Annotated in this window: 62 protein-coding genes (2 of these 62 cut by a window edge); 9 read left to right on the plus strand and 53 right to left on the minus strand. The window is 41.3% G+C overall.

Going from position 1 to position 57,395, the window contains the following annotated elements; all coding sequences use genetic code 11:
• The 11 genes from PS3_RS08285 to PS3_RS08335 all read right to left on the minus strand — a co-directional run.
• A protein-coding gene (locus PS3_RS08285; protein WP_040468740.1) for an isoprenyl transferase crosses the window boundary here: on the minus strand, window positions 1–293 show its start. Its footprint begins 454 nt before the window's first position; 293 of the gene's 747 nt are visible here — the first part of the coding sequence; the start codon lies at window positions 291–293; its stop codon lies beyond the left edge, outside the window.
• Between the two features lie 167 nt (window positions 294–460).
• Complete coding sequence (gene frr / locus PS3_RS08290; protein ID WP_007122646.1) at window positions 461–1,021, minus strand: ribosome recycling factor; 561 nt, start codon at window positions 1,019–1,021, stop codon at window positions 461–463.
• 2 nt (window positions 1,022–1,023) lie between these two features.
• Window positions 1,024–1,749: a UMP kinase gene (pyrH, locus tag PS3_RS08295; protein ID WP_007122647.1), complete on the minus strand. Its 726-nt coding sequence runs from the start codon at window positions 1,747–1,749 to the stop codon at window positions 1,024–1,026.
• Window positions 1,750–1,823: 74 nt separating this feature from the next.
• On the minus strand, window positions 1,824–2,702 hold the full coding sequence (tsf, locus tag PS3_RS08300; protein WP_007122648.1) for a translation elongation factor Ts: 879 nt from the start codon (window positions 2,700–2,702) through the stop codon (window positions 1,824–1,826).
• Window positions 2,703–2,791: 89 nt separating this feature from the next.
• Window positions 2,792–3,565 carry a 30S ribosomal protein S2 gene (gene rpsB / locus PS3_RS08305; protein WP_007122649.1) on the minus strand — a complete coding sequence of 258 codons (774 nt, stop codon included), beginning with the start codon at window positions 3,563–3,565 and terminating at the stop codon, window positions 2,792–2,794.
• A 157-nt stretch (window positions 3,566–3,722) separates the two neighbouring features.
• Window positions 3,723–4,178 carry a GNAT family N-acetyltransferase gene (locus tag PS3_RS08310; protein ID WP_040468742.1) on the minus strand — a complete coding sequence of 152 codons (456 nt, stop codon included), beginning with the start codon at window positions 4,176–4,178 and terminating at the stop codon, window positions 3,723–3,725.
• A 20-nt stretch (window positions 4,179–4,198) separates the two neighbouring features.
• Window positions 4,199–4,807: a YczE/YyaS/YitT family protein gene (locus PS3_RS08315; RefSeq protein ID WP_050950904.1), complete on the minus strand. Its 609-nt coding sequence runs from the start codon at window positions 4,805–4,807 to the stop codon at window positions 4,199–4,201.
• On the minus strand, window positions 4,794–5,219 hold the full coding sequence (locus PS3_RS08320) for a MarR family winged helix-turn-helix transcriptional regulator (protein ID WP_040468744.1): 426 nt from the start codon (window positions 5,217–5,219) through the stop codon (window positions 4,794–4,796). The genes PS3_RS08315 and PS3_RS08320 overlap by 14 nt, the downstream gene beginning before the upstream one ends.
• Before the next feature lie 138 nt (window positions 5,220–5,357).
• On the minus strand, window positions 5,358–6,356 hold the full coding sequence (locus PS3_RS08325) for a D-2-hydroxyacid dehydrogenase (RefSeq protein ID WP_007122650.1): 999 nt from the start codon (window positions 6,354–6,356) through the stop codon (window positions 5,358–5,360).
• Between the two features lie 57 nt (window positions 6,357–6,413).
• Complete coding sequence (locus PS3_RS08330; RefSeq protein WP_040468760.1) at window positions 6,414–6,674, minus strand: GIY-YIG nuclease family protein; 261 nt, start codon at window positions 6,672–6,674, stop codon at window positions 6,414–6,416.
• Window positions 6,675–6,684: 10 nt separating this feature from the next.
• Entirely contained in the window at window positions 6,685–7,440 is a 756-nt protein-coding gene (locus PS3_RS08335; RefSeq protein ID WP_007122652.1) for a tRNA1(Val) (adenine(37)-N6)-methyltransferase, read from the minus strand.
• Window positions 7,441–7,519: 79 nt separating this feature from the next.
• Here PS3_RS08335 and PS3_RS08340 point away from each other — a divergent pair, with 79 nt between their 5' ends.
• Window positions 7,520–8,143 (plus strand): lysophospholipid acyltransferase family protein, encoded by a 624-nt coding sequence (locus PS3_RS08340; RefSeq protein ID WP_007122653.1) that lies wholly within the window; start codon window positions 7,520–7,522, stop codon window positions 8,141–8,143.
• Window positions 8,144–8,174: 31 nt separating this feature from the next.
• Here the strand turns inward: PS3_RS08340 and PS3_RS08345 are convergent, their stop codons facing one another.
• Both PS3_RS08345 and PS3_RS08350 read right to left on the minus strand, forming a co-directional pair.
• Window positions 8,175–8,399: a YneF family protein gene (locus PS3_RS08345; RefSeq protein ID WP_040468745.1), complete on the minus strand. Its 225-nt coding sequence runs from the start codon at window positions 8,397–8,399 to the stop codon at window positions 8,175–8,177.
• Between the two features lie 70 nt (window positions 8,400–8,469).
• Window positions 8,470–8,721 carry a DUF896 domain-containing protein gene (locus tag PS3_RS08350; protein ID WP_007122655.1) on the minus strand — a complete coding sequence of 84 codons (252 nt, stop codon included), beginning with the start codon at window positions 8,719–8,721 and terminating at the stop codon, window positions 8,470–8,472.
• Window positions 8,722–8,871: 150 nt separating this feature from the next.
• On the opposite strand from PS3_RS08350, the gene lexA reads away from it, so the two are divergent.
• On the plus strand, window positions 8,872–9,498 hold the full coding sequence (lexA, locus tag PS3_RS08355) for a transcriptional repressor LexA (protein ID WP_007122656.1): 627 nt from the start codon (window positions 8,872–8,874) through the stop codon (window positions 9,496–9,498).
• A 54-nt stretch (window positions 9,499–9,552) separates the two neighbouring features.
• Here the strand turns inward: lexA and PS3_RS08360 are convergent, their stop codons facing one another.
• The 5 genes from PS3_RS08360 to PS3_RS08380 form a co-directional block, all read right to left on the minus strand.
• The gene (locus PS3_RS08360; protein WP_007122657.1) at window positions 9,553–12,444 is read right to left on the minus strand and encodes a YfhO family protein; all 2,892 of its coding nucleotides are present in this window, start codon (window positions 12,442–12,444) and stop codon (window positions 9,553–9,555) included.
• Between the two features lie 4 nt (window positions 12,445–12,448).
• Window positions 12,449–12,943, minus strand: coding sequence for a hypothetical protein (locus PS3_RS08365; protein ID WP_040468746.1), 495 nt, complete (start codon window positions 12,941–12,943; stop codon window positions 12,449–12,451).
• Window positions 12,924–14,450 (minus strand): glycerol kinase GlpK, encoded by a 1,527-nt coding sequence (gene glpK / locus PS3_RS08370; RefSeq protein WP_007122658.1) that lies wholly within the window; start codon window positions 14,448–14,450, stop codon window positions 12,924–12,926. Before glpK ends, PS3_RS08365 begins: the two co-directional genes overlap by 20 nt.
• Window positions 14,451–14,522: 72 nt before the next feature.
• Window positions 14,523–14,738, minus strand: coding sequence for a 2-hydroxymuconate tautomerase (locus tag PS3_RS08375; RefSeq protein ID WP_268869372.1), 216 nt, complete (start codon window positions 14,736–14,738; stop codon window positions 14,523–14,525).
• A 36-nt stretch (window positions 14,739–14,774) separates the two neighbouring features.
• Window positions 14,775–16,601, minus strand: coding sequence for a cation:proton antiporter family protein (locus PS3_RS08380; RefSeq protein WP_007122659.1), 1,827 nt, complete (start codon window positions 16,599–16,601; stop codon window positions 14,775–14,777).
• A 67-nt stretch (window positions 16,602–16,668) separates the two neighbouring features.
• On the opposite strand from PS3_RS08380, the gene PS3_RS08385 reads away from it, so the two are divergent.
• Entirely contained in the window at window positions 16,669–18,075 is a 1,407-nt protein-coding gene (locus PS3_RS08385; protein WP_007122660.1) for a C69 family dipeptidase, read from the plus strand.
• Here PS3_RS08385 and PS3_RS08390 read toward each other — a convergent pair.
• The 4 genes from PS3_RS08390 to PS3_RS08405 all read right to left on the minus strand — a co-directional run bounded on the left by PS3_RS08390 (window position 18,072) and on the right by PS3_RS08405 (window position 22,358).
• Window positions 18,072–19,160 (minus strand): serine hydrolase domain-containing protein, encoded by a 1,089-nt coding sequence (locus PS3_RS08390; protein WP_040468748.1) that lies wholly within the window; start codon window positions 19,158–19,160, stop codon window positions 18,072–18,074. The genes PS3_RS08385 and PS3_RS08390 overlap by 4 nt on opposite strands.
• Before the next feature lie 148 nt (window positions 19,161–19,308).
• Window positions 19,309–20,190: an alpha/beta hydrolase gene (locus PS3_RS08395; protein ID WP_007122662.1), complete on the minus strand. Its 882-nt coding sequence runs from the start codon at window positions 20,188–20,190 to the stop codon at window positions 19,309–19,311.
• A complete protein-coding gene (locus PS3_RS08400; RefSeq protein WP_007122663.1) occupies window positions 20,187–21,497 on the minus strand; it encodes a PTS transporter subunit EIIC in 1,311 nt (436 codons plus the stop codon). Before PS3_RS08400 ends, PS3_RS08395 begins: the two co-directional genes overlap by 4 nt.
• Window positions 21,498–21,515: 18 nt before the next feature.
• Window positions 21,516–22,358, minus strand: a complete 843-nt coding sequence (locus PS3_RS08405; protein ID WP_007122664.1) for a metallophosphoesterase family protein — start codon at window positions 22,356–22,358, stop codon at window positions 21,516–21,518.
• 127 nt (window positions 22,359–22,485) lie between these two features.
• Here PS3_RS08405 and PS3_RS08410 point away from each other — a divergent pair, with 127 nt between their 5' ends.
• Together PS3_RS08410 and PS3_RS08415 are read left to right on the plus strand one after the other, a co-directional pair.
• A complete protein-coding gene (locus PS3_RS08410) occupies window positions 22,486–23,700 on the plus strand; it encodes an MFS transporter (RefSeq protein ID WP_040468749.1) in 1,215 nt (404 codons plus the stop codon).
• A gap of 99 nt (window positions 23,701–23,799) precedes the next feature.
• Window positions 23,800–25,179, plus strand: a complete 1,380-nt coding sequence (locus PS3_RS08415; protein ID WP_040468750.1) for a hemolysin family protein — start codon at window positions 23,800–23,802, stop codon at window positions 25,177–25,179.
• 50 nt (window positions 25,180–25,229) lie between these two features.
• Here the strand turns inward: PS3_RS08415 and PS3_RS08420 are convergent, their stop codons facing one another.
• The 12 genes from PS3_RS08420 to PS3_RS08475 form a co-directional block, all read right to left on the minus strand.
• A complete protein-coding gene (locus PS3_RS08420; RefSeq protein ID WP_007122667.1) occupies window positions 25,230–26,363 on the minus strand; it encodes an SGNH/GDSL hydrolase family protein in 1,134 nt (377 codons plus the stop codon).
• A gap of 97 nt (window positions 26,364–26,460) precedes the next feature.
• On the minus strand, window positions 26,461–27,480 hold the full coding sequence (locus PS3_RS08425) for a lipoate--protein ligase (RefSeq protein WP_007122668.1): 1,020 nt from the start codon (window positions 27,478–27,480) through the stop codon (window positions 26,461–26,463).
• Between the two features lie 21 nt (window positions 27,481–27,501).
• Window positions 27,502–28,908, minus strand: coding sequence for a dihydrolipoyl dehydrogenase (gene lpdA / locus PS3_RS08430; RefSeq protein ID WP_007122669.1), 1,407 nt, complete (start codon window positions 28,906–28,908; stop codon window positions 27,502–27,504).
• Window positions 28,909–28,913: 5 nt separating this feature from the next.
• Complete coding sequence (locus PS3_RS08435; protein WP_007122670.1) at window positions 28,914–30,224, minus strand: 2-oxo acid dehydrogenase subunit E2; 1,311 nt, start codon at window positions 30,222–30,224, stop codon at window positions 28,914–28,916.
• Window positions 30,225–30,239: 15 nt separating this feature from the next.
• Entirely contained in the window at window positions 30,240–31,217 is a 978-nt protein-coding gene (locus PS3_RS08440) for an alpha-ketoacid dehydrogenase subunit beta (protein WP_007122671.1), read from the minus strand.
• A gap of 2 nt (window positions 31,218–31,219) precedes the next feature.
• Window positions 31,220–32,314 carry a pyruvate dehydrogenase (acetyl-transferring) E1 component subunit alpha gene (gene pdhA, locus PS3_RS08445; RefSeq protein WP_007122672.1) on the minus strand — a complete coding sequence of 365 codons (1,095 nt, stop codon included), beginning with the start codon at window positions 32,312–32,314 and terminating at the stop codon, window positions 31,220–31,222.
• A gap of 248 nt (window positions 32,315–32,562) precedes the next feature.
• The gene (locus tag PS3_RS08450) at window positions 32,563–32,895 is read right to left on the minus strand and encodes a branched-chain amino acid transporter permease (protein ID WP_007122673.1); all 333 of its coding nucleotides are present in this window, start codon (window positions 32,893–32,895) and stop codon (window positions 32,563–32,565) included.
• Complete coding sequence (locus PS3_RS08455) at window positions 32,892–33,581, minus strand: AzlC family ABC transporter permease (RefSeq protein WP_007122674.1); 690 nt, start codon at window positions 33,579–33,581, stop codon at window positions 32,892–32,894. The genes PS3_RS08450 and PS3_RS08455 overlap by 4 nt, the downstream gene beginning before the upstream one ends.
• Window positions 33,582–33,729: 148 nt before the next feature.
• Window positions 33,730–34,257 (minus strand): GNAT family N-acetyltransferase, encoded by a 528-nt coding sequence (locus PS3_RS08460; protein WP_007122675.1) that lies wholly within the window; start codon window positions 34,255–34,257, stop codon window positions 33,730–33,732.
• A gap of 134 nt (window positions 34,258–34,391) precedes the next feature.
• Window positions 34,392–35,144 carry a peroxide stress protein YaaA gene (yaaA, locus tag PS3_RS08465; protein WP_007122676.1) on the minus strand — a complete coding sequence of 251 codons (753 nt, stop codon included), beginning with the start codon at window positions 35,142–35,144 and terminating at the stop codon, window positions 34,392–34,394.
• A gap of 31 nt (window positions 35,145–35,175) precedes the next feature.
• Window positions 35,176–35,790 carry a hypothetical protein gene (locus PS3_RS08470; protein WP_040468751.1) on the minus strand — a complete coding sequence of 205 codons (615 nt, stop codon included), beginning with the start codon at window positions 35,788–35,790 and terminating at the stop codon, window positions 35,176–35,178.
• On the minus strand, window positions 35,790–36,668 hold the full coding sequence (locus PS3_RS08475) for a DegV family protein (protein WP_007122677.1): 879 nt from the start codon (window positions 36,666–36,668) through the stop codon (window positions 35,790–35,792). The genes PS3_RS08470 and PS3_RS08475 overlap by 1 nt, the downstream gene beginning before the upstream one ends.
• 134 nt (window positions 36,669–36,802) lie before the next feature.
• Between PS3_RS08475 and PS3_RS08480 the strand changes: the two genes are divergently transcribed.
• Both PS3_RS08480 and PS3_RS08485 read left to right on the plus strand, forming a co-directional pair.
• Entirely contained in the window at window positions 36,803–38,482 is a 1,680-nt protein-coding gene (locus PS3_RS08480; RefSeq protein ID WP_007122678.1) for an NFACT RNA binding domain-containing protein, read from the plus strand.
• Window positions 38,479–39,264 carry an ion transporter gene (locus PS3_RS08485; RefSeq protein WP_007122679.1) on the plus strand — a complete coding sequence of 262 codons (786 nt, stop codon included), beginning with the start codon at window positions 38,479–38,481 and terminating at the stop codon, window positions 39,262–39,264. Before PS3_RS08480 ends, PS3_RS08485 begins: the two co-directional genes overlap by 4 nt.
• 50 nt (window positions 39,265–39,314) lie before the next feature.
• Here PS3_RS08485 and thrB read toward each other — a convergent pair whose 3' ends face one another.
• Together thrB and PS3_RS08495 are read right to left on the minus strand one after the other, a co-directional pair.
• Window positions 39,315–40,181 carry a homoserine kinase gene (thrB, locus tag PS3_RS08490; RefSeq protein WP_007122680.1) on the minus strand — a complete coding sequence of 289 codons (867 nt, stop codon included), beginning with the start codon at window positions 40,179–40,181 and terminating at the stop codon, window positions 39,315–39,317.
• Window positions 40,182–40,194: 13 nt separating this feature from the next.
• Entirely contained in the window at window positions 40,195–41,484 is a 1,290-nt protein-coding gene (locus PS3_RS08495) for a homoserine dehydrogenase (protein ID WP_007122681.1), read from the minus strand.
• Between the two features lie 118 nt (window positions 41,485–41,602).
• Here PS3_RS08495 and thrC point away from each other — a divergent pair, with 118 nt between their 5' ends.
• On the plus strand, window positions 41,603–43,093 hold the full coding sequence (thrC, locus tag PS3_RS08500; protein WP_007122682.1) for a threonine synthase: 1,491 nt from the start codon (window positions 41,603–41,605) through the stop codon (window positions 43,091–43,093).
• 25 nt (window positions 43,094–43,118) lie between these two features.
• Here the strand turns inward: thrC and hisC are convergent, their stop codons facing one another.
• The 17 genes from hisC to PS3_RS08580 all read right to left on the minus strand — a co-directional run bounded on the left by hisC (window position 43,119) and on the right by PS3_RS08580 (window position 57,146).
• On the minus strand, window positions 43,119–44,192 hold the full coding sequence (gene hisC / locus PS3_RS08505) for a histidinol-phosphate transaminase (protein WP_007122683.1): 1,074 nt from the start codon (window positions 44,190–44,192) through the stop codon (window positions 43,119–43,121).
• Window positions 44,193–44,211: 19 nt separating this feature from the next.
• Window positions 44,212–44,532 (minus strand): phosphoribosyl-ATP diphosphatase, encoded by a 321-nt coding sequence (hisE, locus tag PS3_RS08510; protein WP_040468752.1) that lies wholly within the window; start codon window positions 44,530–44,532, stop codon window positions 44,212–44,214.
• 3 nt (window positions 44,533–44,535) lie between these two features.
• Window positions 44,536–44,844, minus strand: a complete 309-nt coding sequence (gene hisI, locus PS3_RS08515) for a phosphoribosyl-AMP cyclohydrolase (RefSeq protein WP_040468753.1) — start codon at window positions 44,842–44,844, stop codon at window positions 44,536–44,538.
• Window positions 44,841–45,599 (minus strand): imidazole glycerol phosphate synthase subunit HisF, encoded by a 759-nt coding sequence (gene hisF, locus PS3_RS08520; protein ID WP_040468754.1) that lies wholly within the window; start codon window positions 45,597–45,599, stop codon window positions 44,841–44,843. The genes hisI and hisF overlap by 4 nt, the downstream gene beginning before the upstream one ends.
• A complete protein-coding gene (gene hisA, locus PS3_RS08525; protein WP_007122684.1) occupies window positions 45,589–46,314 on the minus strand; it encodes a 1-(5-phosphoribosyl)-5-[(5-phosphoribosylamino)methylideneamino]imidazole-4-carboxamide isomerase in 726 nt (241 codons plus the stop codon). Before hisA ends, hisF begins: the two co-directional genes overlap by 11 nt.
• Window positions 46,311–46,919: an imidazole glycerol phosphate synthase subunit HisH gene (hisH, locus tag PS3_RS08530; protein ID WP_007122685.1), complete on the minus strand. Its 609-nt coding sequence runs from the start codon at window positions 46,917–46,919 to the stop codon at window positions 46,311–46,313. The genes hisA and hisH overlap by 4 nt, the downstream gene beginning before the upstream one ends.
• Complete coding sequence (gene hisB, locus PS3_RS08535) at window positions 46,919–47,503, minus strand: imidazoleglycerol-phosphate dehydratase HisB (RefSeq protein ID WP_007122686.1); 585 nt, start codon at window positions 47,501–47,503, stop codon at window positions 46,919–46,921. Before hisB ends, hisH begins: the two co-directional genes overlap by 1 nt.
• A gap of 12 nt (window positions 47,504–47,515) precedes the next feature.
• Window positions 47,516–48,793, minus strand: a complete 1,278-nt coding sequence (gene hisD, locus PS3_RS08540) for a histidinol dehydrogenase (protein ID WP_007122687.1) — start codon at window positions 48,791–48,793, stop codon at window positions 47,516–47,518.
• Window positions 48,794–48,803: 10 nt separating this feature from the next.
• Window positions 48,804–49,427, minus strand: coding sequence for an ATP phosphoribosyltransferase (gene hisG, locus PS3_RS08545; RefSeq protein ID WP_007122688.1), 624 nt, complete (start codon window positions 49,425–49,427; stop codon window positions 48,804–48,806).
• On the minus strand, window positions 49,402–50,571 hold the full coding sequence (locus tag PS3_RS08550; protein WP_007122689.1) for an ATP phosphoribosyltransferase regulatory subunit: 1,170 nt from the start codon (window positions 50,569–50,571) through the stop codon (window positions 49,402–49,404). The genes hisG and PS3_RS08550 overlap by 26 nt, the downstream gene beginning before the upstream one ends.
• Before the next feature lie 339 nt (window positions 50,572–50,910).
• Window positions 50,911–51,741, minus strand: coding sequence for a histidinol-phosphatase HisJ (gene hisJ, locus PS3_RS08555; RefSeq protein WP_007122690.1), 831 nt, complete (start codon window positions 51,739–51,741; stop codon window positions 50,911–50,913).
• Between the two features lie 70 nt (window positions 51,742–51,811).
• Window positions 51,812–52,669, minus strand: coding sequence for a carbamoyl phosphate synthase preATP-grasp domain-containing protein (locus tag PS3_RS09975; RefSeq protein WP_050950905.1), 858 nt, complete (start codon window positions 52,667–52,669; stop codon window positions 51,812–51,814).
• On the minus strand, window positions 52,642–54,294 hold the full coding sequence (locus PS3_RS08560) for an ATP-binding protein (protein WP_050950906.1): 1,653 nt from the start codon (window positions 54,292–54,294) through the stop codon (window positions 52,642–52,644). Before PS3_RS08560 ends, PS3_RS09975 begins: the two co-directional genes overlap by 28 nt.
• Before the next feature lies 1 nt (window position 54,295).
• On the minus strand, window positions 54,296–55,369 hold the full coding sequence (locus PS3_RS08565) for a carbamoyl phosphate synthase small subunit (protein WP_007122691.1): 1,074 nt from the start codon (window positions 55,367–55,369) through the stop codon (window positions 54,296–54,298).
• An 18-nt stretch (window positions 55,370–55,387) separates the two neighbouring features.
• The gene (locus tag PS3_RS08570; protein ID WP_007122692.1) at window positions 55,388–56,302 is read right to left on the minus strand and encodes an RluA family pseudouridine synthase; all 915 of its coding nucleotides are present in this window, start codon (window positions 56,300–56,302) and stop codon (window positions 55,388–55,390) included.
• 1 nt (window position 56,303) lies between these two features.
• Window positions 56,304–56,738: a signal peptidase II gene (gene lspA / locus PS3_RS08575; RefSeq protein ID WP_007122693.1), complete on the minus strand. Its 435-nt coding sequence runs from the start codon at window positions 56,736–56,738 to the stop codon at window positions 56,304–56,306.
• Window positions 56,739–56,741: 3 nt separating this feature from the next.
• A complete protein-coding gene (locus PS3_RS08580; protein ID WP_007122694.1) occupies window positions 56,742–57,146 on the minus strand; it encodes an EbsA family protein in 405 nt (134 codons plus the stop codon).
• 29 nt (window positions 57,147–57,175) lie between these two features.
• Between PS3_RS08580 and PS3_RS08585 the strand changes: the two genes are divergently transcribed.
• A protein-coding gene (locus PS3_RS08585; RefSeq protein WP_007122695.1) for a ribonuclease HI family protein crosses the window boundary here: on the plus strand, window positions 57,176–57,395 show its 5' portion. 173 nt of this gene lie beyond the right edge of the window; 220 of the gene's 393 nt are visible here — the first part of the coding sequence; it begins with the start codon at window positions 57,176–57,178; its stop codon lies beyond the right edge, outside the window.

Here is a 57,395-nt window from a genome sequence, read left to right on the forward strand (position 1 = left end):
TTTACCAAATCAGGCACAAAAGTATTAAAGAATTTGATTGGTAATTGCATTAAGAATTTAACTTCTGCGCCGGGACGCTTCCAATTTTCGGTCGAAAAAGCATATAAACTTAATACCTTCACCCCCAAATCGCTTGCGGCTTTAGTGATGGTTTTTACGGTTTGCATTCCTTGCTGATGGCCAGCTACTCGTGGTAGATGCCGTGCTTGGGCCCAGCGCCCATTACCATCCATGATAATTGCAATATGGTTTGGGATTCGTTCCAAATCCAAGCTTTGGTTTGAATTATCCATTATTTTTCTCCGTTAATTATAAAATTCACACACCATTAATAATACCAGAAAAAGACAATGACTACTATTACAATCGTTTTTCAAGCTTCAAAAAGGCTGGTGAGAAAAATTTTCTCACCAGCCTTTCAACTGACCGATTTTCAAAGCATTAGTCTATCACAACTTGCTTATACTTCTAAGAGTTCTTTTTCTTTAGCTTCGGCAATGGCTTCAAGATTCTTAATTCCTTCATCGGTTTCAGTTTGAACTTGTTTTTCCAAATCATGGAATTCATCTTCATTAAAGTCGCCTGCCTTGTTGCCCTTTTTTAATTCGTCCATTGCTTCACGACGAACGTTTCGAACGGCAACTTTCGCATTTTCAAGTTCGGCTTTGACGTCCTTAACCAGTTCTTTCCGCCGTTCTTCCGTCAATTGCGGAATCACCAATCGAATTGCTGTCCCATCACTTTGGGGAGTTAAGCCCAAGTTAGCAGCATAAATCGCATGCTCAATATCTTCCAAAGTAGACTTATCAAATGGGGTTACTAATAATTGGCGAGCTTCCGGAACACTAATGGAAGCTAATTGATTCAATGGCGTCATCGCTCCATAGTATTCAACTTGAACTGGGTTCAGAACACTCGCATTGGCCCGACCAGCCCGAATATCAGCCAAAGTCCGCTTTAAAGCGTCACCTGACTTGGCCATCTTGTTCTTAGCTTCTGCTAAGATTTCTTTTCCAGTCATATTTATTCTCCTTCGATGGTAGTTCCGATATTTTCACCTTTAACAACTTTTAAAATGTTACCTGGAGTATTTAAGTTGAAGACCACTAACGGAATGTCATTATCCATTGATAAGGTACTTGCCGTGGAATCCATAACGTGGAGCTTCTTCTGGATAATGTCCATATGCGTCAACCGTTCATACTTAACCGCATCATCGTTAGTCTTGGGATCTGCTGAGTAGACTCCATCCACACCATTCTTGGCCATCAAAATAGCATCAGCATTAACTTCAGCTGCTCGTAAAGCAGCCGTTGTATCTGTTGAGAAATATGGGCTTCCGGTTCCACCGGCAAAAATTACCACCCGACCCTTTTGGAGGTGTCGAATTGCCTTGCGCCGAATATATGGTTCAGCAATTTGACGCATTTCAATAGACGTTTGGACCCGGGTTGGCACATCAAGAGATTCTAAGGCATCCTGTAAGGATAGGGCATTCATAATAGTTCCCAGCATCCCAATATAGTCAGCTTGGGCCCGTTCCATCCCTAGCTTTTCACCAGTGATGCCGCGCCACATGTTACCGCCACCAACGACAATGGCGATTTCAACCCCGAGTTCATAAACCTCTTTTAATTCCTTAGCAACCGTTTGGATCTCAGGTGGGTTGATCCCAAAACCTTGTTCGCCAGCCAGGGCTTCCCCACTTAGCTTCATTACAACTCGGTTGTATTTAATGTTTTCCGTCATATTTTCCTCCTCCAAGTGATTACTCGAAGAAAGGGGCGTCCATCGTCTCTTCCGGTACGCCCCTCCCACATAGATTACTTGTTAAGTTGTTCGCTGATTTCTTGAGCGAGGTTAGTTTCTTTCTTTTCGATCCCTTCCCCAACTTCATAACGAATAAATGACTTCAACTTACCGCCTTTTGAAGCAACAAATTGAGCAACGGTTTGATCAGAATCCTTAACGAAGTCTTGGTCTGCTAAACAAATTTGTGATAAGAACTTGTTTAAACGTCCTTCCACAATCTTGTCAACAATATTAGCTGGCTTACCTTCGTTTAAAGTTTCTTCAGTAAAGACTTCCTTTTCATGAGCTAAACGTTCTGCTGAAACGTCTTCACGAGTCATAAATTCAGGATTAATTGCAGCAACGTGCATTGCAACATCTTTAGCAGTTTCTTCGTCTGCCCCTTCAAGAACTACTAAAGCAGCAATCCGACCACCTTGGTGTAAGTATGCACCAAAGTTGTCACCATCATTCTTTTCGACAATTTCAAAGCGGCGTAAGCTAACCTTTTCACCAGTCTTTTGGGTAGTGGCAATTAAGTCATCATTTACCGTTCCGTTAGCAGTCTTAATTTGAAGTGCCGCTTCAACGTCAGCAGGCTTATTTTCAGCAATCAAAGATGAAACTTCAGCCAATTCTTCTTTAAATGGATCCGAAGCAGCCACAAAGTCAGTTTCTGAGTTTAATTCAACAACTGCAGCCGTGTTGCCATTAACCACAATGTTAGTTAAACCTTCAGCAGCAATGCGATCGCTCTTTTTAGCGGCCTTAGCAATTCCCTTTTCACGCAAGTAGTCCATTGCCTTGTCCATATCACCATCACTAGCAACAAGGGCCTTTTTAGCATCCATGATACCGGCACCAGACTTCTTACGTAATTCCATTACTAATTTAGCACTAATTTCAGCCATTTTATTTCTCCTTAATTTTCAAAAAAACTGTTTTGCACTCAGGCCAGATGGTCCTTCCTGCAAAACAGCCTAAGTATTAACTATTTTGTTTAGTTGTTACCTTCAACGCTGTCCTTAAGATCCTTCAATGAATCTTCAGAAACTTCTCCAGCTTCTTCAACTGGAGCGTCTTGGTCATCTTCACCTTGCTTACCTTCGATCACAGCATCAGCCATGGTAGCGGTAATTAAGCGAACGGCCCGAATTGCGTCATCGTTTGATGGAATAATCACATCAATATCGTCAGGGTCACTGTTAGTATCAACCATTGCAACGATTGGAATATGAAGCTTTTGGGCTTCACGAACAGCAATTTGTTCCTTGTGTGGATCAACAACGTAAAGTACGTCTGGGATCCGTGGCATATCTTCAATCCCACCAAGGAAACGTTCAAGCTTTTCACGTTGCTTAGTTAACACAGCAACTTCCTTCTTAGGAAGACGATCAAAAGTGCCGTCTTCAGCCATTTCCTTTAATTCCTTAAGACGCTTAATCCGTGATTGGATCGTCTTCCAGTTGGTCAAAGTACCACCTAACCAACGGTGGTTAATGTAGTATTGACCAGCCCGCTTAGCTTCTTCTTCGATAGAATCTTGGGCTTGCTTCTTCGTACCAACGAATAAGACTATTCCGCCGTTTGCTGCAACATCTTTTACATAGTTGTAGGCTGAGTCCACCATCTTAACCGTCTTTTGTAGGTCAATGATGTAGATCCCATTCCGTTCCGTAAAGATGTATTCAGCCATCTTAGGGTTCCAACGACGTGTTTGGTGACCAAAGTGGACACCAGCTTCAAGTAATTGCTTCATACTTACAACAGGCATGAGTAATTTCCTCCAAAATAATTAGTTTTTCCTCCCCGTTGTTCTGCTGGCAATAACACCGCAAGGCACAATCATCACCATCACAATCGGGTGCGAATTTGGTTTTAACACCGACAAATAGTATACATAAAAAGGCTTGCATGTGCAAGCCTTTCAACTATAAAGTTTTTGCCATGTAAATGACATCATCCATTGGATTATCATAGTATGGTGCACATTCCGCAAAACCGATTTTATGATACAAATAGATGGCTGCTTTTAAAGGCTCGATCGTATCCAAAACCGCTTCTTGATATCCTGCTTTTTTAGCATGGTCTAAGATTTCTTCTAATAATATTTCACCAGCATGATGTCCGCGATAGGTTGGCCGAACATATAAACGCTTAATCTCGCAGCGTGTATCTGAGAGACGATGATAGGCTACCATTCCTTGCACGATGCCTTCGTCCACAATTACCAAGATTTCACCTTCTGGCGCCAAATATTTAGCCGCAATATCAGCTAATTCTTGATCCAGGTTTTGAAATGATAAATCACGTCCTAACCACTTTGTATACTCCTCAATTAATTCTCGGACATCACTTAAATAATTTTTTCCATCAACAATTTTCATTATCTTTCTCCTTTTTATATCTAATTTGAGATTGATTGCACTTTAAAGTTATAAGCGTCAAATACCCATTTCATAATTGGCCCACTCCCAATCACAAAAATCAAGCTTCCTAGTCCAGCCGGTCCACCAATCAACCAACCAATGAGAAATGCTATTCCTTCCGAACCAATTCGAGCAAAACTAATTGAAATTTTGAGTTTAGTCACAAGTAAACACATTAAACCGTCCCGAGGTCCAAAACCTAATTGGCAAGATAAGTAATAATAACTCCCAAAAGCCGTAAAAATCATACTTATAAGGCTCATGATAATTCCCTGCTGAAAATTTTGCGCATATGGAATAATGTTAAGCCTAGCAATCAGATCAATTAGGATACTGGTGACGGTGATATTCAAAATGGTACCCCAGCCAACCTTGACTCCCCCAATTAACATAACGGCAACAATTAACATACTTATCAGGATAGACGCCAAACCATAAGAAAGGTGTAAACGGCTTGCAAGACCCTGATTTAAAATATCCCATGGTCCTAAACCTATTTGAGCTTTAATGGCATATTCAATTCCAATGGCGCTAAAACCGAAGCCGAACATTAACCGCCCCAACTTCATAAAATTATGATCTTTCATAGTTATCGCTCATTTTCTTTACAAGCTCTTCTAAGCCTTTGATCTCTTCTTGACTGAAATTTTTGAGGCCATCCGCTAACTGACGATTTTCATTTCGAATTAGTTCAGGAAATACTGCTTCCCCCCGTTCGGTTGGATACAAACGGACTGCACGTCGATTAGCCTGATCGATTTCTTTAATTAAATAGCCCATTTGCACAAGTTTTTGTACTGCCTTACTTGTTGTTGACTTATCAACATTCATCATGGCAGTTAATTCATTCGCATGGATTCCTGGATGTTCACAAACTCGGACTAAAAAGCTATTCTGACCATTTTTTAAACCAAACTGCTTAAAATCATGATTCGACTCAGTATTAATTATTCGCGATATTTTCCCGATCATTCGTAAGATTTGACTATTAACTTCCAATTAAACTCACCTCGAATAGTTGAACTTTCAACCATAATACACAAAAATAGTTAAAAGTTCAACTAAAATCTCAAAAAAAACTGAAAATTAAGGATAATTCCCTAATTTCCAGCTTTTATAACTAATTTGTTAAATTTGTTAGTCAAACTTAACTAACTTGTCAGATTCACCAGTTTCAATCAAGTCTTTGTTAGCTGAAAGACTATATTGAACCATGTTCTTAACAGCGACATCCGTATAGAAAGCCGTGTGTGGTGAAATCAAGACGTTATCACGAGTATTCAGGTTCCAGAATTCTGGATAGTCCATATTCTTGCCAGCCATATCATGGTTGAAGACCTTAGTTTCATCTTCAAGCACATCTAAAGCAGCACCAGCAACCTTTCCTGAGTCTAAGGCATCGATTAAGGCTTTTTCATCAATCAATGGTCCCCGAGATGCGTTAACCACAAAGACGCCATCTTTCATTTGATCAAAGGCTTCTTTATTTAACATGTGTTCAGTGGTTGGGAACAAAGGAATGTGTAAGGTCACTACTGTTGCTTGCTTGTATAATTCTTCCAGCGTATCAACGTAGAGCCCTTCCTTTTCTAATTCTGGGTTGTGGTAAACATCATAAGCAATTACCTTTGCCCCGAATCCTTTGTAAATGTTGATGGCAACTTGACCAATATGACCAGTCCCAATAACCCCAACAACTTGGTCATTTAATTCGTGAGAAATTTGTGGTGCCCAACGGTAATCGTTGCGTTCGAACTTATGGAAGTATTCCTTCGTCCGCCGCAACAAGTTTAGCAATTGGGTAACTGAAAATTCAGCAATTGCAGCTGGTGAGTATACCGGCACATTCGTAACCCTCATATCATACTTCTTAACTGCTTCAGGGTTCATGTTATCAACCCCAACGTTTCGCAACGAGACATTGTGGATGCCATATGAAGCCAACTTTTCAAAAACGGTGTCAGTATATGGAAGTTGTTGGTAGACATCAACGCCATCAAAGCCTTTAGCCCATTCTACGGTTTCATCAGTAATTAATTCTGGTACTGCTTTAACCTCAACATCTGGGTTTTGCTTTTCCCATTCTTCTAAGAATGGCTTTTCGTCATCACGAACACCATAAGCTAAAATCTTCATAATCGATTTCTCCTTTTCTATCAATTAAGATTACGTTTTCATCATACACCTTTTAGGTCAGATTGTGAAACCATTCACGCCATGTTCACGTAAAAATTCTTCTTTTTGATCCCGACGTAAATGTTTAAATTGATACTCCGCTTGAAGAGCAGCTTGTTTCGTGGCAAATTCGGCTTGATAAAGTAATTTTAAAGGATGGCGTTTCGCTGGCCGAGTATATTTAGCTCCCTTGCCAGCCTCATGAGTAGCTAAGCGTCGTTGGACGTCATCAGTAAAACCACAATAAAAGGTTTTATCTGCACACAACAAGACATACATAAAATAAGGCTTACTTTCCGTCACCGTACAATAACTCCTTCATTGCTGGTTGATACTCACCGTTTTCATCAGCCACCATAAATTCCGGCAAAACTTTTAATCCGCCTGGGCGACCATCCTTAATGGCATCGATCAGGACCATGTTAGCTTCCCATTGTGGTTTAGGGCAAATGAACTGCAGACGTTTCGGCACTAGCCTTGACGCTTCCATAGTGGATAAAATTTCAGTTAACCGATCCGGTCGGTGCACCATATAAGCATGACCATTCATTTTTAAAAGTCCACTCATTCGATCCACAACGGTCGCTAAATTAGTTTTTATTTCATGCCGCGCGATAGCTAAATACTGATTAGGATTCTTTTGACTGTGTTGATCATCCTTAAAGTACGGCGGATTACAGGTAACGATATCAACACTGTCTTTTGGTAGATAATCATAAACATTAGCTAAATCATCATTAATGACGTGGTAGCGGTCACCTAAGCCATTAAGATTGATACTCCGTAGGGCCATATCAGCTAGGCGGGCTTGCAATTCAACTTCCCAGATCTGACCACCAAGATGTTGATTTAAAAATAAGCCAACTGCCCCATTTCCCGCACAAAGGTCAACCGTTTTTAAATGTTGACGATGATTTTCAGGCACAAAATGGGCTAATAATACCGCATCGAGGGAAAAGGCAAAGACTTGGCTACTCTGAATAATCTGAACCCCTTGACTACTTAATTGATCAATTCGTTCGTCAGCTTGTAATGGGACCTGCATTGATCTTCTCCTTTTGACTTGCAACTTTTTAGGTAATTGTTCATACTGATCATGATAACATTTTAAGTGAGGAAACAATATGCTCTATCGGCTGGTCTATTATATTTTTGCCCCTTTGCTTGCCTTAATCAACTTACGTCAAAAGGTTTATAACAAGGAAAACTTACCCCAAGGAAATTATGTTTTAGTAGCCCCTCATCGAACTTGGATGGATCCACCTTTACTGGCTTTAGCGGCTTACCCTAAACAATTTGGTTTCATGGCAAAACAAGAACTCTTTAAAAATCCCGTTGGATCTTGGATTATTCGCTCTTTGCATGCCTATCCGGTCGATCGGAAAAACCCTGGAATGTCAGCCATCAAAGGCCCGGTTAAAATGTTAAAGGATACCGAATTATCGACAATTATTTTCCCAACCGGCTCCCGTTATTCCAAAAAGATGAAGGGGGGTGCCCTTCTAATCGCTAAGATGGCTAATGTCCCCGTTGTTCCGGCTGTGTATCAGGGACCGACGAATCTAAAAGAATTATTTTCATGGCGGAATCGTCGCCAGGTCGCTTTTGGCAAACCAATTTATATTGATCGTAAAACCAAGCTAACAGACGAGGTCCAAGCCGATCTTGAAACCCAAATTCAAACTCAATTTGATCAATTGGATCACCAGATCAACCCGAATTATCATTACCAAATTCCAAAAAAATAGAGTGACGTCGATCGCGTCACTCTATTTTTGGCTATTTACCGGATTTTTTAGCTTGTGCCTTCATCGTTTGCATCATTTGATGTAATTTCCGATCAGATGGCTTTTGACCCATTTGCATCATCATTGTTCGTAACATATCTTCTGAGATTGGCGGGTTGTTACGTAAGTAGTTTTCCATGTACTTACGTGCACCGTAAAAACCAGCGATGGCTCCAACCAACAATGCAATGATTGCTACTGTAATTGTAATTCCCACGGTTATTTCCTCCCTTCTCAATATACGTTGATCTATTATACACGATTTAGCCTAATTTTTGAATAAATTCTTAATCATCACGTAAGCCACGTTTCCGTTGGATTTCTTTTATCTTTTCCGGAGTGACTTCTTTACCATTGTCATCATAAATTTGCATTAATTCGATATTACTCCGAAAGGCCTCCCGGAAATTTTTCAAGTATTGATCACGTAACTTTTTGCGTTCGGCTTTTTCAGCCGGCGTTAAACCTTCTGCCTTATTTTTATGGGCAAGCTCATTAATCCGTTTTAAAAGTTCTGTTTGTTCTTTTGATTCTGGCATTTTTAATGTCCCCTATCACTTTTATTCTGCCATAAGTTTACTCAACCTATTCCATGATTTCAAGTTATGTCACGTTTTTACGAACGTACGTTTACAAACGTTTGTTCCTATGATAAACTAAATTTATTCTAACTAGAGGAGACAATGATCATGCCACGACAATCCATCGATAAACAAATGGCCGTCTTAAGTTATATCAACAAACAAGTTGACGCTCACGGATATCCGCCAACAGTTCGTGAAATTTGTGCGGCGGTTGGTTTATCTTCGACTTCAACTGTTCACGGTCACATTAATCGCCTCATTGAAAAAGGATATTTACATAAAGATCCTGCTAAGCCACGAGCCTTAGAAATTACTCAACAAGGTTTAAATGCTCTAGGAATTACTCCTGAACAAACTGAAATTCCTCTTTTGGGTGAAGTTGCTGCTGGGGAACCAATTTTAGCGGAACAAGATGCGACAGATTTCTTCCCAATTCCCCCTTCAATTCAAGACCATAATGATCTCTTTATGCTAACTATCAAAGGAACCAGTATGATCAAGATGGGGATTTTGAACGGTGATAAGGTCATCGTTCGTCGGCAATCAACTGCTAACAATGGTGATGTCGTGATTGCCATGACTGCTGAAAATGAGGCCACTTGTAAACGATTCTATAAGGAAGACGGCTACTATCGACTACAACCAGAAAATGATGATTTGGAACCAATTATTCTTGATCAAGTAGTAATTCTTGGTAAAGTTGTTGGTCTTTTCCGCGATAATATTTTCTAAAGAACAACTAAAACTCTTGCGCCATTTTGGCGTCAAGGGTCTTTTTTTTTGCATCTAATTAATTGTCTTTCTTCTCCAATTCAGCGTAAAGATCGCTGAGATAATTAACCAAAGTAAACCAATTAGGCTCACATGCATCCCTGCTTTAAGCCCTGGTACATGATACCGTAAAACAATATGATGGTGCCCTGTCTTTAACCGTAGACCGATAAAGGCATTATTAGTGCGAACCAAACGCACGGTTTTACCATTATCCGTAGCAGTCCACCCACTAGAATATGGAATTGATGAAGTTAAGATTCCCACCTGACTAGTAGTAAGATTCCCACTAATCTGATTCTGGGAGATCTTTAAATTCTTCAACCCGTGGGCTTGGATTTGCCGAACTTCTTGACGATACTTGGTCCCCAGTTGTTCCGCCACTAACTGATAGGAAATCCGATATTTTCCTAATTTATTCGTAGTTAAGGTCACTTGAGATGATAAATGTTTGCCGTAGGCACCTAGATTTAAAACGCCACTGGTGACCACCTTAAAGAAGGAAGTTTTACTTTGCGCTGGTTGCTCTAAAGTTTCATCACCGTATTTATTGCTTGCTGTTAAAAGATAGCTCATATCAGGATAACCCTTTAAAAACAGGGAACGCCAATTTTGATAATTAGTAAAGACTTGATTAATCATTGCCCCTGGTTCAAGGGTCGTTTCCCGTAGATGATCCGCCATTAACTGCAAGGTTTTCTTCATCGAAAATGGTTGGTAGTGAATTGATTTAATATCCAAATGTAATTCGTTCTGATGTGCACTTGTTTGTTTTTGGAGTCGTAGGTAATACTTGGCATCGGGATCGGTAACCGTCACCGACTGACCATTCATTTTTTGTAACCGATTATTCCATAATTGAGTGGCAATTACTTGAACATTCCCCGACAGGTTGGCTTTTTTCATGCCAGTGGTCCATTTTTTCGCTGCTGAACTATTAACGACCACCCCACTTGCTAAGGCCCGCTCTTTAGCAGTCGCTGACAAATGACGATACGTAGCTGGACTAATATAAGTATTTTGCCAGTACAAAAGCGGAAAGGCATTCTTGGTCGTATACCGAACTGTTTGCGTCGTTTTTAAATCCGATGTTTTGGTAGCGTCAGACGATTGACCTTGATCATAATTAACCGTTGGCTCCGTAGTTTGATCTACAAAGTAACCACTTGGTACCTTCGTATCATCATCCGTGGTGGTCTGCGCAAAAATATACTTAACCCCTAAGAAATTATTCAACACCGTCCGATCATCAACTTGTTGTAATGGAATATTCGTTTCATATTGCGAATTTCCTAAGCGCTGACTAAAAAGTCCTAGATATTGATTCTGTAATGAAAAATAAGAACTAATCGAGGCTAAACCGGAAGTTAGATCATTATAGGTTTTTTCTTGCCCCGTCGTTTGATTGTTGCTAATCGTATTAATTCGGTAAGTTAAGGACCGACTAAGGGATTTATCGAGCCCCCCATACCGCTGCTTAGCGATTTGCTGATATTCACCCTTAGTCAGCATTTGGTTTGCAAAACTCCCATTAAATGGTAAGGCCGCATAAACCGCATTAAAACCTACGTTTAATAAGATTAAACCAATCATCCAATTAAGTGGGTGCGTTACCGCTCGATAATAGGCCGCCCCCACAATTAACAAAGACAATAATAAGAAGATCACTGGGACAAAAAGATCATCATCATTTTTAAACATATAAGTGGCTACGACGGTCATTAAATACACTAAACTGATCCCAACCATCCATTTAAGTGTTGTGCGATCAATTTTCGTAAGATGCTCTAACAAGATCATAATACTGGTCGCTAATGGCAAATAGATCAAAAGCGTCCATCGATTGGATGGCGACATTCCACCATTAAACAGGGCTCCAACCGCCGGGATTAACATCATCACTAAACTGGCACCCAGACTAATAGTAATCAAAGGATATTGCTTTGCATGACGATAAACATACACTAGAGCAACCACAATCACGCTGGTCATCCCAAGCGCTGACCAATACATAAAGTCCCAATCATCGCCATTTATTAATTGTTTGGCTAACAGGACATAATAGTATTGGGGATAAGTGGTCAAGCCATTCGCAAAGACAGAACCAATTCGTGTTGAGGACCGCACGGCAATAATTTCTGGAATCAGCATGACCGCTGATACAAGCAAGCTAGTAACGGTCGCGAAGACTAATTTCCAAAATGTCCGCCCATAATCAAGCTGATGCCGATAAAAGGTAACCACCCGTAAACCAAGATAAATAATCGCCCCCACCCCTAAGATAAAGGCCAGGTAATAGTTATTAATTAGCATCCAAATAAAAACCAAGGTCAGCGGCCAAGCTGAACGCCCCTGTAAAACCCGTTCAATTTGAATGATAATTAGGGGAAAAATAATGAAAGTCGTTGTAAAAAAAGGCTGGGCAACGTTGGCATAAAGCAAGTAGGAATTTACTAAATAAGTCGCGGCGCCGCCCCAGATAACAAGTTTACAAAAGGGTAAGTGTTGGGCAAAATAAACAAAGGCTAAACCGACACAATACATCCGTATAACAATCGTAAGTTGATAAGCTAGAGTAATTTTAGCTGCCGGAAAAAGTAGGGCAATATATGCAAAGACATCACCAATCGTGTAGTAAGAAAAAACCTGAAAAGTATCGGTTCCCAAGCCCCAATTAAAGGACCAAAAGTTGAGTGAACTAAAAGGATGCAAAAGCCAGTGCCAAACCAATTGTCGATATTGGGCCAATAAGGGTAAATGCTGATTAAAGGCATCCGTATCCCAGATTAAAGTCTTTCCTGCAATTAGATATGGACAATATAAACAGGCCGCAATAAATACAAATAAAATCGTATAACCTAAATATAATTGTCGTTTATCAGTCCGTGGTGCAAACGAAAATTTCATTCTACTATTCTCCACCCATATTCTGCGTCCAAACCTTCAGCATTGTTTGCCAAAAAGCGTTGATGTATTGAAGCTCTTCTTGTGACTGACCGCTTAACCGAAAATCTGCTAAACGCTGCAGCATCAACTGCACCACTTTCCCCGAGCTAATAAAAGCATTATCTTCATTCCTTTGAACCCAGGTTTCTACCGATCGCATCGCTTGATTAATTAACCGCTGCGTATCATCAATCGCCTTGTGCATTTGAACCTGATCTTCAAAAGGAGTTAATTGACTAACCTTATCCGGTGCTTTCTTAACTGACTGCCACCATTGTCCAGTCGCCTGCCAATACAAATTAGCAGCCTCAGAGCCGACAACCAATTGGCTATTAGTCATTTCTGTCCACTGATCAGCAAGATTTAATAAAAAATTTTCATCCAAAGTAAGATAAGCAAGGCCCGACTGTTGAATAAGTTGCTCTAATTGAGCTTGCATTTTATTTGGTTGAATTATCATCTAATCCCCCATGACTATAAAAGCGAACGGCTTTGATGGCTCGCTGCCACCCTTGATAGCGTTGGTTAGCATCGGTTGCCGACATTTTCGGTTGGTATTGTTGCCCAGCATGACTCAAACTCACTAACTCTGCTTGATCTTCCCAAAAGTCAACCGCTAATCCAGCTAAAAAGGCTGCCCCGAGGGCCGTCGTTTCTTCAATTTGGGCGCGAACAATGGTCGTTTGTAAAAGATTGGCTTGGAATTGTAATAAGAAGTTGTTTCGGGATGCTCCACCATCCACCGCTAGACGTGATAAAGGTAATTGGGTTTCCTTAACCATCGTATCAACCACATCCCGAGTTTGAAAGGCAATGGCCTCCAAGGTTGCCCGAATGATCTGAGCGCGACTCGTTCCCCGAGTTAAGCCAAACATGGCACCGCGCACTTCTTGATCCCAATATGGAGCCCCTAGTCCCGTAAATGACGGAACTACATATACTCCACCGGTGGATTCCGCCTCGGTGGCTAATTTCTCTGAATCACTGGCATGTTCAAAAAACGCTAGACCATCTCGTAGCCATTGAATAGCCGATCCAGCCACAAAGATACTACCTTCTAAGGCATAGTTAATCTGTCCATTTAAACCGTAAGCGATTGTCGTTAAGAGACCACTTTGGGAAAGCGTTGGCTTTATCCCCGTATTCATAACGGTAAAAGCTCCTGTTCCATAGGTATTTTTGACATCACCTTGTTGAAAAGCGGTCTGACCAAATAATGCAGCTTGTTGATCCCCCGCAATTCCTGCAATCGGAATTTGAACGCCGTAAAAATGATAGTCACCAGTATAGCCAAAGATCGCCGATGATTCTTTCACGGTCGGCAACATGGCTCGCGGAATATCTAAGAGATCCAAAATATCCTGATCCCAGTCTAAATCATGGATATTAAAGAGCATGGTACGACTAGCATTGGTGACATCCGTAGAATGAACTTGCCCCCCTGTAAAGTTCCATAATAGCCAAGAGTCAATCGTGCCAAATAACAATTCACCCCGTTGGGCTCGCTCCCGAGCGCCTTCAACGTGATCAAGTAACCATTTAATTTTGGTAGCGGAAAAGTAGGAATCAATAACTAAGCCAGTTTTTTGATGAATTAATTCAGTATAGCCATCCGCGATCAATTTTTCGGCCAAGTCACTGGTTTGCTTCGATTGCCAAACAATGGCATGGGCAATTGGCTGCCCAGTTGCTTTATCCCAGATAACGGTAGTTTCCCGTTGGTTCGTGATCCCAATGGCTGCAATTCTATATGGTTTAATCTGGCTCTTGATCATCACTTCCGAAACTACAGATTGAACACTGTCCCATATTTCGAGGGCATCATGTTCGACCCACCCTGGTTTGGGAAAGTATTGCGGAAATTCTTGTTGGGCGATGGCCACTTCTTGCCCCTGATGATCAAAAATAATAGCCCGCGAGCTAGTGGTCCCCTGGTCAATCGCTAGAATATATTGTTCGTTGTTCACTGGTCTGCTCCAAGTCATAAAAGAAAGGCTAGGAATAACTTCCCAGCCCCTACAACACTAAAATATTAATCATTACTTGCCGTCGGCCATTTTGCCAGCAACACTGTAACGATCTTTCCGCATTTCATTTAAAACAATATGAACCCGATCAGCAGGAACATTAGCGTTCTTTGAAATAGCTTCTGTAACATCCTTAACAAGGTTGCGTAATTGTTCGTCAGTCCGACCTTCAATCAAATCAATGTGTACTAATGGCATAGTTTGCGCCTCCTGAAATTTACTATCAATATACCATAAATCAGTTATCTATCGCAATTTGATTTCTTAATTTGGTTGGCTTAAGGCCTGGCGAATCGCTACCACATCGCGATGATGTTTAGCTGTAAAGATCAGACGGTCACCATATTCAATCACCGTCGTCCCATGAGGAGTAATCCATTCTTTGCCACGGCGAATTCGACTAATCGTCATCTTATCAATGAATGGCAAGGCCATTAACTGTTGGCCAGAATACCGATGATCCCGAATTTCGACTTCAAAGATTCCGGCTTCATTGTCCTGCAACATTTGAATTAGAGATGGTGACTCAATCCATTCCCGCAAGAAAGTTGATTGAACCTGATAGAGATTAAAGACTTCAATTCCCGCTGCAGCCAATTTATCAAACACCTGATCAAGATATTCACGATTTTGGAAGCTAGTAATGACACGGGCATTACTGTGCTCCTTTGTAGCTAATGATAACTTGGCATTCAGCTTATCATCACGAAAACCGTATACGATTACATCAGCATCTAAAAATCCTTGATCCAATAGTTTATCAGCCGAAATCTCTTCAATTAAAGTTAGATTATCAAATTCACTATCATAAACCTGATAGTTCTCTAACTTATTGGTGACCATCCGAACATCATACCAATTACTGGATAACTGCTGAGCGATTGGAACGGTCAAAATATTGGTCCCAATAAAAACGACCCGCTGTTTGATCTTGTCAGCTTTTTCTAACTTAAAAGTGCTATTAAAAATGATTGGCGAAATGATACATACCACAATCGCAGCTAAAGTCACCGCATCAGATTGGGTGGCGCTAATCATCTTGAGATTTCGTGCAACCTGAAGTGATGGTAAAACCAAGGTAATCGTTGTGACAGTTAAAAAGGCTGCCGCAAAAGAATTACGGTTGGAAAATTGACGACGGAAAACCAAGAAACTAAATATTTTGGCCAGAATGAAACTTGCCACCATTACCGGAATTAAGGCAAGCGCATTGGGATTCGCAAATAAAGAACGTAAATCCAACTTCACCCCGGTCATGATAAAGAAAATAGGAATAAAGAAACCATAGCCAATTGATGTTAACTTATCCATCGTGGCTTCCGATGGTTCCAATAATTTCATGACCATCCCCGCTAGGAAGGCCCCGAGAATATTCTCTGCCCCGACCCGTTCAGCGACAATCACCAAAGTAAAAATCAAGAAGAAAGCGAGCCGAATATCCAATTGGGTGGTGGCTTTGGTCATTTTAGCAAACCATAGATAAGGTTGCTTAAACCGATTTAACAGAATAATTGCCACAATTAGTGGTAAGACAATCAACCAGATGCCACGGGCATTGCCGCCATTAATCGATCCATAAACCGTCAGCATGAACATGGGGAAAATTTCACCAAACACAGCTGTTAAAAGAATCGTTTGCCCCACCGGGCGACTTAAAATCTCTTTTTCCTTTAGGGTCGCAATGACCACGCCTAATGCCACTGTGGTAAAGATAATCAGTGACAAGAATAAGTCCGTAAAGAGACCCGTAAACTTTAAAATGGTGGCAATGATTAAAGCCATGACCACATTCATCAAGAAAGCGCCAGTCGCCATTTTGACAGGGTTAGCCCCTGACTTGGGTTTTTCCGCTCGTTTAAATAAAGAAAAATCAATTTCCATCCCCGAGAGAAACATTAAAATAATCACACCGAGCGACGATAAAAGGGTTAAGCTACTGTTGGTCTGGACCCAACCAAACCCACTCTGACCAATTAACATCCCAATCACAATTTCTGCAATGGCAGTGGGCACGGCGGTAACATTAAACCGAGCCATTAAGATTGGGACGGCTAAAGCTACTGCCATAACTATGAAAATAGATAATTGCATCTTTTTGCTACCTTCTCTAAAATTAATATCAAATCTTATTATAACGTATATATCTGAGGAAACCTAAATGAATGAATTATCTGCTTGTACTAGTATTTTAATTGGGAAAAATGCCACGATTGACCATTCCATCATTATCGGGCGAAACGAAGATTCAAAATCCTCCTGGCCAAAACACTTTATTGTTCACCCTCATGGTGGTTTACCAGCCGAATTTATCTCAAAGGATACCGGGGTAAGGATTCCACTGCCCCAGCCATCATATCGTTATTCCGCCACTCCAGAATGGACAGATCAAGCAGGACTATTTGAAGAGGATGGCATTAACGAGTTTGACGTTGCCATGAGTGCCACTGAATCAGCCTATTCTAATGACTTAGTTTTAAGTGCCGATCCCTATGTTGAAAACGGCATTAACGAAGAAGCTATGGTTACCCTAGTGCTCCCATTTGTTAAATCAGCACGGGCTGGAGTACAACGATTGGGCGATTTAATCGCTCAATATGGAACGGGTGAAACGAATGGTATTTTGTTTGCGGATAACGAGGAAGCCTGGTATATGGAAATCGGGTCTGGTCATTACTGGGTCGCTCAACGAATCCCCGACAATGCCTATGCCGTCGCGGGCAATCAATTAGCCATTCAAGAAATTGATTTTAATGACTCGACTAATTTCATGTACCATCCAGAGATCGTTAATTTCGTTAACCAACATCAACTCAATCCCCATCCCGGCACTTTCAACTTTCGCCAAATTTTTGGAACGGCTACTCCTGCTGATGCTATTTATAGCACACCGCGAGTATGGTATGGTCACCACTTATTTAGCCCTCAAGCAGCCAAAGATGAGCATCCAGAAGATCAAAACCTGCCCTTTATCATGCGACCAGAAAAACGCTTATCTATCTTGGATGCACAAAAATATCTTAATTCTCATTTCCAAGGGACCATTTATGATCCACTCAATGGCCCAGATCAAGTCGCCAGTCGTCGCTATCGACCAATTAGTTTAGCCAAAACGCAAGAATCTCATCTCTTACAAATGAATCGGCCGAGCGCAAATCTGCATTGGCTATCGATGGGCGTGGGGGCGCAAAGTAACTTTATTCCCTTTTATAATGGATTAACGCAAACCCTCCCTGCATATCAAAAAGGAAGCCTACCAGCTTCCTTGGATTCTGCTTATTGGGTCTATAAACACGTCGGGGTCCTTATTGACCACAACCTCAAAATAGGCTGGCCCTTACTGAATGAAGTACAACAAACCGTAACAACACAAGCATTGACTTTTATTCATGAAATGGATCAATTGCTAAATACCACCCCGATTGAAGAACATTCATCATTGATCAACGAACGGAATAATCAATTTGCTGCTTGGACCTTAGAACAATATCAAAAGTTAGCGATGCGCTTATTAACCGACTTAACAGACGATAGTCCCTTAAATTTCAATACTGATGATAATCTTTAATTATCATCGTAACCAACTAATTTTTTGTAAATTGGTAAGTCGATGACATGATTAATCGTGCCACCACTAGTTAGGGTCCCATTATTTGATTGAACAATCACTGCATTTTGCCCGTCAGCCGAAATCTCAACAGCGGTATCGACCCCAGATTGGCGCCCATGCATATGGTAGGTGGCCTGATTTTTGATTAATTGTTGACCAACATGATAAAAGCCGGCCGTATAAGTAGTTCCTGACAAATATTTACTGGAGTACAAGTCTTGAGCATTGCCAGTACCAATTAATTTTCCGGATAACATGGCAGCTAAAACTTTGTATAAATCTTGACCGGACATTGCGATCGTCCCAGCACCAAAGGACATATACTGATTGGTTTTCCCTAACTTGCCGGCAGCCTGATAATGACTTAAACCACGATTGTAATATCCCTGAGCGACGTTAGAACTGAACTTAGTGACAAAACTATAATTCTTAATTCCTAACGGCTTAGCAATCACTTGTTTAAAATACTGCTGATAGCTTTTTCCAGAAACCTGTTCGACAATGCCCGCCAGTAAATTATAATTAAAGGACGAATACTGCCACTGACCAATCTTGTTTGTCTGAATAGTTGCATGGGAGCCCAGATAATTTAAATAGGCCTGTTGGCTCTTAAAGGAATGCAATGAAATAGTTGATGAGACTTTCAGCCCAGAAACCATATTCAGTAACTGGCGCAGGGTTACTTGATCAGCATTCTTTATTTTGGGATAGTATTTACTTAACTTGTCATTTAAGGTTAACTTCTTTTGACTGGCGAGCTTGGCAATCATTTCGGCGGTCATCGACTTTTGAATTGAAGCAATTTGATACTGATTTTGGCTACGGTTAGGTTGTTTTTTTGCATAATTGGCATAACCACGACTGGTTTGAATGATTACCCGACCGTTTTTGACCACCGTAATCGTCCCCGAAAAGCCTTTTTGCTTAACCAATTGGTTAATAGTCTGTTTGATTGTCTTGGTTGAGGCAGCTTGCGCCTGTTCCCAGCATCCGAACCCGACCACCAAGAGTGTTAAAATAAATAAACCAATTTTCTTTTTCATATTTTAAATTCCTCTGCCCCCATCATAATGAAATCTGCATCGCAATTCATGAAGTCGATAAGTTTTTTTATTGAAGTTCATGAATCTTAATTTACAGCTTTAAAAGCAGCCGGAAGGTCATAACCATCTGGCTGCTTTTTTCGATCATTTAACGGCTATTATTCGTGCCCCGATTAGTATCCATCAGATATTGTTCAATCATCTGGATGATCTGACGATTTTGTGGCAGACTTGAATGTTGCGCATTATCGCCGGAAACCGTCAAGGTCGTATATGACTTAGCCTGATTCTGGTAAACATACTTTCCGGCTTGAGCACTCGCTTCCGGAACTAAACCATCCGAGGTAAAGCTCTGCGTCCCGATAATGGCAAAGACATTTAAATCAGTGGGAATTTTACGCCGATTTTTGATGAAATCACTTAACATTTGCGTTGGCCGTGATGTGGATGTTTCATCAAAGTTATAAGGGGTCCCGACAGTCATCAAGGTCTTTAGCTCAATCTGATCGCTATAATCTGCATAATAGGTTTCGATCCACCGGGTCCATATTAATCCCCCATTGGAGTGGCCAAAGGCCTTGAAGTTATTAAAATGATATCGCGTCGACAGGCTCTTAAAAGCCTGGTTCAACATGGTGGCCTGCTTTTTAATATTAGAATAGCCATCATGATTATTTTCGAAACCCACCACAATGATGGGCTCCCGATCGTTTTTATTAATTTTCCCCGAATACTCCAGTTTCCCGTTATTTTCAACCTCAATCTTTAAGAGACTATGTTTCCGATTAGTGTCCTGGTTTAGTAAGGAAACTAAGGAATTAAAACGGTTAATTGAGGCCGAACTCCCCGGAACCATGATAATTGGGGACATCCGAGAATTATAACGGTCATACATCACCTTATGATTCGTTTTCGTCCAAAAATAAGTCGGAATAAAGAGCATGATTAAAACTAAACTAACCATGGTGATTATTAACCGATTCTTTTTTCGACTATTATTTTGATCTGAAAAGAGTCGTCGCCATTTCATTGCTGGTCCTCCTTTAGATCAAGTTTGATAATCTCATTTTGCATTTCAATATAGATTCGGACAACTGGTAAATACATAATGATATCTAAGCAGAATAATAAAATTGCAAAAATCACCGAAGCCCAGTTCCCGTTAGTTCCAATAAAAGACACCAAAAAAGTCGGCGTTCCATTAGGATAATCAAACACTGGGGTTGGAATTAAATGAATCATAACAGCCCCCGCCGCAATCAGCATGTTGATGGCTGGAATGATAATCATCGCCAGCAAGAAAATGGGGTTTAAAATTACGGGCAAGCCAATGAAAAAGGCCCCGCTATTATTAAACAAGACGGGAATCATATTCCAACGGGCGACCCGTAAATTCTCTAATCGCCGACTCACCAATACAAAAGCAATCAATAAAGCTAAGGTACAACCGACCCCGCCAAAAACTGCGTATGAAGAATATAATTCAACACCAGATAAAGGATAAGGAACATGATACATGGAATGATGGGATAAGACATAACTTAAATTAGCGTTCCATTCTGCTGAATCTCCGGTTGTGAACCACGTACTAGTTGGGTCATAAAGTCCCAACCATTGTAAAAGACTGATCAGCATCATAACCAATAATTTTATAATGAAGTGCGAATCACCAGCTCCCCAATCACTCAAGGCCGTAATAACACTATCGCTAATGGCAAAATAATTAGCAAGATTCATCCCAACTCCTAATACGATCCCAATAATTAACGAAACTATAATCGGTTTTAGATTCCACTGGGCCCGACTTTGAATCTCAAGGGTATGCGGATTATGCGTTGCTGAAGTTGCTGGGCTCAACCAGCGAAAGACTTGGCCAATCAAATAACCAATGGCTAGGGACAACAAGAGATTCTGTAAAGACAACATTCGCCAATTTAAGGAACTATAAAAATTCCCGGTCCGATTACTAGCTTGATAACTGGCCATCAGCATCACGACAATACCCGTGACTCCAGCAAGCTGTTTGGCACGCTGATATAGTTGAGCGGTATAATAAGCCGCCAAATAAACGACATAAATGCCAATAAAGCCTAAGAGAATATTTTGAATAAAAGTTGCCACGAGCCGAAGTGGTCGTAACCAAGTCGTACTCGTCCAGTTTGCCAGGTAAAGAACATTATATAAAAACCCATCTGGTTGTAATAAGTTCGTATTAATGATTTGAATCCAAATGCCAATCAAAACAAAAGGAAACAAGGTTGCAAAGGTCCGATAAGCAACGCGAATAAACGATTTCCGTCGATAGGCAATTGCTAGATCTAAAATTCGTTTTTTCATTTATCCAAGTCCATATTATTAATGAAGCGATTTTTGAAATGCTTGATATTGTTCTCGATACCGATATTTCTGATTCATTTGATCAAGTAGTGGTTGATTATGGGTATCCACTCGACCGGTATCAATCATACGTCGGTATAACTCTAAATATGGAAGTTTAGCCACAACCGCCCGCTGATATTCAACTTCCCGATCATAATAAACGTGGCGATAATTTAGACTAGCTAACCCGTAATCATCGATTTCCATAATTAAGTAGTATGCTCGCAGATCCCTTTGTAATTTCTCATGATGATTAAATGGTTCCCCGACTGAGCCCGGATTTAAAATGATTCGTTCATCACTTCCATAACGCAAGAGTTGATGGTGAACATGGGCATAAATTGCAATATCAACCTGCAAATCAGTTAATAATTGATCAAAATTAGTCACGTCGTTCGTTGGAAATAAGGCCTGACCTAAATTTTTATCTGGCAAATTATGACTTAGGGCAAAATTAAGTGGGCCAACCGTAACTGTTTGATGGAGCGGCCATTTTTCCATGATCTTAACCGCACTCGCGCCCCCTTGTTCGGCCACATATTGGCCTAGTCGGGCAAAGAAAATTCGCGACGGTTTAGTTAAGTACCCCTCACCGCGACTTGTATGAATAGCTAAATCATCCCAGTTTCCACGCACACAAAGACTTGGTTGCATTTCTTGCAGTAAGTGCCAAACTTCCATCACGCCGGGGCCTGGCATTAATAAATCACCTAAAAACCAATATTGATCCACGCCCTGTTTTTGGCTATCTTCGTACATCGCTTGGAGCGCAGTTAAATTTCCGTGAACATCCGCCAAAACGGCAATTTTTTGCTTCATCTGATCACCTCATTCTATCCTAATTTTATCAGTTTTCATCTAGTTTTCAATTTAAGAAAATTGCTCTTTTCTTCTAAATATATTCGGTGTAAAATTTGTGGTGATTGTGACTAAGGAGATTAGCATCATGGAAACTACACTAAACGAACAAACCCCTGAAGGTTGGCATCAAACTTTCATTACCCTTTGGATCGGCTGTTTCATCACCGGAATGGGCTATTCGATGACCATGCCCTTTCTTTCCTTATTTATTGCTGAATTAGGTAATTTTTCCCGTTTTCAACTCAATATCTATTCAGGGCTAGCCTTTGCGATCACTTTTCTTTCCCAGGCGGTCATTTCACCCTATTGGGGATCATTAGCCGATCAAAAAGGACGGAAATTAATGTGTTTACGGGCCTCTTTTGTCATGTCGATTACCATCTTTCTAGTTGGTTTTGCGACTAACGTCTGGGTCATAATCTTACTCCGCTTTTTACAAGGTCTTTTTTCTGGGTATATTTCAAATGCCACAGCCCTGATGGCTAGCGAAACCCCCCACAGCCGCTCTGGTTGGGTCATGACCTCCATGATGACTTCTGGGGTGACGGGAAATCTAGTGGGCCCCCTGCTCGGTGGGACCCTTTCGGGCTGGTTTGGTTACCGAATTCCTTTCTTTATTACTGGGATCTTAATGTTTTTAACCTTTTTAATCACTTTCTTCTTAGTTCACGAACATTTTTCACCAATTAAAAAAGAAGAATTAAAACCGCTGAAGGGCATCATTGCTGAACTACCGAACGTCAAAATTATCGTTATCATGTTTTTTACCACCATGTTTGTTCAAGCTTCCGTCATGTCCATTGATCCGATCGTCAGCTTATATGTAAAAGAATTGATGCATGGGCAAGGTAATATTTCCTTTGTCGCGGGAGTCGTGGCAGCTACGCCAGGACTCGGAACGCTCATTGCTTCTTCTAAAATTGGCCATACCATGGATCATATTGGACCGCAAAAAATCTTAATTATCGGTTTGGCAGTGGCTGCTGCCCTATTTGTCCCGATGACTTTTGTTTCTTCACCTTGGGCGTTAGCCTTCTGGCGTTTTATCCTCGGCCTTGCTAATGCCGCCCTGTTACCGGCGGTGCAGACTATTTTAACCCTAGATACTCCCGCGGATGCCTTTGGTCGAATTTTTTCTTACAACCAATCATTTCAAGCCGCTGGATCCGTTATGGGATCGCTGGCTGGTTCAACTATATCGGGAGCCTTTTCATACCAAGCAGTTTTCATCGTGACGGGGATCATGCTGTTGTTCAATTTTATTCTCGTAATTTTCAATCGCACCAAATCATTATCATGATCTAATTAGGAAGCCTGGTCGTCAGGCTTTTTTTGCGCATTAGTCTGCTATAATATAAATATCTTTAATTTTAAATATGAAAGGATGAACTTCATTTAAATGAACGTTGATATCACTAGTCCGATTGTCCTTGTGATAATTATTTTTATTTTAGCCATCGCTGCCTTATTCACCTTAACGGAGTATTCTCTAGTTAAGGTTCGTCCAACCGAATTAAAAGAACTACCCCAAACGCGGAAGGTCAAAAGTGCCCTTAAAATGATGGATCATTTGACGGAGTATCTTTCAACTGCCCAAGTTGGGATTACGATAACCTCCTTGGTTTTAGGGTGGATCGGTGAAGGTTACATCACCGCATGGTTAGAGAAATTAAACATTTTCCCTAAAAATGTCAGTGAGGGAGTTTCTTCGGTGATTGGGATCCTGATCTTTACCTTCTTACACGCTGTCTTCACTGATTTGGTACCAAAGAATATTGCCATTGACCAACCGGTTAAAGTGCTTTTATTCATTGTTAACATGACGCGCTTCTTCCACGTGATCTTCTACCCATTAATTTGGATTTTTGATCGGGTTGCCATCATGGTGACTAAATTACTCGGCTTTAATGCCCACCCTGATGAAGATATTTATTCTGAAAACGAAATTATTTCGCTTTCCAAAGAATCTGAAAAAGCGGGAGAATTAGATCGTGAAGATGTTGTCTTTATGCAACGTGCCTTTAAGATGAATGATAAAGTCGCCAGTGATATTATGGTCGACCGTACCCAGTTAACGGTCATTGATATTACCGATACGATTGCCGATGCAGCACAAATCTATTTTGAAAAGAAATTTACGCGGATGCCCGTAGTGGCAAATCATGATAAAGACCATATCTTAGGTTATATTTTCTCTTATGACATCATGCGGCAAAATCAAATCAATCCGCAACAAACTATCCGAGTGATTCTTCGACGGATGCCAATCGCTTATGAAAGTCAACCAATCACCGATGTTTTACAATTAATGATGCAACGCCAAGTACCAATTGTCATAGTCCAAGATGAATATGGTGGGACTTCAGGGATCATCACTGATAAAGATATTTATGAAGAACTTTTCGGGACAGTTGGTGAAGAAATTGATCATATTTCAGACAGTATGATTGAACAATCGGAAACCGACTCACAAGGAAATCCAACCTATTTGGTTTCGGGTAAGATGCCGTTAGATGATTTTATGCGGTATTTTGAAGTTCAAATCCCTCAATTTGAAACTGTTCAAGTAACCACGCTAACTGGTTTCTTTCTGGAGCAACAGTATGACATGAAGGTTGGTCAACCAGTGCGAGTTGAAGACTTCTCCTTTACCCCTACGGACATTGAGAACCAATATGTCAACGAGTTTAAGGTTACCCATATCAAACCAAAGAAACAAGAATCCGAAAATGATGGTAATGAGCATTCATCAGATAATGATGATGAAGTTAATGAATAGTCAAACCGGGAGTAGTGAAATTTCACTACTCCCGGTTTTTTCTTTTCTATTTACTGTAGAGCTAATTTTAATTGCAACCAAATTGCTTGCCCCATTAATTGGCCTCCATATGGCGATAAATGTAAGTTATCCCCAAAGTCAACTGCTGGTTTACGATTACCTTTTTCATCAGTTATGGAGCCACAAGCATCAATGACCCAAGAATTAGATCGTAACCACACATTTAACGACTTTCTCACTCGATCAATTTGTATTTCATCCGTAGTCCACGGTCCCGTCTTCCTAGGAAGTCGAACCGGTGGCAATGTTAAGATCTTAACTTCACTCTGCCGACTTTCAATAATTGACTCCAAGTCACGGTAGCCAATTTTTAAACGATCTAGTGACGGTATTTGCTCCATCCCTAGCGGATTATCGAATGGTACCAGCAAATCATTAGCTCCGATCGAAACTAAAGTTAAGGAAGGTTCATATGGCCGATGACCGAGTTGTCCATAGCGGTGTAGCAAACTTAACCCATAGGTTCTTTCTGGATTTTTATTCTGGGGAGCATCTGTTAATAAACGATTGCCTGAGATGCCAGTCACCAACCAAGTTATTTGTTCTGGCTTTTCAACAATTGTTTTTTTGAATAATTCAGCCGCAACCATTCCGGTTTCAACAAGCGAATCACCGGTAAACTCAATTACTTGCGGTTGCGCTTGAGTCCAAACTTCCATCATGGAAAGTGAGACCCAGCCATGACCATGTTGCCATCGATCATTCAATGGTGGTTGATGATTAGCATGACGACCCATACTAGCATTCACCCAAGTAGGATCATAGGTAACCGCAAAGTCACAATAAGTTTGCGCTTGGTTTGCAATGACCATAATATAAACTGCTCGACCGGCTTGTACTGTAAAATCAACCGGATCAGACACCTTCGCTTGGCCCACAGGAATCATCAATTCAGACTGATGATTTATAGTTACCTGGACCGCATGATCAAAATTGTCATTATCGGCAATTAGAATCTGATCAAACTTGAGGGTTTGCGAGCCATAAAAATTCGTAAAAGTTAAACGGAGCTTACTTCCTGATAAGAATGAGGTAAATTTTATAACCTGATTTAATTCGGGATATTGAAAAGCCATGGCCCTTAAATCATGTGTTAATTGATAATATCCGCTTTGCCACTGCATTAAAGTTCCCTCCTAACCTACCCTAAAAACAAAACGGCTCCTGAACATCTTCCGATCTTCGAGGAGCCATTTTTTAGATAGTAGATCCACTATTACACTATTCTTGAATTGTTAGTAACTGAATAACTTCATCAGTATCACTACCAGCAAAGTACTTTTGTAAGTCAAGCTGGTTGAGTACTTTAGTCATTGCTTCTGGACTATATTCAACTCCAGTCAAAGCTTCTTCGACTTCGTGAACATCTCCAGTTCCAAAGAAATCACCATAAATTTTCAGATTGGCAATTTTTCCATGCTCAATCAAGAACCGTGCATCAATGGTTCCACTAGTGAAGTGACGACGCTTCTTAACCGTAAACTCTGGTGACCGACCGTAAACCCAGTCCCAATTTTTGTACCACTTATTTTCAATTTCATCAATTGCAGATTCATCTGCAGCCGTTAATTGATATTCATTGACTTGGGCATCTTCAATTGAGTCAACTTTCCAAATTCGCTTGATTAATTCGTCACGGAATTCTTCTGTCGTTAGATTTTGGAATTCTGGTCGTAAGTATGGTCGAATATTCGTAACCCGAGACCGAACGGATTTGATTCCTTTTGATTCAATCTTATCCTTCGGTACTTGCAGTGCATCCGCTACGGTATCGGTATTAACATTGTACATCAGGGTTCCGTGAGAGAAGGTTTTCCCGTGACGGCTGTACATTGCATTTCCCGAAAACTTTTTACCGTCGATCGTGATATCGTTACGACCATTAACTTCAGCTCCAGTTGCTCCCATATCATGAAGAGCATCAACTACTGGTTTAACCAGTTCGCCAAAATCACCAAATTTAACTTGATCAGCTGGTACTACGAAACTAAAGCACATGTTCCCCATGTCTTGATACATGGCACCACCACCAGACAAACGTCGGGTAATCGTAACATGATGTTCTTCGCAATACTTTTGATTAATTTCTTCCAAAGTATTTTGATTACGTCCCACAATAATACATGAGTCTTCAATGTAGAACAACATGAACGGTGGCTTAATCTGATCACTATTCATCAAATATTGTTCAGTTGCCAAATTCCGTCGAATATCATGAGACTTCATTGCTACGTATTGCATAAAATCACTTCACTTTTTTTATTAAATATTAGTTGGGTAACCTAACGCTACGTCAGCGGCATCCATAACTGCTTCAGAGAGAGTTGGGTGCGGATGAATTGTCAAAGCAATATCTTCAACAGTGTTACCAGATTCAATTGCTAAGGTTAATTCAGAAATCATATCTGAAGCGTTGCTTCCAATAATTTGAGCACCAACAACTTGTTCGTTATCCTTAGTGAATACTAAGCGAACAAACCCTTCATCAGAATGCATTGAGACTGCCCGACCGTTGGCACTGAATGGGAACTTAGCAGTTTTAACATCCAATCCTTCAGCCTTGGCTTGGTCAGCAGACAATCCCGTCGTTGCGATCTCAGGATCAACATAACATACAGCTGGCATTGCCCGGTAATCAACTACTGAGCTTTGTCCGGCAATCGCTTCGGCAGCAACCTTACCTTCATAAGAAGCCTTGTGAGCTAAAGCGGCACCCGCAACAATATCTCCAATGGCATAAATGTGTTCAACATTCGTCCGCCCTTGTGCGTCAACCTTAACAAGACCACGATCAGTAGTTTCTACCCCAGCAATATTTAATCCAAGATCATCAGTGTTTGGTTTCCGACCAACAGCTACAGCAACATAGTCAGCTGTAACGGTCTTAACTTCACCATTTAATTCGTATGATACTTCAACACTATCACCATTATCCTTGGCTTCCTTAGCCATTGCACCAGTAATAATGTCAATACCCTTCGCCTTAAAGCGCTTCTCAATGATCTTAACCATATCTTTTTCATAAGCGCCTAAGATGGTATCAGTTCCTTCAAGAATTGTTACATGGCTACCGAAGTTAGCATAAGCAGCTGCCAATTCAGAACCGATGTAACCACCACCGATAACAACTAATTCTTTTGGTAAAGCTGGGAGAGCCAATAACCCGGTTGAATCAATGACCCGACCACCAAACTTAAATCCTGGAATTTCAATTGGATGACTACCAGTAGCTAAAATTAAGTTTTTGAAGGTGTAAGTTTGGGCACTGTCATCATTAATTACCCGTAAACTATGGTCTGACTTCATGAAAGCAGTCCCATGAATCACATCAATCTTGTTCTTCTTGAACAAGTAGGCAACCCCGTTACTCATCCGATTAACAACTTGCTTCCGGTATTCTTGAACTTTGTCAAAATCTAACTTAACATCACCAGTTTCAATTCCCCGGTCAGCACCATCTTTTGCTGTTAAGTATTCATGTGAAACTTGGATCATCGCCTTAGATGGAATACAACCAACGTTAAGACATACCCCGCCAAGAGCATCATAACGTTCAACCACGGCAACCTTTTGACCGAGTTCAGCAGCGTGAACAGCTGCAACGTATCCACCAGGACCTGAACCAACTACGATTGTATCTAAATCAATTGCGTAATCACCAACAACCATTTAAATCACCCTTCCATTAACAACAATTCTGGATCTGCCAACAATTCTTTCATCCGGTTCATGGCCCGTTGTGCCGTAGCACCATCAATAATCCGGTGGTCAACAGTTAGTGACAGCTTCAAGACCCGTGCCACTTCAACATGATCTTCAACCACAACTGGTTCAGATGAAATTTTACCCATTCCGATAATCGCTACTTCTGGCCAGTTAACAATTGGGGTAAAGTGACCACCACCGATTGAACCGATGTTAGTAATCGTCATCCCAGTGTTACTCATGTCAGCTGAGCCTAATTTACCATCCTTAGCCTTTTCAGTATTAGCTGATATAGCCTTGGCAATGTCAAAGAGGCTTAAGCGATCAGCATGCTTAACGTTTGGAACATATAAACCATTATCAGTGTCGGTAGCAATTCCAACATTGACGTAGTCACGATAGTGGATTTGCTTGTTTTCCATATCAACTTTAGCGTTAAATTCAGGGAATTCACGCATAATAACCGCTAAGGCCTTCGTCATGTAAGCCATGAAAGTCAAGTGAACACCACGTTCAGCAGCCAATTCCTTGTACTTCTTCCGGTGATCCCAAAGTTTGTCAACAACCACTTCGTCAAAGACCGTGATCATAGGAATTTCATGACTAGCAGTGGTCATTGCCTTAGCAGTTGCCTTCCGAACTGGTGACATCTTTTCAGCGTGTTCTGGCCAACCTTCTGGTGCGGTAGGAACCGCCATTGGAGCTGGTTCAGCGGCTGGAGTTGGAGCGCTCACTTCAGCTGCTGGAGCTGCAACCGGAGCACCGCCAGCTAAGAAGGCTTCGACATCGCTCTTTAAAACCTGGCCATGACGACCAGTTCCAGCAACTTGGTTAACATCAACTCCGTTGTCACGAGCGAATTTCCGAACTGCAGGCATTGCTAAGACTGGTAAGCTATGATCAGCAGCCACTGGTGCAGGAGCAGCAGGACTTGCTGCTGGAGCTGGTGCAGGAGCACTTGGTTCGGCAGCAGCTGGAGCAGCTTCTTCAGCCGGAGCAGCTTCTTCAGCTGATTCATCAACGTTCCCTTCGCCATCAGCAACTTCTAGTTCGATTAATGGGTCACCAACATTAGCTAATTCACCTTCAGGAACAATAATCTTGGTAACAGTACCAGCAACTGGTGATGGTAATTCTTCAACCGACTTATCGTTTTCAATTTGGACAAAGTCTTGATCTTTTTCAACTTGGTCACCAACGGCCACATGCCATTCGCCGACCGTTCCTTCGGCCATCCCTTCACCAACGTCTGGCAACTTAAATTGATATTTACTACTCATTACTCGTTCACCTCACTAGAAATTAACTGTCTTTTTAACTTCATCAATGATGTCTTGCTTGTTAGGTAACCAAACACCTTCGGCATCACTAACTGGGTATGGAGTATCTGGTGCAGCCACCCGACCAATTGGTGCGTCTAATGAGAGAACTCCTTGTTGGGCAATTAAGGCCGCCACTTGACCACTAACCCCACCTTGGAGTGGTGCTTCTTGAACTAATACTACGTGCCCCGTCTTCTTAACGGTTTCTAAGATGGCATCTTCATCTAATGGTGAAATTGTCCGTAAGTCCAGCACTTCCACATCAATGCCTTCTTTAGCAAGATCTTCAGCCGCTGCTAAACTTTCCCGAACCATGTATCCGTATGTAATGATTGAAACATCTTTACCTTCACGTTTAACCGCTGCCTTGTCCAATGGAACTGTGTAAGCTTCATCAGGCACTTCTTGACGGAAGGAACGGTAAAGCTTTAGGTGTTCAAGGAAGAAGACTGGATCATCAGAACGAATTGATGAAATCAGCAATCCCTTTGCATCATATGGATCAGATGGAACAACTACCCGTAAACCAGGAATTTGAGCTAACAAACCAGAGAAGTCATCCGAGTGCAATTCAATCGCGTTAACCCCACCACCATAAGGTGAACGAATGGTAACTGGGTATGTCCGTGACCCAGAGTGACGGAAGCGTTGACGTGCCATTTGACCAGCAATTTCATCAAAGGCTTCGAAGATAAATCCACTAAATTGAATTTCAGGAACAGGACGAAGACCTTGTGTTGCCAAACCATTAGCTAAAGCAATGATTCCTGATTCAGCTAAAGGCGTGTCGTATACCCGATCTTCACCAAATTTTGCTTGGAGACCATCAGTGGCCCGGAAGACACCACCGTTTTTACCAACGTCTTCACCAAAGACTTCGACATTTTCATCGCGGGCTAATTCTTCATCTAGAGCATCAGTAACCGCTTTAACCATTGTAATTTTAGCCATGATTACTTGGCCTCCTTTTCTTCATACTTCTTGATTTGCTTTTGGATGGTAGCAGGAGTATCAACAAATTCAAACTTCAACATTTCTGATACAGTTTGAGCTGGTTGTGATTCAAGTTCCTTAACAGCTGCATCTACTTCAGCATTCACTTCATCAACGTATGCATTTTCTTGTTCTTCAGTCCAAAGGCCTTTCTTGGTTAAGAAGTTACGCATCCGTTCAATTGGATCTTTTGCATGCCATTCAGCTTCTTCATCACTTGAACGGTAACGTGAAGGATCATCACCAGAAAGGGTGTGAGCACCATAACGGTAAGTTAAGGTTTCAATTAGGACTGGGCCATTGCCTTCAGCAGCGTAATCACGAGCTTGCTTTACAGTTGCATAAACAGCTAAGGCATCCATCCCATCTACTTGGAAGCAAGGTAATCCAGCGGCAACCCCTTTTTGAGCCAAGGTAGGAGCAGCGGTTTGCTTTGCCCGTGGAACTGAAATACCATATCCGTTATTTTGAACAATGAAGACTGCTGGAGCATGGAAGGCACCTGCAAAGTTAATACCTTCATAGAAGTCACCTTGAGAAGTACCACCATCACCAGTGTATGAATAAGCCACGTTCTTAGTACCCTTCTTCTTTAACCCTAGGGCAATCCCAGCGGTTTGAGCATATTGAGCACCAATAATAATTTGTGGTGGAAGAGCCTTTAATTCTTCAGGGAACTTAGTCCCGTTGTAGTGACCCTTTGACCACATAAAGGCTTGGGCTAATGGAAGCCCATGTTTAACTAATTGTGGAATATCACGATAAGCACCAGCTAAGAAGTCATCCTTTTCCATGGCATAATTTGATGCCATTTCACTAGCTTCTTGACCTTGTGTAGGGGCAATAAAACCTAACCGACCTTGACGATTCAACTTGGTTGACCGGTCACCAACAACCCGTGACCAAATCATTTCTTTAAACAAATCAACCAATTGTTCATCAGTCAAATCTGGCATTAAGTCCTTATCTACTACTTCACCATCTTGACTTAAAACTTGAAATGGTTTTTCGTCGCCAGTGTAGTACTTAAGACTTTCAAAGTCTAACTTTTTCATTATCATAACCTCCTATAAATCCCTGTATTACAATAATGTTATCGCTTACAAGGATATTGTAGCACATCAAATCTATTTGTAAATTTTGAGAATAATTTCACATAAAATTGGACGGTATCTAGTGGCCGTAAGTGTTACTCACATTTTTTCGTAAGCCCTTACAAAAAATTTACTAAAATTTTTGAAAAATCTGCAAAATAAAACGAGAGTAAGCCCCCTAAACATACTCTCGTTACTAATTTAAATTTTTACTTAAAGACAAAATTAATCAGCACAATATAAGCTACAGTCCCTAAAATCAATGAGGTGAATAAACTGCGCCATATTAAATGAACAATCACCGTTACGATCCCAGCAATTAGATCCGGTAAACCATGACTAGCCCCTAGCCAATTAACACTGCGATAACAATAGACTACCAACATTGCCATAATGGCGGGCGGTAAAAACTTTCCTAAGCCATCAATATATGGTGACACATGCCCATTTTGATCCCGAAAAAGTTTAAAGGGAACAATTCGAGTCGTCATATTGGCGACGGCCGCAATTAAAATTGTTGCAAGTTGCTGAATTAAAGTCATTTGTTACCCCCTGCTCGTCTTTGTAATCGTCGATAAATCCAAGTATATTCGATCACCATTAACAACAAGGCCAACAAGAGAAAATAGGTTTGCCCAATTGCTAAAAGACAAATCGCTGTAATAATAAACCCACTGATAGAACTAATGTGATTGCTTTCTTTTAAGATCTGTTCGAGGGCCAAAACAATGAATAAAGCAGTCATAATGAAATCCAACCCATTAATTTGAATAGCCAATTGTTGACCTAACACACCACCGAGTCCGGCCCCAAATACCCAGGCCAAATAATCATAAATACTAATGTATGAATAGACTAATTGCTGGTCTAAATGTTCGGGCACTTCCACTTCAAGGTTAACGGCAAAGGTCTCATCCGATAAGCCTAAAATCTGAACCCACTTTTGCCAACCATGACCATGATAGCGATCTAACATGGCGATGCCATAAAAAAATTGCCGAAAACCTACTACCAATGTAATTAGCAAGACGGTAACCGGAGCAAACTTTAACAAAAGCATGTTAGCAATCAAAAATTCGACCGAGCCCCCATATATCGTCGCGGCCATTAATAACGGAAACCACCAATCAAAATGTAAGTTATGCATATATAATCCATAACTAACCGCCAAAATGACATAACCAATCATGACTGGAAATGATTTCTTAAAAGCATATTTCCATTCCAATTCAATTCCCTCTCTCATTAAATCTTTATCTAATGTTAATGTTGAAAATTGTACCATATTCCAATAATCGGCGATATAGCTAAATTGTAGTTTTCTAGTAAATAAAAAGGTTTAGCAAAAGCGATCAAAATTTGCTAAACCAGATTGATTAGTTATTTTCACGAATATTCTCGTAGACAAAGGAAATTTCATTGGGCCGGTAAACCCCGTGGAGGGTTCCCACCCGATGGAAGCCATACTTTTCAATTAAATGTTGCATTGGTGCATTATCTTCATGCGTATCAATGCGGATTGATAAAATTTCGGGACGTTGCTCTTTAATATAATCAATTAAAGCTACAAACAAACCAGAAGCATAACCATGACCTGCATGCTCTGAATGGATAGCTACTCGATGAATGACCACATATTGATCCGTTTCAATTTCCCATTGACCATCTAAGGCATCATAGGTTTGGTCCGGGGCTGGAACCATCGCAAAGGCTCCAACTGTTTCATGATCATCTGAATGGACTAAATAAGCATAGCCATTTTCGATATCTTCCTTGATATGATCCCGATTAGGATAATCGCCTTGCCATTGGTCGATGCCCCGTTCGGCCAGTTGGTTCCGTCCATCTTTTAGTATTTCAATTACTCGCTCTAGATCATTCAAGTGTGCTTGTTCTAAATGCATCATTTTTCTCCTCTCTCATTAGACAGTTTTTCCAATTTATCACACTGAATTACAAATGAGCAAGTTTTAATGATGATTAGTGATTGCTTACAAATTAGACTAAGGAACTAGAAATGATTTAGCATGATGAAAAATCACTTTTCACCATTACGAATAAACTTAAAGACAGTTGAAGATGAAAGTTCCGTCTCAAATTGATATCCCGCTACTGAAAAATCCTTCACCGCCTCAATCGTAGTCACATTGCGCTCTACTAGATCACGTACAAAAAAACCTCGCGCCTGTTTAACGGCGGTTGATGGTTGGGTTAACTTGCCATGTTTATCCGTTAACAACTCAATCGTAATTAAATGATCGTCGGTTTGTAAGTATGGACTTATCGCCCGACTATATTCTTTGGAAGCTAGATTAAGCACGACGTCATGGTCTTCAAATAGTTTCTCATATAGTCGTTGTCCCCAAAAATGATACAGATCTGGTCGCGCTTGAACTGATAAACTGGCCTTCATTTCTAAACGATAAGGTTGAATTTGGACGAAAGGGGCGACTAGTCCATATAATCCCGAAACGATCCTTAATCGGTCTGCTAATCGTTCTAATTGTTCCTCAGTCATTAAATCAGGTGCCATCGCTTGATATTGAATCCCTTGGTAAGTTAAAATCGCGGGACTCCCTGGTGCATCTATGGATAATTGGTGCGTCCACTCATTTGCTTCCTGAGCAACCCGATCGCTACAAGCCCATAAATTCTGACGTTGCTGATCGTTCAATGCTTGTAAACTATTGATAACTTCACTAGTAGCTTTTGGAAATAATAATTCTTGTTGTAAACTCGTGAAATTTTCCCCTGGTTTCATTTTCATGGAAGGCGAAATAAAATATTTCATCATAGATTCCTCTAATTATAAAAAGGTAGGACTACTTCCTACCCTTCTGATCTTTCTTAGGTTTTGATAAATTAATCTCGACTGATCCTGATGGTGGTACAGGCGGTCTTAAATCTTCAGTATAGGTTCTCAGCCATCCCGTCAATAACGGCAAGCCAATCACGACCAAAATGGCAATGATCAAAGCTGGACCCGTCATCCGTGTTAAATAGATCATCCAAAGACTAGTCCGATAACCAGCTAGATACCAACTCATCCCACCGGCCAGTAGGATCGACCAAATAAATTGTAAACTACCACTAAAGAGACCTAGTGAAATCAATTGGTTACGGTTTAAATGAACATTTAGTGGAATGTGACGTCCCATGATTAACCACATCACTAAGGCTACTAGAATCATCACTAATCCCATTAACCAGCCCCCAGGATTGATGATCAAGCTAATAACCAGGCCGATCAAGGCCACTATACTCCCAGCCAGCTCACCAAGTGCAAAAAAAGCTGATAAACCAATTAAACCAATTAGCTGAAAATTGATGACTAGACCGTTAGCAAAAGCAAAGTGCCATTGAAATTGGCTTAAAATTATCATTAACAGTACTAAGGTAATCGCAATTAAAGTGTGTTTTTGAAGTATTTTTAACATTATTGTAGTGCTTGTTTATCGGTATCTTGCATCCAAACAATGGCTAAGGCTCCTGATCCTAAGTGGGTACCAATTACTGGGCCAAAATAAGTTAAATCCCAGCGAATATCAGGATACTTACCCTTTAAGTCAGCTAACCATTCCTCGCCAGCAGTTTGCGCATTGGCATGAACCACCATTGCACGAACTGGATAATCTAATTGCTTTAAATCATCCGCGAAAATCTCTTCACACCGTAACTTGGCCTTTTTCATAGAACGGACTTTTTCAAAGGCTTCAATGGCATAATTTTCTGTATGCATCGTCAATAGCGGTTTTATTTTTAAAAGGGAACCCACAAAGGCACTTGCATTTGATAAACGGCCTCCCCGGACCAAATTTTGTAAATCATCAACAACAAAGACATTATTAAAGGTATCGCGATATTCGGATAATTTTTTGATAATGTCATCTAAATCATCATGTTGCTCAGCTAATCGCGCTCCCTCAATCGCTAATTCTCCCATCATCCGAATCGTCAAGTGTGAATCAAAGGGAATGATTTTGATGGTATCAGCAAGTTGCTCAGCTAACTGAGTAACGGTTGCCATTAAACCAGAAATCGCACTGGTTAGGTGAATACTGATAACGGCATCATAACCAGCTTGCGCCAAATGCTCATAAGTTTCCATGAGGACCCCAATTGATGGCTGGGAAGTACTAGGAAAAACATTCCCTGTTTTTAATTTGGCATAGAATTCATCATTGGTGAGGTTAACGCCTTCTTCATACACTTGATCACCAAAAATAACCGGAATCGGAACGACCGTAATCTGATATTTTTCAATTTCGTCGGGTTCCAAATAAGCCGTACTATCGGTTACGATAGCAATTTTCATATATCTGCTCCTCCGTCGGCATGTCAAAGTTGTTTCTATCATACCTTAATTAAATTCATAACTCAAACTAGTTAATTTTGATGCACTATTACAGTATAATTGTATTGACGTACATTTGTTTGGAGGATGATTAAATGGCTTTTGATGGATTATTTACACATGCCATGGTGCATGAATTAAACGCAACTCTTGCTGGAGGGCGTATTGCGAAAATTAACCAGCCTTACCCACTGGAACTATTAATGGTAATTCGTGCTAACCGTCACAACTATCCATTATTACTCTCCGCCAATCCTGCTTATCCACGGGTGCAAATTACCCAAATCCCCTACCAAAATCCCGCTAACCCATCTAATTTCACAATGACCATGCGCAAATATCTGGATGGCGCGATTATTGATGAGATCAAACAGGTCGATAACGATCGAATTATCCAAATATTCTTTCAACATCGCGATGAATTAGGTGACTTACAAACTTTAATCTTACAAATTGAGATTATGGCGCGGCATAGCAATATCATTTTATTCCAGGCTGCCGATCACAAAATCATCGACACCATTAAACACGTTGGGAGTGATCAGAACCGGGTGCGGACCTTGTTACCTGGCACAACTTTCATCATGCCTCCCAAACAAGCTCGGACAAATCCTTTTTTACCAAATCAACACTACAGTGATCTGGTTCGCCAATTCAAAGATGATCCTAGGGAATTAGCCAAGGCACTCCAAAATCAATATCAAGGCTTTGGTTCTGATAGTGCCCTGGAATTAGCTCACCGACTCTTAACAAGTGACCATTTACCTAGTACTTATGAAAACTTTTTGGCGACCTTTAACCAAACTCATGCCACTTTATATGAAAATGAGCGGGGAAAACTAAATTTTGCTGCATTCACGCCAACGATAAATTATAAACATCCGCGATCATTCGATTCCTTATCGGACCTTTTAGATGCATTTTATGCTGACAAAGCTGAGCGTGATCGATCCAAGGAACTGGCCGGTCAAGTCATTAAAGTAATTAATAATGTCTTGAAAAAAGATCGCCGCAAAGTAAAGAAACTAAATCAAGAATTAGACGATGCTAAAACTGCCGATCAATATCGGATTAACGGTGAAATTTTAACCACCTATTTACACCAACTCCAACCTGGGATGACCGAAATTGAATTACCTAATTTCTATGCCAATAACGAACCGATCACAATTAGCTTAGCACCGGAATTGTCTCCTTCACGAAATGCTCAACGTTATTTTACGAAGTATAACAAACTTAAAACCTCGGTCGATTACGTCAATGAACAATTAGCGCTTACTAATCAAGAGATTGATTACTTGTCCGCCATTCTTAGTCAGATCGACCTAGCTGCACCAGCCGATATCCAAGATATTCGGCTGGAGTTGCAAGAACAAGGTTATATCAAACAAAAAGGTTCCAGCAAGAAGCAACGCAAGACCAAACCGAGTCAACCAAGCGAATACCAGACTTCGAGTGGGATTCCGGTTTTAGTTGGCAAGAATAATCGCCAAAACGACCAATTGACCTTTAAAATTGCTAATAAAAATGAATTATGGTTCCATGTCAAGGATCTCCCTGGCTCCCACGTGGTCTTAAGATCGACTTCACCGTCAGATGAAGAAATTCAAGAGGCTGCGGAGATCGCCGCCTACTTCTCCAAGGGACGCGATTCTAGTCATGTCCAGGTCGACTACTTGCCTATTAAAGCGATCCATAAACCAAGTGGCGCTCGTCCGGGCTTTGTTACTTTCCGCGGTCAAACTACCTTAACAGTAACCCCCAAACTACCATGAAAATACGTAAAAAAGAACAAAAACGACTCATCATTACATACCAAATTACCATGGCCCTCCTGGCGATTGTTTCCATCTTATTGATCGTAATGGATCTTTCCCGGGCCATAACGATTACCGCTTATCCGTATTCTCTGGTTGATAACCTAATCTGGGGAATTTTCACCCTAGATTACTTGATTCGACTTGGGCGGGCGAAAAATAAGAAAGATTTTTTTGTCCATAACATTTTTGATCTTTTATCAATTATCCCTGTCAACCTCGCCTTCTCAATCTTCCGAATTAACCGTTTGGGACGGTTATTTGTTGTTATTCGTCTCCTAAGGCTGACACGTTTAGTTGGTCTGATTGGACGGTTGCGCTATTTTTTAAAATTTAACGGATTAATCTACTATCTATATATTTCCATTTCCGTCTTAGCAATCACCTCAATCATGTTCTCAATTGCAGAAAATCGTTCTATTTGGGCATCACTATGGCTTGCAATTACCACTAGTACGACTGTCGGTTATGGCGATATTGCTCCCCACACTGTTCTGGGGAAGATTTCCGCAGTTTTTGACATGCTGGTTGGGATTGGTTTAGTCGGGGTAATCACTGGAAATATTACCGCCCTGTTCTCCCGGCGATCCCCACGAAATGAACATTCCCTTAAAAAATTACACCATGAAAATCAGGCCATCTTGAAACAAAATGCTGATTTGATTAAACAAAATCAAGCCATCCTAAACGAATTGAAAACGTTAAAAGATCAGCTCCAAAACAAACAAGATGACAACTAAAAAGAGATCCGTTTGTAGGGAATTTCCTGCAAACGGGTCTTTTTGATTAACTAATTGTCAACTTCAACACCTGCTTCGGCAATTGGTAGCACCATCACGGGATCATCTAAGCCATTAGCTTTTAAAGCTTGTACGAATTCATCCACAGATGCATCTTTAGGTAATAAGGTCATTACCGTTGGCCCCGCCCCACTTAAATAGGTAGCTAGCGCCTGATGTTGGTGCGCGATTGCTCTCACTTGAGCTAGTTCTGGTACCAATTTGCTTCGGTAGGGTTCATGAAACATATCAGCTTCCATCAATTCCCCTACGGCTTGATAATCTTGCGCAAATAAGGCGGCCACTAGGGTATTAGCAATAGCACTGGCTTGGGTTGCCTCATGAAAACCAATCATGTTTGGCAGAGCATTGCGACTATCACTGGTCTTTAAATTATAAGCCGGCACGTAAGCCACAAACTGATATGGCATGGCGGGAGCTTTTACGGCTATAAAGTGATCATGTAAACTGGTTCCAATCACCGTCCCCCCTAAAATGGTTGGTGCCACATTATCGGGATGACCCTCAATTTGACTGGCGATTTCGACCTTTTCTTCCGCCGATAAATGTAGCTTCGCAATCTGGTTAGCTAATTCGATCCCACCAACGTTACAACTTGAGGAACTACCTAAACCATGTGCTAAAGGGATCGGGGAATTAACTACAATATGGTGAGGCGCCAAATCTGACTTTATTTTTAAGGCGGCCCGAACAACCATATTTCGTTCATCATGTGGTATCTGCTCTAAATCGTGATCGACCACCCAATGATCCGTCGGTTCTAAGACATCAATCGTTAAATATAGCCCCAGCGCCATCCCCATTGAATCAAAGCCAGGTCCTAAATTGGCACTTGATGCTGGTACCTTAATTCGCATTATATCTCCTCGCTTACGATGGTAATACTTTATAAGCAGCGTCAAGTTTTAAGGTTTCGCTTTCGGCTACTAGTTGTTTTAATTCTGCTAATTGTTGGTTCGTCATCGCATGGGTAATAACCGCCACATCCGCTAACTTATCTTCCCGGTTAGTTTGCTCAATCCGCTCAAAACTTGCCCCAACCTTCGTCATTAAAGTGGTGAAGGCTAACATTTGCCCCGAAACATCTGGCATCGTCATCGCTAAATAATAACTGTACTTAACATCCGCCGGATCCGCTAATTGCCGCTCATGTTGATAGGAATTAAAAGACTTCCCCGTTGTCTTTAAAGTAATGTTTTTAGCTTCCGATGTAATATCACTCAAAACACTATTGGCAGTCGGTAAACCACCAGCGCCAGGCCCATAGAATAGGGTATCACCAACCGCCGCTCCAGTAACCATGACGGCATTGTTTTCGTTATCAACCACCGCCATCGGGTGACTCTTTGGTACTAAGGTTGGCGCAACTTCAACAAAAAGCTTTTCGTTTACTAACTTGGCAACCCCCATTAATTTGATAACATATCCCCATTGGCCAGCTTGTTTGACATCTTGATCCGTAATATTTTCGATCCCGGAAACATTAAACTCGGATAACTTAATCTGGGTTCCAAAGGCAAATAAACTTAAAATAATCATCTTGTAGGCGGCATCAATCCCCGCTACGTCATTGGTCGGGTCAGCTTCCGCAAAACCTAATTCTTGAGCCCGCTTTAAAGCATGGTCATAGGACCATTGTTTTTCCCGCATTTGCGTCAAGATATAATTGGTGGTTCCGTTAACAATCCCCTTAACTTCCAGGATTTGGTCCGCCGTAAATGAATTGGTAATCGTCCGTAAGATCGGAATCCCACCAGCAACACTAGCTTCATACATTAGATCGCAACCATTCGCGTTGGCGAGAGCTGACAATTTTGGTCCATTAGAAGCAATTAAATCCTTATTAGCCGTGACCACATTTTTTCCAGCTTGCAATAACTCTTCAATGATTTCATTGGCGGGATGAATGCCTCCCATCACTTCAACGACGATGGAAATCTCAGGGTCTTTAACGATCTCATCCACATCCGTCGTCACATTGATGCCGGTTGTATCAACGGGACGCGGTTTATTTGGATTATGAACGACAATGGTCTTAACTGCCAATTTACGTCCAATCGTATTTTCAATTTTAGCTTGATTCTCGGGGTCCGAAATAATTTCTAAAACCCCAGCACCTACTGTTCCCAGACCAATAAGGCCAATTTTGATTGTTTCCATGCTGATCTCCTCAAGTTAATTTTTTATTAGTTTATCATAAACTACTTTTGATATCAGTACAATTAGGATATAATACTTAAAAATAGTTCGTATTAATTCGCATTTTTGGAGGAATATTATGCAATACCGAAGTACCCGTGGCACAACTGACCAATCCTTATCATCTTCCCAAGCGGTGATTCAAGGTCTTGCTAATGATGGTGGTTTGTTTGTCCCGGTCGACTTTCCAAAACCGAACATTAATTTAACAGAATTTGTTAAGTTAACCTACCAGGAACAAGCTCGTCAAGTACTTGGTTGGTTTTTTGATGATTATTCAGCCGAACAATTAGATCAAATTGTCGCTGCAGCTTACAATGATCAATGGGATGACCAAACGATTACCCCAGTGAGCGACGACCATGCTGGTCAATACTATTTGGAACTATTCCATGGCCCTACGCTCGCCTTTAAGGACGTCGCTTTACAAACATTGCCTCACTTAATGACGAATGCTATTAAACTAGAAAAGGTTGATCGCAAAATCGTCATTCTAACTGCTACTTCTGGGGATACTGGAACAGCTTCCATGTGTGGTTTTCAAGATGTTGACGGAACGCAAGTTATTGTCTTTTATCCACACAACGGGGTGGCCCCAATTCAATTGAAGCAAATGTTTACTCAACCTGGCGATAATCTTAATATTGTCGCCGTTGAGGGTAACTTTGACGATGCCCAAACCTACGTTAAACAGATCTTTAACGATCCGGATTTCCGGGAACAATTATTGATTCATCATGATCAGTTCTCATCTGCTAACTCGATGAACATTGGTCGCTTAATCCCGCAAATTACCTACTATTTCAACGCTTATACTCAACTAGTGCAGCGTGAAGTAATTCAAGTAGGCGATAAGGTCAATTTCAGTGTCCCAACTGGGAACTTTGGGGATATTTTAGCTGGTTACTATGCGAAAAAACTTGGCCTGCCAATCAATAAGCTAATCTGTGCTTCCGATTCCAACAATGTATTAACTGACTTCTTTAAAACTGGTGAGTATGATAAACGGCGTGATTTTAACGTTACAATCTCACCTTCTATGGATATTTTGGTCTCAAGTAATTTGGAGCGTTTACTATTCGACGCCGCTGATCAAGATTACGAATTAATCAGTCAATTAATGGATCAATTAACGACGGAAGGTCATTATCAATTACCTGCAAAAGTTTATGATCGACTTAGTGACTTTGCGGCAGGCTTTGCCAGTGAAGATGAGATCCGTGCAGAAATTAAACGGGTCTTTACAGCCGATCACTATGCGCTTGACCCCCACACCGCTGTTGGTTCATATGTGGCTCACCAATATCAAAAAGAATCCGGTGATTCGACCCCAATGATCGTAGTGGCAACAGCTAGTCCTTACAAATTCCCAGAAACTGTTTACCAAGCCTTAACTGATCATCCAGTTGAAGAGGCTGGCTTGCCAGCCATTAAGCAACTCGAGAAATACTTACAAACAACTCCTCCGGCCGGGATTCAAACCGTCTTTGGCCCTGACCACCGGACGGAAACGGTTGTTAAACCGGCTGAAATGAAAGCCAAAATTAGCGATATTTTAGATCTAAACTAATAAAAGCGCCCGTTGGGCGCTTTTATTATGCCTTTAAAAATTCTCTAGTAATCGCCATCATCTGATCATTATCAGCCGGCAGGCCAATGGTATTTCTTAACCAATGCGGCTGGAAGCCACGCCGAATTTGATATCCTTGGGATAATAAGGCCTCGGCTAAGCCTTGCTCATCATCCACCTGATAATAAATAAAATTGGTTTGACTTGGGAAATACTTTACACCCATTTGATCAAAAAAGTCCATCCAACGTTGCCGTTCAACCCGGTTTTTAGCAACCACTTGGTCGACAAAGGCTTGGTCAGCAAAGGCTGCTTGCGCTGCAATTTGCGAGACTGTCGGAATATTATATGGCAACCGAATCATTTGCATATATTGTGCTAACTGCGGAGCCATGGCGATAAAGCCAACCCGAAAACCAGCTAGACCATATGCTTTTGAAAAAGTTCGTAAGACGGCTAGATTTGGATATTGACTCAATAATGGGAAGCAGGTCACACCCTGAGCCTCATCAGCGAAATCCATATAAGCTTCATCAACCAAGACTAAGGTGTCTGTCGAAACTTGATCAAGGAAGGCTTGGATATCTGCCCGACTTTCGATAACTCCGGTCGGGTTATTGGGATTACAAAGCCAGACTAATTTAGTTTGTTGAGTAACGGCCTTGGTCATGGCAGCCCAATCATAATGGCCCGTCTCTGCATCAATTGGAACTTTAACCACTTTGGCCCCTTCAATTTCCGCATGTAAAGCATATTCAGAAAAAGTTGGATCAGGAACCACTACTTCATCGCCTGGCGTTAAAAAGGTCCGCGAAATCAATTCTAAAATTTCATCTAAACCAACGCCAAAAATAAGTTGGTCCGGTGACAAGGACCAATAATTAGCAATTTGATTCCGTAAAATCTTTGATTCCGAATCAGGATAATAATTGCCATCAAAGTCCCAGTTAAGAATGGCTTCCTTAACCTTCGGTGAGGTCCCATATGGATTTTCATTTGCTGATAAGCGCACGATCCGATCTAAATGATATTCTGCTTTAACCTCTTCCACCGACGTTTCCGGTTCATAACTTTTGAGGTGTTTAATACTTTCTTTCATCAATCACGCCTCCCATTTCCTAGTATTCTTTAATTTCTCGCCGTTCTTGGGTTTTGGACATTAAGCCTTCTCGTGATGCTAATTCACGCTTAATATCGTCATATGAAACGCCTTGTTCCACTAACAGGACCATCAAATGATAAAGTAGATCAGCAGTTTCATATTGTAATTCACTCTTGTCAGGATTTTTGGCGGCCACAATAACTTCGGTCGCCTCTTCCCCAATCTTTTTAAGGATCTTATCTAAGCCTTTCGTAAATAGATAGTCAGTATAGGAACCGGCTTGGGGATTATTTTTCCGGTTTAAAACTAATTCATATAATTGTGCTAAATCTTGCATCTCTTAAGCCTCCACTTGATTAAAAAAACAGGAACGCGCGCCCGTATGGCAGGCTGGGCCTGCCGGATTCACCCGAACTAATAAGGTATCAGCATCGCAATCGAGCGTCATCGAAACAACGGTCTGAGTATTGCCGCTAGTCGCACCCTTATGCCATAGTTCCTGGCGAGATCGCGACCAAAACCAGGTTTCATGGCTCGACAGAGTCAACTGATAACTTTCTTCATTCATCCAAGCCACCATTAAGACATCACCAGTGGTATCATCAACAACCACTGTAGTTAATAAGCCATCCGTAAATTTAGGTTTCATCTCATCACCACCCCTTGGGAGCGAACATAATCTTTGACATCTTTAATTTTTAATTCGCCAAAATGAAAGACCGATGCTGCTAACGCCCCGGTAACCTTCGACTGTAGGAAAACTTGGGCAAAATCTTCCACTTTGCCAGCCCCCCCAGAAGCAATCACGGGAACTTCAACGGCCGCCGTCAGTTGCCGATAGAAATCAACATCAAAGCCCTGTTTAGTACCATCATGAGCCATACTGGTCACTAATAATTCACCAGCACCACGTTTCACCACCTCTTGCGCCCAAGCAATGGCTTCCAAATTGGTTGCTTGTTGACCACCGTGTGTATAAACCAGTTTTTGACCACTTTGGGGATCGGTCTTTACATCAATGGCGACCACAATACACTGATTTCCAAAGCGTTGAGCCGCTTGAGAGATTAAGTCTGGATTCTTGACTGCAGCAGAATTAATTGAAACTTTATCTGCCCCGGCTCGTAACAAGGCTTGGATATCATCCAAAGTATTTATACCCCCACCAACAGTAAGGGGCATGAAAACCTGACGAGATACTGCTTCAACGGTTTCGGTAATTGGATGACGATGTTGATTGGTCGCGGTAATATCCAAAAAGACTAGTTCATCAGCTCCCTGTTGTTCATAGGCGCGCGCAATTTCGACTGGATCCCCAACATCGGTCAAATTAACAAAATTAACGCCCTTTTTGACCCGACCATTATCTACATCAAGACAAGGAATAATTCGTTTAGCTAACATGACGGTTCACCTCTGCAATCTCCGCGAGACTAATCGTCCCTTCATATATAGATCGACCAACCACACTATCATGAATCCCTTGCTTTTGTAATTCCTTAATATCATTTAAATCCCGAATTCCTCCAGAAGCAATAATGTTCGCCCCCGGAAAACGGGCTTGCAAGTCAGCTAATAAATTCACATTGGGGCCTTGCATTGCCCCATCGCGACTAACGTCAGTCACAATAAAGTGCTTGGCACCCGCTGCTACCATTTGACCAATTAAATCCCCCATGGCAACTTGTGACTGATCTAACCAGCCTTCCGTCGCCACTTGCCCGTTTTGACCATCAACACCGATCACAATTTTTTCTCCACCGTATTGAGCTAAGAGCTTTTTGGTTAAATCCGGATCTTTTAAAGCAATCGATCCTAAAATAACTCGGTCAATCCCTAGCTCGAAGTAGCTTTGAACATCCTTTGCCGTCCGAATTCCCCCTCCAATTTCAACTTGACCGGAAAATTGATGAGTAATCGTTTCAACAATTGCTTGATTAACCGGGTGACCGACTTTGGCCCCATCAAGATCAACCAGATGAATGACGCGGATGCCGGCGGCTTGATATTGATGAGCTTGTTGTAAAGGTGACTCATTAATTAAGGTTTCCGCCGCAAAATCACCTTGGTAGAGACGAACGCTTTTCCCATTTTGCATATCAATAGCTGGAATAATCATTTTGTCACCACCTTTTCCACAAAATCTTTCAGTAACCGTAAGCCAACTTGACCACTTTTTTCAGGGTGAAATTGCATCCCAATTATTTGATCGCGTTCTACAATAGCTGGAACTTGAACGCCATAGTCAACCGTTGAGGTAATATATTGGGGATCAGTTTGGGCATAATAAGAATGAACAAAATAAGTATACTGATTCGCCACTTCATTGAAAACGCTTGTTGGCTTATGCAGGATTTGTTGATTCCAGCCCATTTGCGGAACTAACAGGTCGCCATCGGGGATCGCAACTACCTTACCAGGAATTAAGCCTAGCCCAGTAGTCTGACCATACTCTTCTGAATACTCAAACAACATCTGCATGCCCAAACAGATTCCTAACAAAGGCTTACCATTAGCCACCGTAGTTTTAATAATATCGACAAGTCCAGCCGCTTGTAAGTTATCCATCGCTGCTTTGAAAGCCCCCACTCCAGGCAAAACTAAAGCCGAAGATTGATCAATTACCTTGGGATCACTAGTTAGCACGGTTTCAACCCCTAAAAAATCAAAAGCTTTTTGAACATTAAAAGTATTCCCTGCACCGTAATCAATAATGGCAATCATCAAATCACTCCTTTCGTGGAATTAACACCCACGATTTCGGGGTTAATAGTTACGGCCTTGCGCATCGCTCGCGCAAACGCCTTAAAGAGTGCTTCAATTTTGTGGTGCGTATTTCGACCATATAACGCCCGCGCATGTAAATTCATTTCGGCCGCAAAGGCGACGGCTTGGAAAAAGTCTTCCGTTACTTCGGTTTCATAGTCACCTAACCGCGGATTTTCAAACTCGCTATCAAAAACTAGGTAGGATCGTCCACTTAAGTCCACCACTACTTGAGCCAATACTTCATCCATCGGAACCCACGCATCACCATAACGTTCTATCTGGGCTTTATCGCCTAAAGCTTGCTTAAAACATTCTCCGAGTACAATTCCCGTATCTTCGACCGTATGATGAGCATCAACTTCCAAATCTCCCTGAGCCGTGACCTTCAGACCAAAACGGCCATGCTTAGCAAATAAATTTAACATGTGATCGAAATAACCGATTCCGGTTTGAATTTCAACTCCGGTTTGCTGATCTAAATTTAGTTCAACCGTAATTTTGGTTTCGCCAGTTTGACGAGTAATCGTGGCTGTCCGCATTGCCGAGTCCTCCTAATCCTTATACCTTGCTTCAATTGCCCGCGCGTGCGCTTCAAGACCTTCCGTTCGCGCAAATTTAGTAACTTTATTTGCAACATTCGCCAATTGCTCGGCAGAATATTGTAAAAACTGCGTCCGCTTCACAAAATCGTAGACGCCCAAGGGCGAAGAAAAACGAGCGGTCCCGCCGGTTGGTAATACATGGTTGGGGCCTGCTAAGTAATCCCCAAGTGGTTCTGTTGAATATCGACCTAAGAAAACCGAACCGGCATTTTCAACCAAACCCAAATATTGGCTTGGATTATCAAAGGCAATTTCTAAATGCTCTGGTGCAATGGCATTCATCAATTCAAACATTTCCGTCACTTTTGGCATAACGGCGATAAAACTGCGATCATTGATGGCAGCTTGAGCAATTTCCTGACGAGGTAAAGTCGTCAACTGCTGATCGACTTCTTTTGAAACTGCTTGGGCTAAATCAAGACTATCCGTTACCAACATGGCCCGTGCCCGGCGGTCATGTTCTGCTTGGGATAATAAATCCGCTGCCAGTTCACTTGGTTTAGCATTAGCGTCAGCCAAAATACCGATTTCTGAAGGACCAGCTACCATGTCAATTGCGACTTGGCCAAAGACCTGTTTTTTCGCGGTTGCAACAAAAATATTTCCCGGTCCCACAATTTTATCGACCGCTGGAATCGTTTCGGTTCCATATGCTAAGGCCGCAATTCCTTGCGCTCCCCCAACCTGATAAACGGCATCGACTCCCCCAATCTTTGCTGCCGCTAAAACAGCCGGATTAATACCATCCTTTTGTGGAGGCGTAATCATCACTAATTCTTGAACTCCCGCAATTTTAGCTGGGATTGCATTCATCAAAATCGTGGAAGGGTAAGCAGCTGTCCCGCCTGGAACATATAAGCCCACTCGTTTAAGAGCGGTTAGTTTTTGACCACGTACAATTCCGGGAGTTGAGACATCCAAAAAGCCCGTTTCTTTTTCTAATTCATGAAAGGCCGTGATATTATCCTTAGCCGTTAAGAGCGCTGCCTTTAGATCGTCATCAATGGTGGCGTAAGCTGCTTCTAAATCGCTGGGCTCAACCAATAACTTATCTAAATCAACTTGATCAAATTTTTTACTGTAATCTTTCAGCGCTTGATCACCATTTTTAATTACATTTTGGATGATAGTTTGGACAGATTGTTCAATTTCAAAGTCGACCGTCTCTTGTGTGTAGTCATCAACGATGCGTTTCATGGTGGCTAAATCTTCTTGATAAATTTTCATTCGGTTATCCTCAACTTTCTGGAATGACGCTAGATAATTCGTGCATAAAATTTAAAATAGCAGTTTTCTTATGTCGCAGGGCCATCGTATTAGCCACTAATCTGGTTGACACCTTAGTTAAGCGGTCATAGACCACTAAATTATTTTCCCGGAGGGTCGTCCCGGTTTCCGTAATATCAATAATGGCATCCGTTAATTGAATTAACGGCGCTAATTCAACTGAACCTTCAATCTTGATTATTTCGACATCTTGGCCTAATCGGTCAAAATAGCGGGCCGCCACTCGGGGATACCTAGTGCCGATGGTCTTTCGACCTGGCGCATTAACATCAAAACCAGCGACTGAGGCTAAAATGAACTGGCATTGACCTATTTTTAGATCCATCAGTTCGTTTCTTTCATTCCCCTGCTCCATTAATAGATCCGACCCCACAATGCCTAAATCAACCACTCCTCGATTAACGAAGGTCATCACGTCCGGTCCCTTGGCCAGGATAAATTGATAACCAGGAAGATCGATAATTAATTTCCGTTGTTTATTTCGAAAGGGGGTGATATCAATCTGCAATTTATCGAGCAATTCCATAAATTGTTCTTCGACCCGTCCTTTAGTTAGTGCGATTTTCAAGATCATTTATTAATTCTCCCTTTTCATTTAAAATCATCAGTTGACGCTGGTGTTGATGGGCTAATGATCGGGCCTCCCTTAAGCTATCAGCTAACGACAATTCATAATTGACATGTTGATTAACTAGTTGTTGAGCCGCAAATAATTGATCTTGTTGACAATAGATCTCTACCCGCGATGCTGGAGTGGCCGGGCTGATTAGCTCCGCCATCATTTGAATATTAATCCCCATCCCTACGGCAGGAATATTTTTGGAGTTAACATTGGCTAATAACTGATCATATCGACCTCCACTGATCACATATTGATTACTTTGGGCGGTATAAGCTTTAAAAATCAATCCGGTATAGTATTTTTGAGGCGCCTTACTAGCTAAATCAATCATAACTGATTGCCCAGGGAGGTTAGTTATAAATTGGGCAAAAGCAATAATCTGTTGAATGATTTTCTTGATTGGAGCTGGTAATCCTGAATCTTTGAGTAGTTCTTCAATTTCGGCACTTGAGCCAAATAACCACGGCCATTCTTTCAAAAAAGTACCAATTGGACCAGCAGAATAGGGCTCAATCAATTTTTCGTAAACTGGTAAGTTCTTTTGAAAAAGGGCTTGTTTAATGGCACGGCGCTGATCGTGGTCCTTCGTCACCTGATCTAACACTGCCTCAGCTAGGTCAACACTCCCTAACTCAATTACCAACGAATTATCAAACCAATCCTGATTAATCTGATTAATAATTGTTAGACATTCGAACTCCGCTTTCGTGGAAGGATAGCCAACTAATTCAATTCCGGCTTGGGTCTGTTCACGTTCGAAACCTTGGTATTCACGATGACGCTGCATAAATTCGCCCACATAAGAGAATTTATTAGGCAATGCCACATTAGTCGTTGATAAGAAACGAGCAATTGGCAAGGTCAAATCAGGCCGAATAGTCAAGACATTGCCATCCGCTTCCAACACCCGATAAAGATCTCGTGACTCGGTTTCGTATTCAGCAAAAACCGGTTCGTATTCCAGTAAGGGTGTCTGAATCTTATGATAACCAAGCTGGTCAAAACGTTGGAAAAGATAATGTCGTAATTGCTCCTTGGTGTCGAGACGACTGCCATAATAGTCTTTCAGGCCAACTGGTAAACGATATTGATTCATAAGGCCCTCCTTTCTTGATAAAAAAATACGCCCCCTGCCATATGGCAAGAGGACGTATGATCGTGGTTCCACCTCAGTTCGTCCATTCCTCACAGAATGGACCTCAGTTTGAACAAATAGTTCAAGGGGATAACGAGCCGTTCGAATTAGTCTTAATCAACTAATCAGTCTTCATAGGTGTGGTTCAGTTGAAATGTTCACCCCGTTTTCAGCTACTCGGGAACTCTCTAGACAACTTAGATCAACTTACTCGTCTACTCATCACTTTTTTCTAATCGATATTTAATTTATGTCAATATCATATTAGTTAACTATTCAAATGTCAACAAATATTTCGGACTATTTAAAAGCCTCATAAAGATGATAACCATGTCCAACTTCTTTAATACTGTGTGCATCGGATCCATAGACCATCGACACGCCTAGTTCCTTCGCTAATTTTGTAATTCGAGTACCGGGGTAAAAATCATTACAATATTCTTTATACATACCAGCTAAATTAAAATCTAGTTGCCGCCCCTGATCTTTTAGCAAAATTAAAATATTCTTAATTAACCGCCATTCTTGTTCATTATAGTCTTGCGGCAATGCAAAGTAATCTTGATATTTCCGCATCAAAGTCAGATGACCCAAACGTTGCGGCTGATAGACCCCTAAATCAGTTGAGATGGCCTGTTTAATCACTCTTAGATAACGTTGATAAAAAGCGTGCGGCTGATCTTCTAAATCCGTAAAACCCATTTGTAACTCTTCGGGAGAATAATCAACTCCATAAATCAAACCATCCGCCCCACGTAGATAATGTACTGACAGGATATTTTGATCCGTTCGTGGACCATAGGTATCTAGGAATTGTCGAATTTCAGCTTCAAAACCGTCCACATAATCAACTTCAAAACCAACATGCAGCTTAATTTGATCTTGATACTTAGCCCGAACTTGATCGACTAAGTTAAAATAACTTTCGACTTGTTCATACGTTAATGAAGCCGTCTGCCAATCATCTTCAACTCCCCCAAATTCCGCTACAAAACCATTTGGTAAGGGGGCATGCTCAGTCACGCAATAATCTGTAAAGCCCATTTGAATGGCTTTTTTCACCATGTCTTCAAGTCTATCACCTGAACCATGCGGACAAAGTTCCGTATGTGAATGTCCTTCTATTTTCAACTTCGTCACCACCATTTTTATTTTTATCCTACAAAAAAATCAGCCATCTCACAATGACTGATTTACCATATCAATTCAAATATTCAACTTTAGCTCCCATACTAGTCAGCTTTGACGGCTGTTGTCCATGTAAATGGAGTGATTTAAATGGGAAAACATCTTGATAATGTAATGAACGAGTATCATTACTTGGTTGCCATTGATCAAATTCAGCTTCTTCAAATTTCCCTAGACTTAACTTGGTAGCTAGGCCAACAATGTCTAATTTTAAGGCCTTCGCGAGCATCGCAATATCGGCCGCGGGAATTGGTTGAACCTTAATCATTTGGAACTGATCATGATCCTTCGTAAAGATTAATTGATAAACTCCTGGACGATGATTGCGACCCATTTCTTGATCACAAAGCTGGTTCAGCTTCAAATGCTGATCGGCTGTTAAATCGCTTGGATAAATTTTATCGATACCAAAATACTCACTCCCATCAGCCGTTGGTAATTCTTGATTGACGCCTAAATGGTAGGTAACCTGACCATCAAATAAAACTTGGGCTTCATAAGTTGGTTGGCTTAATAAAATACGGACCGGGCGATCAATCATTCGAATTGGTAACAGAGTGAAATTCAAATCTAATTGTTTCAGATGGTCAATAATTTCGTGAGCCAACTGAGGAACAAATACCACTTCCGGTTGTTCTAAGTAGGCCACTTCATTCACCAACTCACTGGTCCGCGGTTCCAAATAAACCTTATCAGCAATTTTAGATGAAAGGGTGACCGAACTAGGATTGTCGTTAATAACAATGACTTCATAACCTGCTTCTTTAAGCGTTTTTAACATCTTCGCAGTTACGTAATCATCAGCCGTCCCATTTCCAAGACCGCGGGGTCCAGGACCAATAACTAAAGCCCGCGGGGCGGCACCCGCCACACTCTCATTTTCCATCTCAAAAGTAGCATAAAAAGTCCGAGAATGTTGTTCAAACTCACCTGCTGCCGGCTCAATCTCTTTAAAGGTTCGATTAATCTGAGCTTGCGAACGAAATTGACTAATTTCATCAAACTTTTTTGGCTTAAACGCGCAATCGTCACATCTGGCAAGCCCCAATACTTGGCCTGACGGAATAAATCAGCTGTCAATTCTTGGGTCTTCAATTGATGTTCTAATCTAACAATTAATTGAAATTGATTAAAGTAATAGGAATCAATTTGGGTTAATTCGGCCAATTCGTCACTCGTATACCCTCGTCGTAAGGCTTCAACTAGAGTATAAAAACGATTATTTTGGGGATGAATCAGCAACTGATCTAACTGATCATCGGTTAATTGTTGCACCATGGCTAGCCGTTGATTACCCATATCCGTTTCTTGATAGGTCAAGGCCTTTAATACTGCTTCGACCAAACTCCGTCCAATCCCAATCGCCGAACCAATCGATCGTTTTTGCGTTCCTAAACGCCAATCAGCGGTCGGTAATTGAGAGTTGGGAAAGACGGGAATTCGTACTGCCGTTGCATCCATTAATGGCTCGGTTAAAGCCGTCAAAGGGACATAGTGTTCGCCAAGATTAATCTCACGTAAGCGTTCGCCAGTGTATAACAACCCCACTACTTCACATAAAGGATAACCCGTTGCCAATTCCACAAAGGATGAAATTCGGTCAAAATAAGGACTAACTTTCGTTACATAAATGCGGTTATGAGCCCGATCAACCGCAAATTGGAGATGGTTAACTCCAACAATTCGTAACCGCCGCGTAATCTTAAAGGCCAGCTTTCGAATGGTTTGAATTTCCCGATCAAGCAAGGTTTGGGCCGGCGTCACTGCAAAGGAATCCCCGGCATGAATGCCAATCGGATCCATATTTTCGACTGTCGCGATCTGCATTAATGTCCCTGATTGGTCGCGCACCACGACGGTTTCAATTTCCTTGAGGCCTTGCAAACTTTGTTGAATGGATACACGGCGGATTCGGGATGCTTTTAAAGCTTCAGCAAAGGTTTCTTGGAATGATTGATCATCATGGACAATATGACGAAAACTATGCTCCCGCGGTGATAAAGACCGGACAATTAATGGAAAGCCATACTGTTCTGCCATCAGATAAGCATCTTGATAATTATCGACCACCTGGACGTTTTTCATCGGTACGTCAATTTGTTTGAGCGTCCGCTCTAATTTTGAAGGATTATTGGTCTGCTGAACGGCTGACCAGTTAACTCCCGCCAATTTCGTATTAACCTCTTCAAAAATCCCCGTTTCTGACAGAGATTCCATTAAGTCAAAAATCCAGCGTCCCCCAATGGTAGGCACAATCAGATCTGGTTGATACTGATGAATTAACGCCACCAAATTATCTACTGTTAAGGGACGGATCTCTGGATAATCAATGTATTCTTGTGCATCCAGACTATAGGAAAATGGATTGTTATTAACGAAGATGGTTTCCCATTGCCGAGCTTTGAAAGCCGACGCAATATTAAGCACGGTTAGATCCAGCTCATCTCCGCTGTACATATTATCTGGTCCTGAACCAACTAATAGCGCACTTGGCATTCTAAAGCTCCTTTCGTTTCGTTAACAATTCAACAAATTCATCAAATAAAGGGTTAGCGTCATCTGGCCCGGGAGCCCCATCAGGAAAGAATTGGACCGAAAAGGCCGGATAATACTTATGGCGTAGGCCGATGACACTATCCGTTAATAGATCAACATAGGTAATAAATAGGCGTTGCCGGTTAACTGCTGAACGTTTAATTCGGTAACCCATGGTTTGTTGCGCATAAATAATATGATCCGTCACAATTTCTTGAATTGGGTGATTATTACCGTGGTATTCAATTGGCAAGCGTTCACTATCCGTTTCGTTGGCTAAAGCAAACAACTCATGCCCTAAACCAATTGCAAATAGCGGCACTGTTGCTTGAATTTTTTGAATCATCTCAATCACACTGGATTTAATTGCATGCGGATCTCCAGGACCCGAGCTTAAAACCACTCCAGCGGGATCTAATTGCATGATTTGCTCAGCAGTTACATCATAGGGCAAAACGGTCACATTGCACTTTCGCCGACTTAATTCACGCAAAATCCCATTCTTTAGGCCGAAATCAATCACAACCACACTGGGTCCCACATCTGGATTGGGATATGGCTTAGGTGTTGAAACCTGTGCCACTTGTTGGTTGGTTAACACTGTGGCATTTAATTGATCAAAAGCGTGCTCATCAGCGACCGGGACTAAACTCCCGCGAACTGGACGCCCTAAAGACCGCAAATGATGTACCAAAGCGCGCGTATCAATATCAGTTATCCCAGGGATATTATGTCGTTTTAAATAGTAATCTAAACTGCGTCGGTCATCAGGATCAATCATCCCCGCATTCCGGACCACAACTCCTTTAATGGTTGGTTCAATTGATTCATAAATATTCGACTGAATTGGTAAATTACCAACATTTGGCTGGGTGAAAACAACAATTTGATTATGATAAACCTGATTGGTAATCAATTCTTGATAGCCAGTCATACTCGTATTAAAAACCACTTCTCCAAAAGAAACGGCCGGTGAACCAAATTCGCGACCATTAAAAATAGTACCATCTTCTAAAATCAGTGCTTTCTCTGGCATGTTTTCGCCCCCTTTCGTTTATTGAACGGCGTCCGTCCGGTCTAAAAACTGTATCATTTTTTCAAACCAATCTGGTAATGGCGCGGAAAAGCGCATTAATTTACCCGTAGTTGGATGAACAAAGCCCAACGTCCTGGCATGCAAGTATTGCCCATTTCCCGGTAAGGTTTTACGGGGTCCATAGAGTGGGTCACCAGCTAAAGGATGGTTAATATATTTCATATGAACCCGGATTTGATGTGTTCGCCCGGTCTCAAGGTGACATGAAATCAAAGTATAGTGTTGATAACGTTTCAAAACTTTGAAATGCGTCACTGCTGATTTCCCATTAGCAACAACCGCTTGTTGCTTCCGATCTTTTAAGGACCGACCAATTGGTGCATCAATTTTTCCTTCGTCTTCTTTAATTACCCCGTGCACTAAGGCTAGATACTCTCGCTCATTCGTTTTGGCTTTTAATTGCGCTGCTAACGACTGATGAGCATGATCATTTTTTGCTACCATCAAGAGACCTGAGGTATCCTTATCAATTCGATGGACAATTCCAGGACGAAACTCGCCATTAATCGTCGATAAAGGAGAATGGTATAAAAGTCCATTTACCAAGGTATGGTTAGGATGTCCTGCCGACGGATGGACCACCATTCCTTGAGGTTTATTAACAACAATGACATCATCGTCTTCATAAACAATATCTAAAGCCATTGCTTCTGGCGTTAAATCAATTGTTTTGGGTTGCGGTGGCGTGATCTCAATTTGATCGCCTACAAGTAAATTATATTTAGCTTTAACCTGCTGATGATTGACTGTTACCCGGCCTTGATCAATCCAGTTTTTGATTTGTGATCGGGATATATCCGTTAAATGTTGAGCCAAAACTTTATCCAGTCGTCCCTGCATCGTCGAATCGGCAACGATATGTTGTGGTGCCATCTTAATCCTCCCGTAAGATAATCACAATATAAATCAATACCCCAAGGGTTAAACAACTGTCTGCAAGATTGAAAATCGGAAAATTAATGAAGGTTAGCTCGAACATATCAACAACGTAACCTTGTGCAAAACGATCAATGAAATTGCCAAGAGTGCCCGCCAATAATAAAGACAGGGCCACCATCTTGGCTCTTTGATGCCAGTTACGTTTCATTAACCATAAAATCACCCCAATCGCCACTAAGGCGATCACAATAAAAAAGGTGTGCTGGCCTTCTAACATGCTCCAAGCCGCCCCATTATTATGAACATTGGTCAAGGCTAACCATCCTGGGATAAGGGTAATCGTATCACCTAATTGTAAGTTGCTAGCTGCCCACCATTTAATCGTTTGGTCGGCTAATACCAGCAAAATTACTAATCCCCCATAATACATCGTCTAAGCCTCCTTCGACTTAGCCATCAGATTATTCAATAATGTTTCTAACGAACGGATTGAGCGCCGCGACATACTAAAAGTCATAACCTCACCATGGGCCGTAAAAACAACCGTATTTTTTCGAAAGTATAAGTGCTTAATTGCTGACAATGGAATTTCAGCATAATCTTGTTGTAAGACCCGATTTAGAATTAACCGATCTTCGGTCACGATCATAGTTCGCCGAAAAATCGCTAAGGCACTAATTACTAAAAAGACGAGCAGAAAAACGGCAGTAATCCAGTTAAATGTAGTTATTTCTAGCCAAATCACGACACCAACAATCAAAATTAGGAAAGTCCAACACCAAGCGATAATTGCCGTCGTAATATCTGGTTGATAGAAGTATTTCTTTTTTTCAGTCATTTTGAAACCCTCGCTTTGAAAGGATGCTTATGATAAAAATCTATTCAGATGCTGCTGTTAGTGGTAATCCCGGTCCTGCTGGCGCCGGTTGTCTCATCATCATCAATGGTCAACAACATCAATTTAGCCACTCACTTCCAGCTACTGATAATCATCATGCGGAATTTATGGCTGCTAGCTGGGCCTTTGAACAACTAGCTCAATTCAAGTCCGCTGATCAGATCATTTTCTTTTATACCGATAGTCGAT

The organism is Limosilactobacillus gastricus PS3, from assembly GCF_000247775.1.
Classification (GTDB): Bacteria; Bacillota; Bacilli; order Lactobacillales; family Lactobacillaceae; genus Limosilactobacillus; species Limosilactobacillus gastricus_A.

Excerpts from the sequence above, each read along its gene's own strand:
- PS3_RS08365 (WP_040468746.1), bottom strand. The coding sequence starts at position 12,943 with ATGATAATTCAACCAAATAAAATGCAAGCTCAATTAGAGCAACTTATT.
- frr (WP_007122646.1), bottom strand. The coding sequence starts at position 1,021 with ATGACTGGAAAAGAAATCTTAGCAGAAGCTAAGAACAAGATGGCCAAG.
- thrC (WP_007122682.1), top strand. The coding sequence starts at position 41,603 with ATGCAATACCGAAGTACCCGTGGCACAACTGACCAATCCTTATCATCT.
- PS3_RS08435 (WP_007122670.1), bottom strand. The coding sequence starts at position 30,224 with ATGAGTAGTAAATATCAATTTAAGTTGCCAGACGTTGGTGAAGGGATG.
- PS3_RS08560 (WP_050950906.1), bottom strand. The coding sequence starts at position 54,294 with ATGCCAAGTGCGCTATTAGTTGGTTCAGGACCAGATAATATGTACAGC.
- PS3_RS08310 (WP_040468742.1), bottom strand. The coding sequence starts at position 4,178 with ATGAAAATTGTTGATGGAAAAAATTATTTAAGTGATGTCCGAGAATTA.
- hisI (WP_040468753.1), bottom strand. The coding sequence starts at position 44,844 with ATGAAACCTAAATTTACGGATGGCTTATTAACTACAGTGGTTGTTGAT.
- PS3_RS08450 (WP_007122673.1), bottom strand. The coding sequence starts at position 32,895 with ATGACTTTAATTCAGCAACTTGCAACAATTTTAATTGCGGCCGTCGCC.
- lexA (WP_007122656.1), top strand. The coding sequence starts at position 8,872 with ATGCCACGACAATCCATCGATAAACAAATGGCCGTCTTAAGTTATATC.
- pdhA (WP_007122672.1), bottom strand. The coding sequence starts at position 32,314 with ATGAAAAAGTTAGACTTTGAAAGTCTTAAGTACTACACTGGCGACGAA.
- PS3_RS08390 (WP_040468748.1), bottom strand. The coding sequence starts at position 19,160 with ATGAAAAAGAAAATTGGTTTATTTATTTTAACACTCTTGGTGGTCGGG.
- hisG (WP_007122688.1), bottom strand. The coding sequence starts at position 49,427 with ATGATCTTGAAAATCGCACTAACTAAAGGACGGGTCGAAGAACAATTT.
- hisH (WP_007122685.1), bottom strand. The coding sequence starts at position 46,919 with ATGATTGCCATTATTGATTACGGTGCAGGGAATACTTTTAATGTTCAA.
- PS3_RS08420 (WP_007122667.1), bottom strand. The coding sequence starts at position 26,363 with ATGCAGTGGCAAAGCGGATATTATCAATTAACACATGATTTAAGGGCC.
- PS3_RS08350 (WP_007122655.1), bottom strand. The coding sequence starts at position 8,721 with ATGCCAGAATCAAAAGAACAAACAGAACTTTTAAAACGGATTAATGAG.
- hisA (WP_007122684.1), bottom strand. The coding sequence starts at position 46,314 with ATGATTATTCCAGCTATTGATATGCAAAATGGGAAAAGCGTTCGTCTC.
- yaaA (WP_007122676.1), bottom strand. The coding sequence starts at position 35,144 with ATGAAATATTTTATTTCGCCTTCCATGAAAATGAAACCAGGGGAAAAT.
- PS3_RS08415 (WP_040468750.1), top strand. The coding sequence starts at position 23,800 with ATGAACGTTGATATCACTAGTCCGATTGTCCTTGTGATAATTATTTTT.
- PS3_RS08380 (WP_007122659.1), bottom strand. The coding sequence starts at position 16,601 with ATGCAATTATCTATTTTCATAGTTATGGCAGTAGCTTTAGCCGTCCCA.
- pyrH (WP_007122647.1), bottom strand. The coding sequence starts at position 1,749 with ATGACGGAAAACATTAAATACAACCGAGTTGTAATGAAGCTAAGTGGG.
- PS3_RS08475 (WP_007122677.1), bottom strand. The coding sequence starts at position 36,668 with ATGAAAATTGCTATCGTAACCGATAGTACGGCTTATTTGGAACCCGAC.
- PS3_RS08410 (WP_040468749.1), top strand. The coding sequence starts at position 22,486 with ATGGAAACTACACTAAACGAACAAACCCCTGAAGGTTGGCATCAAACT.
- PS3_RS08315 (WP_050950904.1), bottom strand. The coding sequence starts at position 4,807 with ATGAAAGATCATAATTTTATGAAGTTGGGGCGGTTAATGTTCGGCTTC.
- PS3_RS08570 (WP_007122692.1), bottom strand. The coding sequence starts at position 56,302 with ATGGCACCACAACATATCGTTGCCGATTCGACGATGCAGGGACGACTG.
- PS3_RS08325 (WP_007122650.1), bottom strand. The coding sequence starts at position 6,356 with ATGAAGATTTTAGCTTATGGTGTTCGTGATGACGAAAAGCCATTCTTA.
- PS3_RS08340 (WP_007122653.1), top strand. The coding sequence starts at position 7,520 with ATGCTCTATCGGCTGGTCTATTATATTTTTGCCCCTTTGCTTGCCTTA.
- PS3_RS08440 (WP_007122671.1), bottom strand. The coding sequence starts at position 31,217 with ATGGCTAAAATTACAATGGTTAAAGCGGTTACTGATGCTCTAGATGAA.
- PS3_RS08335 (WP_007122652.1), bottom strand. The coding sequence starts at position 7,440 with ATGCAGGTCCCATTACAAGCTGACGAACGAATTGATCAATTAAGTAGT.
- PS3_RS08425 (WP_007122668.1), bottom strand. The coding sequence starts at position 27,480 with ATGCAATACGTAGCAATGAAGTCTCATGATATTCGACGGAATTTGGCA.
- PS3_RS08330 (WP_040468760.1), bottom strand. The coding sequence starts at position 6,674 with ATGTATGTCTTGTTGTGTGCAGATAAAACCTTTTATTGTGGTTTTACT.
- hisC (WP_007122683.1), bottom strand. The coding sequence starts at position 44,192 with ATGAAAGAAAGTATTAAACACCTCAAAAGTTATGAACCGGAAACGTCG.
- hisB (WP_007122686.1), bottom strand. The coding sequence starts at position 47,503 with ATGCGGACAGCCACGATTACTCGTCAAACTGGCGAAACCAAAATTACG.
- PS3_RS08495 (WP_007122681.1), bottom strand. The coding sequence starts at position 41,484 with ATGGAAACAATCAAAATTGGCCTTATTGGTCTGGGAACAGTAGGTGCT.
- PS3_RS08395 (WP_007122662.1), bottom strand. The coding sequence starts at position 20,190 with ATGAAATGGCGACGACTCTTTTCAGATCAAAATAATAGTCGAAAAAAG.
- PS3_RS08405 (WP_007122664.1), bottom strand. The coding sequence starts at position 22,358 with ATGAAGCAAAAAATTGCCGTTTTGGCGGATGTTCACGGAAATTTAACT.
- hisD (WP_007122687.1), bottom strand. The coding sequence starts at position 48,793 with ATGAAAATTTATCAAGAAGATTTAGCCACCATGAAACGCATCGTTGAT.
- hisF (WP_040468754.1), bottom strand. The coding sequence starts at position 45,599 with ATGTTAGCTAAACGAATTATTCCTTGTCTTGATGTAGATAATGGTCGG.
- PS3_RS08580 (WP_007122694.1), bottom strand. The coding sequence starts at position 57,146 with ATGACTGAAAAAAAGAAATACTTCTATCAACCAGATATTACGACGGCA.
- PS3_RS08400 (WP_007122663.1), bottom strand. The coding sequence starts at position 21,497 with ATGAAAAAACGAATTTTAGATCTAGCAATTGCCTATCGACGGAAATCG.
- PS3_RS08360 (WP_007122657.1), bottom strand. The coding sequence starts at position 12,444 with ATGAAATTTTCGTTTGCACCACGGACTGATAAACGACAATTATATTTA.
- lspA (WP_007122693.1), bottom strand. The coding sequence starts at position 56,738 with ATGTATTATGGGGGATTAGTAATTTTGCTGGTATTAGCCGACCAAACG.
- hisE (WP_040468752.1), bottom strand. The coding sequence starts at position 44,532 with ATGCAAGATTTAGCACAATTATATGAATTAGTTTTAAACCGGAAAAAT.
- PS3_RS08565 (WP_007122691.1), bottom strand. The coding sequence starts at position 55,369 with ATGCCAGAGAAAGCACTGATTTTAGAAGATGGTACTATTTTTAATGGT.
- PS3_RS08460 (WP_007122675.1), bottom strand. The coding sequence starts at position 34,257 with ATGCATTTAGAACAAGCACACTTGAATGATCTAGAGCGAGTAATTGAA.
- PS3_RS08385 (WP_007122660.1), top strand. The coding sequence starts at position 16,669 with ATGAATGAATTATCTGCTTGTACTAGTATTTTAATTGGGAAAAATGCC.
- PS3_RS08480 (WP_007122678.1), top strand. The coding sequence starts at position 36,803 with ATGGCTTTTGATGGATTATTTACACATGCCATGGTGCATGAATTAAAC.
- PS3_RS08485 (WP_007122679.1), top strand. The coding sequence starts at position 38,479 with ATGAAAATACGTAAAAAAGAACAAAAACGACTCATCATTACATACCAA.
- lpdA (WP_007122669.1), bottom strand. The coding sequence starts at position 28,908 with ATGGTTGTTGGTGATTACGCAATTGATTTAGATACAATCGTAGTTGGT.
- PS3_RS08470 (WP_040468751.1), bottom strand. The coding sequence starts at position 35,790 with ATGTTAAAAATACTTCAAAAACACACTTTAATTGCGATTACCTTAGTA.
- PS3_RS08550 (WP_007122689.1), bottom strand. The coding sequence starts at position 50,571 with ATGAATCAATATCGTTTACCAGTTGGCCTGAAAGACTATTATGGCAGT.
- tsf (WP_007122648.1), bottom strand. The coding sequence starts at position 2,702 with ATGGCTGAAATTAGTGCTAAATTAGTAATGGAATTACGTAAGAAGTCT.
- rpsB (WP_007122649.1), bottom strand. The coding sequence starts at position 3,565 with ATGCCTGTTGTAAGTATGAAGCAATTACTTGAAGCTGGTGTCCACTTT.
- thrB (WP_007122680.1), bottom strand. The coding sequence starts at position 40,181 with ATGCGAATTAAGGTACCAGCATCAAGTGCCAATTTAGGACCTGGCTTT.